The sequence below is a fragment of the Kitasatospora sp. NPDC043949 genome, from assembly GCF_056435365.1.
Window position 1 is genome coordinate 249,805 of the sequence record NZ_JBWKEQ010000004.1, and the last position, 44,283, is coordinate 294,087.

Genomic DNA, 44,283 nt, shown 5'->3' on the forward strand with positions numbered 1-44,283 from the left:
GCCGCTGGACGGGCTCGTTCTCCTTGGGGCCGCCCCACTCACCGGCGGTCAGCCACATGCCGCCGCGGGAGAAGACGTCCCGCTCGTGGGCGTAGTAGATCTCCGGGAGGTCGATGCCCTCGCGCTCGATGTACTGCCAGACGTCCAGCTCGGTCCAGTTGGACAGCGGGAAGACGCGCACGTGCTCGCCGACGGCGTGCCGGCCGTTGTACAGCGACCACAGCTCGGGGCGCTGGCGGCGCGGGTCCCAGGCGCCGAACTCGTCGCGCAGGGAGAACACCCGCTCCTTGGCGCGGGCCTTCTCCTCGTCGCGGCGCCCGCCGCCGAACACCGCGTCGAAGCGGTTCGTCTCGATGGCGTCGAGCAGCGGGACGGTCTGCAGCGGGTTGCGGGTGCCGTCCGGGCGCTCGCGCAGCCGGCCGTCGTCGATGAAGTCCTGGACGTGGGCGACGTGCAGGCGCAGGCCGTGCTCGGCCACGACGCGGTCGCGGTAGGCGATCACCTCGGGGAAGTTGTGGCCGGTGTCGACGTGTAGCAGCGAGAACGGCACGGCGGCCGGGTGGAAGGCCTTGAGTGCCAGGTGCAGCATGACGATGGAGTCCTTGCCGCCCGAGAAGAGGATCACCGGGCGCTCGAACTCCCCCGCGACCTCGCGGAAGACGTGCACCGACTCGGCCTCCAGCACGTCCAGGTGGGACAGCGCGAAAGGGCCCCTGGCCGGCTGGTTCTGGGCGTCGGCGGTGCGGACCGGGCCGTCGGTCGCGGTGGTCATGCGAGACCCCTCTCGGTCAGGAAGGCGTGCAGCTCGGCGGCGGACTCGGCGACCGCGCGGCCCTGCGTCTGGATCCGCAGCTCCGGCTTCTCCGGCGCCTCGTACGGGTCGTCCACGCCGGTGAGGCCGGCCAGCTCCCCGGCGGCCTGCTTGGCGTACAGGCCCTTGACGTCGCGTTCGGCGCACAGCTCGACCGGGGTGGCGACGTGGACCTCCAGGAACTCGGTGCCGGCCGCCGCGTGCCGCTCGCGCACCGCGGCGCGCGAGTCGGCGAACGGGGCGATCACCGGGGCGAGCACCTTGACGCCGTGGGCGGCGAGCTTCTCGGCGACGAAGCCGATCCGGGTCACGTTGGTGTGCCGGTCCTCGCGGGTGAAGCCGAGGCCCTTGGAGAGGAACTCGCGGATCTCGTCGCCGTCCAGGACCTCGACCCGGTGGCCCTCGGCGCGCAGCCGTCCGGCCAGCGCGAAGGCGAGCGTGGTCTTGCCCGCGCTCGGCAGCCCGGTCAGCCACACGGTGGCGCCGCGCTCGCAGGGGGCGGCCGCGGGGGCCGCCTCCGCGGCTCCGTCGGCGGCCCGGGTGTGAGCTGTCACAGTCTCAAGTCCTTCGTCGGTAGTGGGGGGTGGGTCAGAGGTGGATGCCGCACTCGGTCTTGCCGGAGCCGGACCAGCGCCCGGCCCGGGCGTCCTCGCCCTCGGCGGGCTTGCGGGTGCAGGACAGCGGCGAGCAGCCGATCGAGGTGTAGCCCTCCCACAGCAGCGGGTTGAGCAGCACCCCGTGGGCGGTGACGTAGGCGTCCACGTCCTCCTGCGTCCACCGGGCGATCGGGGCGATCTTGACCTTGCGGCGCCGGGCGTCCCAGGACACCACCGGGGTGTCCGCCCGGCTCGGGGACTCGTCGCGGCGCAGCCCGGTCGCCCAGGCGTCGTAGCCGCCGAGGCCGCGGTTGAGCGGCTCGACCTTGCGCAGCGAGCAGCACAGGTCCGGGTCGCGGTCGTGCAGGTGCGGCCCGTGCTCGGCGTCCTGCTCGGCCACGGTGCGCAGCGGCCTGAGGGTGATGACGTTGACCGGCATGGTCGCGGCCACCGCGTCCCGGGTGCCGATGGTCTCCGGGAAGTGGTAGCCGGTGTCCAGGAACACCACGTCCACGCCGGGGAACACCGAGGAGGCGAGGTGGGCGACGACCGCGTCCTCCATCGAGGAGGTGACGCAGAAGCGGCGGCCGAAGGTGTCGGCGGCCCAGGCCAGGATCTCCTGGGGCGTCGCCTCCTCCAGCTCGCGGCCGGCCCGGACGGCTATCTCCTCGTGGTCAGTCTTCGCGCTGGTCACCGGACGAACCCCCGTCGTTCGCAGTCGAGTTGGCCGAAGTCGTGGCGGCCGAAGCCGAGTTGGCCGCGGTCGAGGCGGTCGAGGCGGTCGAGGCGGTCGAGTTGGCCGCGGTCGAGGCGGTCGAGGCGGTCGAGGCGGTCGAGTTGGCCGCGGTCGAGGCGGTCGAGGCGGTCGGGGACAGCAGGCCGAGGAACTTCAGCTGGAAGGCGCGGCGGCACCCGTGGCACTCCCAGGCGCCGTGCCCGGCCTCGGAGGGGCGCAGGTCCTCGTCCCCGCAGTACGGGCAGAAGAACGGCGCGGCACGCTCACTCACGACAGCTGCTCCTCGCCGGCCCGGGCCGCCCACTGGGCGAAGCGCTCGCCCTCGGTGCGGTCGGCCTGGTAGCGGGTCAGGACGCGCTCGACGTAGTCGGGCAGGTCGTCCTTGGTGACCTTGAGGCCGCGGACCTTGCGGCCGAACCCGGCCTCCAGGCCGAGCGCGCCGCCCAGGTGCACCTGGTAGCCCTCGACCTGCTCGCCGTTGCCGTCCGGGACGAGCTGGCCCTTGAGGCCGATGTCGGCGACCTGGATGCGGGCGCAGGCGTTCGGGCAGCCGTTGATGTTGATGGTCAGCGGTTCGGCGAAGTCCGGCAGGCGCTTCTCCAGCTCGTCGATGAGCGTGCGGCCGCGCTCCTTGGTCTCGACGATGGCGAGCTTGCAGTACTCGATGCCGGTGCACGCCATGGTGCCGCGGCGGAACGGCGACGGGGTGACCCGCAGGTCCAGCGCTTCCAGGCCGGCCACCACCGAGTCGACCTGGTCCTCGGCGATGTCGAGGACCAGCATCTTCTGTTCGGCGGTGGTGCGCAGCCGGTCGCTGCCGTGCGCGGCGGCGAGGTCGGCGATCTGGCCGAGCAGCCGGCCGTCGACCCGGCCGACGCGCGGCGCGAAGCCGATGTAGTACCGGCCGTCCTTCTGCCGGTGGACGCCGACGTGGTCGCGCCAGCGGCCGCTGGGCTCCTGCGGCGCGGGGCCGTCGACCAGCCGGTACGCGAGGTACTCGTCCTCCAGCACCTGGCGGAACTTCTCCACGCCCCAGTCGGCGACCAGGAACTTCAGCCGGGCGCGGTTGCGCAGCCGGCGGTAGCCGTAGTCGCGGAAGATGCCGATGACGCCGCCGTAGACGTCGGCCACCTCGTCCAGCGGGACCCAGGCGCCCAGGCGCACGCCCAGCTTGGGGTTGGTGGACAGCCCGCCGCCGACCCACAGGTCGAAGCCGGGGCCGTGCTCGGGGTGGACCACGCCGACGAAGGCGATGTCGTTGATCTCGTGCGCGACGTCCAGCAGCGGGGAACCGGAGACGGCGGACTTGAACTTGCGCGGCAGGTTGGAGAAGTCCTTGTTGCCGATGAAGCGCCGCTGGATCTCCTCGATGGCGGGGGTGCCGTCGATGATCTCGTCCTCGGCGATGCCGGCCACCGGGGAGCCGAGGATGACGCGCGGGGTGTCGCCGCAGGCCTCGGTGGTGGACAGGCCGACGGCCTCCAGCTTCTGCCAGATCGCCGGGACGTCCTCGATCCGGATCCAGTGGTACTGGACGTTCTGGCGGTCGGTCAGGTCGGCGGTGTTGCGGGCGTACTGCTCGGAGACCTCGGCGATCGCCTTCAGCTGGGCGACGGTCAGCCGGCCGCCGTCGACCCGCACGCGCAGCATGAAGTACTCGGCGTCGAGCTCGTGCGGCTCCAGGATCGCGGTCCTGCCGCCGTCGATGCCCTCCTTGCGCTGGGTGTACAGGCCCCACCAGCGCATCCGGCCGCGCAGGTCGGCGGGGTCGATCGAGTCGAAGCCCCGGTGGGCGTAGATCGTCTCAATACGTGTCCGTACGTTGAGACCGTCGTCGTCCTTCTTGAACTGCTCGTTGGCGTTCAGGGGGGTGAAGTGGCCCATGCCCCACTGGCCCTCGCCGCGGTGACGGGTCACCTTGCGAGGCGCGGCGGGGCGGCGCGCGGCGGCGCGGTCGGCCGTGGGCTCGGCGGTCTCGGGGGTGGTGGCCATGGTGAAGTCCTTCGGGGCAGATGGCTCTGACGCCGGGTGGGTCGCTGGGGGTGCGTGGCGGTGCGGTGCTGCTGTGACCTGCGGGTATTCCCAGGGCCGGGGAGAGCAGTGACCGTGGCCGGCCGGGCGCCCGCGCGTCCGCTCCAGCGGGGACTGCGAGGTGGGTGGCGCCGGGTGCGGTGGTGCGGCGGGGTGGGCTCAGATCGCCGGACAGATGGCGCTGGACACGCGAAGGAGATCGACGTGGAGTCGACCAACTAGGGTGGTTCCGGCGCTCGGCATGGCAAGAGATTGGCACGGCGCGGGACTCGCGGTCCACTAACATCCGGATGGCGGACGCTGAGGTTTCGACATGTGAGACTGCCGGGGATCCCCGCCGCTCCCCGCCCCGACGTCCGTCCACGCGCCCGTACCCCGGGGGAGATCAACCGCGCGGCCCCGGCCCGATACCGTTAGACCCGTGCAAGCAGCAGGCGAGACGAGCAGACCGAACCCCGAACGGCCCTCCCGGCGCCGGGGCAAGGGCTCCCGACGCGCGGCCAAACAGGCCGCCTGGCGCCGCACGGCGTGGGAGCTGGTCAAGGACACCACCAACACCTGCGTCGAGTACCGGGTCACCGGACTCGCCGCGGAGGCGGCCTTCTTCACCCTGCTGTCGATCCCACCGCTGCTCCTCGGCCTGGCCGGCACCCTCGGCTACCTCGACGAGTTCCTCGGCGCCGGCACCATCGACCGGCTCAAGCACGACATCGTCTCGGCCTCCGGGACGGTCCTGTCGGACTCGTCCGTCAAGGAGGTCGTGGTGCCGCTGCTGGACCAGGTCTTCGCCCACTCCCGGCCCGACCTCGTCTCGATCGGCTTCCTGCTGTCGCTGTGGTCCGGCTCCAGAGCGCTCTACATCTTCATCGACACCATCACCGTCATGTACGGGCTCGACGGCAAGCGAGGCATCGTCAAGACCCGGCTGATGTCCCTCGGCCTCTACTTCGGCGCCCTCGTCATCAGCTCCCTGGTGCTGCCGCTGCTGATGGCCGGACCCGGACTCATCGAGAACGCCGTGCCCGGCGTCGCCGGACTGGTCGGCGCCGCCTACTGGCCGGTCGCCATCGTGCTGCTGATCGTCTCCCTCACCACCCTCTACCACCTGGCCGTCCCCGTCTCCACCCCCTGGCGCGAGGACGTCCCCGGCGCCCTGGTCGCCCTCGTGGTGCTGGTCGTCTGCAGCGTCGCCCTGCGGATCTACCTGGTCAGCTCGGTCGAGGTCCCCTCGGTGTACGGCTCGCTGGCCGCGCCGGTGGCCGTACTGCTGTGGATCTTCGTGGTCGCCCTGGCCGTCCTCATCGGCGCCGCCATGAACGCCGCCATAGACCGCCGCTGGCCCACCCTGGAGACCGCCGACGCCCGCGCCGAGAACGAGCGCGCCCAGGAGGAGGCCGCCGCCGCCGTGGTCCGCGAGGTCGCCGCCCGGCGCGCCGCCGAACGGGCCCGGCGCGCCCGCGAACTCGGCCTCGCCGAAGGCGCCGAGGAGGAGTGGGGCGAGGAGGACGGCGACGACGTCGACGTCCCCTCCGAGTACCCGGAGCGCTGGGCCGACGTCCTGGCCGCCGACAACGTCCGCGGCCGCCTCACCGCCCGCGGCGGGCCCCACCACCGGCCCGGTCCGCCCCCGCCGGACAGCGACCGGCCGTCCGGGCCGCCGCCGGAGCGGCGGGCGCCCGACTACCCGCCCCGGCCGCCGTGGGAGCGGCAGTAGGGGCAGGGTTCCGGCACCACGACGAACGGCACAGGGCCTCCCCCGCGGGATGCGGGGGAGGCCCTGTGCCGTTCGTCGTCTCCTGACGTCCGTTCGTCGTCTCCTGGTGCCGGTTCGCCGGTTCGCCGTCGCCCGTTGCCCAGAGGGCGGCCCGGGGCCCGGCGGTGGGTCAGGCGGTGGGTCAGGCGGTCGCCGGGTTCGGCGGGAAGGGGGACGGCGGGGCCGGGTGGTACCCGTACGGGGACTGCTCGGCCGGAGGGTGCGGGGCGGCCGGGTTGACCTCGGTCCGGTCCGGATCCGGATCCGGGCCCGGGGCGGCCGGGCGTGGGAGCGTCAGCTCCGGGGCCGTCGGGTTCGGGCCGCTCGGCGCGGTCGGGTTCGGGTTCGGGCTCGGATCCATCGCGGCCGGACCACCCGGGGCCGCCGACCGACCCGCCGGCCCGGCCTGCGCCGGGAGCGGATCGGGGCTCGGCGGCGCCGGCTCCAGCGCCGTGCGCCCGGCCGAGTCGCTCAGCTTGATCAGCAGCGCCACGATCAGCCAGTTCGCCAGCAGTGACGAGCCGCCCGCCGCCAGGAACGGCAGCGCCTTGCCGGTCAGCGGCACCAGCCCGCTCACCCCGCCGACCACCACGAACACCTGCAGCGCCAGCGCCGTCGACAGTCCCGTCGCCAGCAGCTTGCCGAACGGGTCGGTCAACCCGACCGCCGTCCGCAGCCCGCGCTGGACCAGCAGCAGGTACACCAGCAGCACCGCCGTCACCCCGGCCAGGCCCAGCTCCTCGCCGATCGTGGTGAAGACGAAGTCGCTGCGCCCGGCGAAGCCGATCAGCCACGGCCGCCCCGAGCCCAGGCCCGTCCCGGTCAGGTGCCCGGTGCCCAGGCTGAACAGCGCCTCGGCGGGCTGGTCGGAGATGATCGCCGGGTCGTGGTGCTCCTTGTAGATGTCGAGCGGGTGCAGCCAGGCCTCGACGCGCCCGTGCACGTGCGGCTCCACGGTGCCGACCACGGCCGCGCCGCCGACCGCCATCAGCAGGCCGAGCACCACCCAGCTGGTGCGCTCCGTCGCCGCGTACAGCATCACGACGAAGACGCCGAAGAAGATCAGCGAGGTGCCGAGGTCGCGCTCGAAGACCAGCACCAGCAGGCTGACCACCCAGATCGCCAGCACCGGGCCGACGTGCCGCCCGCGCGGCAGGGTCATCCCCCAGATCTTCCGGCCGGCCAGCGCGAGCGCGTCCCGGGAGGCCATCAGGTAGCCGGCGAAGAAGATCGTGATCGCGACCTTCACGAACTCGTCCGGCTCGAAGGAGAGCCCGAACAGGCGGATCCAGCGCTTGGCGCCGAAGTCCTCCGCCCGGCCCGGGAAGAACGCGGGCGCCGCCAGCAGGATCAGCGCCCCCGTCATCAGCAGGTACACGTACCGCTGGAAGAACCTGTGGTGCTTGATCAGCACGATCAGCGCGATCGCCACCGCGACCGAGATGAACACCCACATCAGCTGCGAGGGCGCGGCCGGGAGCTTCTGGTAGTCGCCCTTCCTCGCGTGCGCCGCCGCGTAGGAGATGTCCAGCCGGTCCAGCAGCATCAGCCCGAAGCCGGTCAGGAAGACGCCCAGCGGCAGGATCAGCGGATCCGCGTACGGGGCGAACCGCCGCACCGCCAGGTGCGCCGCCCCGGCCAGGCCGCCCAGCGCCAGGCCGTGGACCAGCAGCCCGGGCGGCATCTTGCCGGTCAGCGCCAGATCGGCGTCGACGTGCCCCGCCAGACAGACGGCCACCGCGAGCGCCAGCAGGCCCAGCTCGATGTTGCGGTGGCGCGCCGCCAGCCGGCGGCCCTCGCCGCGTGCAGTGCTTTGCACCCTTGTCGTCCCCTTGTCATCACCCGCGTGGCCGGTATCGCCGACGGTGCATCCTGCCAGACGAACACGCCCCTGCGCCGGTTGCGGTCCGGGGGCCGTCGAGGCCTGAACTTTGCCTGGGCAAAGCTTTTTCCGGGCTCGGTAAAGCTTTGTTCAGGTGCAGGTATAGAGGCGGGCCCCGGGCGCGGCGGGCCCCGGCCGGGAGGCCATCATGGCCGGGCGCCGCGGTCCGGTCCGCGGCGTCCGACGGACCGCCGGACGGCGCGGGCGGCGGCAGGGCGCGAACGAGGTGGGCGGACGGATGGACGGCGCGGTGCGAATGCTCGCCTACAGCGGACCGCCGCCCTGGCAGTGGTCCGACCTGGCCACCTCGTGGACGGCCGAACCGCTCGTGCTCGCCCTCTCCGTGCTGCTCGGCGGCTGGTACCTGGCCGCGGTGCGCACCGTCCACCGGGCGGGCGGCGAGCGCTGGCAGCCGTCCCGCACCGCCGCCTTCCTGGGCGGGCTGCTGCTGTGGATCTGGTGCACCTGCTCCGGCCTCGGCGTGTACGAGCGGATCCTGTTCACCGACCGGGCCGTCCAGGTCGTGCTGCTGCTGATGCTCGTCCCGCTGCTGCTCGCCCTCGGTGCGCCGGTCTCGCTGCTGGTCGCGGCCGCGCCGCCGGCCCGGCGCGAGCGCATCCTGCGGGCGCTGCGCAGCCGGCCGTCCAAGGTGCTGATGTTCCCGGCCGTCTCCACCGCGCTGCTGATGGCCCCGCCGTGGCTGCTCTACTTCACGCCCTGGTACGAGGAGTCGGTGTCCAGCGCGTTCGGGAACGTGCTGCTGCACCTGGCGCTGGTGCTGCTCGGCCTGGCGTACTTCTGGCCGCGGCTGCAGATCGACCCGGTCGGGCGCGAGTACCCGCACCTGGTCGGGCTGTTCATCACCTTCGCCGAGGTGATCTTCGACGCGGGGCTCGGGCTGGTGCTGATCTACGGCGGCCACCTGGTCGCCGAGCACTACTACGTGGCGCTCGGGCGGCCGTGGGGGCCGAGCCTGGCGCAGGACCAGACCTGGGGCGGCAACATGCTCTGGGTGCTGGGCGACCTGGTCGGGCTGCCGTTCCTGGCCGCGCTGGTGCGGCGGATGGTGGTGCAGGGGCGGGAGGAGATCAAGGCGGTGGACGCCGAACTCGACGCCCGTTTCGAGGAGGCCGCGGCGCGGGCGCAGGCGGCGGGGCTGCCGGCCGAGGAGGAGGCCGGGATGCGGCCCTGGTGGCTGGACGACCCGAACCTCAAGCACCGGTACGGCGGGTAGTCGGCTCCGGAGGGTAGCCGGCTCCGGAGGGTAGCCGGCTCCGGCGGGTTCCTGAGCGAGGGCCCGCACTTCTGTAGGTCCAATGCTGGCCCCTTGTGGATCCCTTCACCGCGTTTCCGCAGGTCAAAAATCAGTTGGCCCCGCCACCCCGACCCGCTAGCGTTTCTCCCGTCCAGATCGGGGGCCTTCACGGCCGCCCGAGGAGTAGAGAGCAGGAGGTGAACCCCGTGGTCGTTGTCGCCCCGATAGCTGCCTTGGGCAGTACTCGCGTTCACCTCCTCTTCCCGGCCGCCGGCTGACCCTTTCCGCGCCAGCCGCAGCCCGCCGGGATCATCTCCTCCCGAAGGGCCCACCGCGTTGTTCAACGCTGCCTCCACTTCGTCGTCCCCCTCCACCTCTGGCTCCCTCTCTGACGAGCTGCCGCTGTCCGGCTACGGCTGGACGCCCGAGCTCGCCGAACTCTTCACCCCGCTCGCCGAGGCCGGGCTGATTCCGGCCCGGATCGTCCGGGTCGACCGCGGCCAGTGCGACGCCGTGCTCGCCGATCCGGAGACGGGCGAGCCGCGCACCGTCCGGCTCGACACCCGCCCGGTCGGCGACGCCGACATGATCAACTGCCCGTGCACCGGCGACTGGGCCGCCGTGGACCTCCACGCCCAGCCGATGGCCGCCGTCACCGCACTGCTGCCCCGCTCGACCGCGATCATCCGCAAGGTGGCCGGCAAGCGCTCCGACGGCCAGGTGCTCGCCGCCAACGTCGACACCGTCCTGATCGCCGCCTCGCTCGCCGCCGATCCGGACCTCGGCCGGATAGAGCGCTTCCTCGCCCTGGCCTGGGAGTCCGGCGCCGACCCCCTGGTCGTCCTCACCAAGGCCGACCTGGTGGACGACGCCGAGTTCATCCGCGCCGACGTCGAGGCGGTCGCGCCCGGTGTCACCGTGCTCGTGGTCAGCGCCGGGACGGGCGAGGGCATGGACGTGCTGCGCGCCTGCGCGCCCGGCACCACGGCCGTGATCGGCCAGTCCGGCGTCGGCAAGTCCACGCTCACCAACGCGCTCGCCGGCGTCACGGCGATGGCCGTCCAGGAGGCCCGATCGGTCGACCAGAAGGGCCGCCACACCACGACCACCCGTGAACTGATCCCGCTGCCCGGCGGGGGTGTGCTCATCGACACCCCCGGGCTGCGCGAGGTCGGCCTCTACGGTGGCGAGGGCGTGGACCTGGCCTTCGCCGACATCGCCGGACTGGCCGAGGACTGCCGCTTCCATGACTGCGGCCACCACACCGAGCCCGGCTGCGCGGTGCAGGCGGCGCTCGCCGACGGCACCCTGCCGCAGCGCCGGATGGACAGCTACCTCAAGCTCCAGCGCGAGAACGAGTGGATCGCCTCCCGCTCGGACGCCCGACTGGCCTCGGCCCGGGCGAAGAAGTGGAAGTCGCTCTCCAAGTCGATGCGCGCCGCGGGAGGCCCCGTGAAGCGCTGACCAGGAAAGCCGACCAGGAAAGCCGACCAGGAAATCAGGAGGCCGCGGCCGGCCTCCGCCCGGGCCACCCGGCTCGGCGGAGGCCGGGCGGGCCGGCAGCCGGAAGTGCTTCAGGGCCACCGCGGTGGCGTCGTCCACGGTGAAACCCGGGTCACCGAGGGCGGCGAGCGGCCCTGGCCGGCGGCCAGACCGCGAGCAACGCGCGCGTGCGCCGAGCGCTGCGGCGCGGTCTTCCCCCGGTGTGGACCCGGGGCGGGCTCGCCGGTGCGGGTCTCCCGGTGTGGGGCCCAGCGCGGGTCTCCCGGCGGGCCCCTGTGCGGGCTGTGCGGCCCCCGGCGTGGGCCCTCCGGGCCGGTGCTCGGGATGGGTGGGTGGAGGTGGGCGGAGGGTGGGGTGGGGGGAGGGGAGCGGGAGGGACCCCAACGGCCATGTCCGATTTCCGCCAGTCACCCCCCGCCCCAGTGCCGCAGACTGGACAGCGTGATCGACGACGACATCCGGTACCGAGCCGTGGACAGCCGAGACGCCCGCTTCGACGGCGTCTTCTTCACGGCCGTCACGTCCACCGGCATCTACTGCCGACCGAGCTGCCCCGCCGTGACCCCCAAGCGCGTCAACTGCGTCTTCTACCCCAGCGCCGCGGCCGCCCAGGGGGCCGGCTTCCGCGCCTGCCGCCGCTGCCGCCCCGACTCCGTGCCGGGCTCCCCGGAGTGGAACCACCGCGCCGACCTGGTCGGTCGCGCGATGCGCCTGATCGGCGACGGCGTGGTGGACCGCGAGGGCGTCGCGGGCCTGGCCAGCCGCCTCGGCTACAGCTCCCGCCAGCTCCAGCGCCAGCTCATCGCCGAACTGGGCGCCGGCCCGATCGCGCTGGCCCGCGCCCGCCGCGCCCAGACCGCCCGCCTGCTGCTGCAGACGACCGAACTCCCGGTCACCGACATCGCGTTCGCCGCAGGCTTCGCCTCGGTGCGGCAGTTCAACGACACCGTCCGCGAGGTCTACGACCGCACCCCCAGCGGTCTGCGCGCCGAGGTCGTGGCCGGCCGCCGCGTCGCGACCCCGGCCGGCGGCCTCACCCTGCGCCTGGCCTACCGCGGCGCGCTCGACAGCGACCACCTGATCGACTTCCTCGCCCTGCGCGCCGTCCCCGGCGTGGAGGAGGTCGTCCCCGGTCCGCGCCCCGGCGTCCGCACGTACCGGCGCACCCTGGCGCTCCCGTACGGGCACGGCATCGCCGAAGTCGACGGGCTGGCGCCGGGCGAACCGCGCACCCGCGGCTGGCTCGACTGCCGACTGCTGCTCGGGGACCTGCGCGACCTCCCGACCGCCGTCCAGCGCCTGCGCGGCCTGTTCGACCTGGACGCCGACCCGGACGCGGTCGACGAGCAGCTCGGCGCCGACCCCGTGCTCGGCCCCCTGGTCCGGGAACGCCCCGGCCTGCGCTCGCCCGGCCACGTGGACCCGCACGAGCTGGCCGTCCGCGCCGTGCTCGGCCAGCAGATCACGGTCGGCGCCGCCCGTACGCTGGCCGGCCGGCTGACCGAGAAGTACGGCACCGCGCTGCCCGAGCCGAGCGGCGGCCTGCGGCTGCTGTTCCCGCCGGCGGCGGTGCTGGCCACCGCCGACCCGGAGGACTTCGCGATGCCCGCCGCCCGCCGCCGCGCGCTCACCGGCCTGTGCGCGGCCTTGGCCGAGGGGGCGGTGCGACTCGACGGCGGGGTGGACCGGGAGGAGTCCGCGGCCCGGTTGCTGGCCCTGCCCGGCATCGGTCCCTGGACCGTCGGCTACCTGAGGATGCGGGCCCTCGCCGACCCGGACGTCTTCCTCCCGGGCGATGTGGGCGTCAAGCACGGCCTCGTCCGGCTCGGCGCCCCCGGCGACCCGAAGAACGCCGCCCGCGCGGCCGAGGCGTGGGCCCCGTGGCGCTCCTACGCCGTGCACCGGCTGTGGGCCGGGCCCACGAGCGCCAGCACTGGAACGGAGAAGGCAGAGGCATGAGCACCACCGTCTACACCACCATGGAGAGCCCGTTCGGCCGGCTGCTGCTGTCCGGCGTCCTGCCCGAGGGCGGCGGCGCGGCGGCGCTGGCCACCGTCACCGCGCCCGGGCAGAAGTACGCGCTGGCCGAGCCCGCCGACGACTGGGTCCTCGACCCGGAGGCGCTCGCCGAGCCGGTCGCCCAGCTGACCGCCTACTTCGCGGGCGAGCGCACCTCCTTCGACCTCCCGCTCGCCCCGGCGGGCACCGAGTTCCGCCGGCGGATCTGGGCCGCCCTGGACGAGATCCCGTACGGCGAGACCGTCACCTACGGCCAACTCGCCGATCTGGCGGGGGAGTCGCCGCGCGCGGTGCGGGCGGTCGGCGGCGCGGTGGGCGCCAATCCGCTGCTCATCGTCCGCCCCTGCCACCGCGTCATGGGCGCCAACGGCTCGCTGACCGGCTTCGCGGCGGGCGTGGACTGCAAGCGCCGGCTGCTGGAGCTGGAGAGCGGCACGCTGTTCTGACACGTCCGCCCGGGCGGCGGCGCGGCTCAGCCCGCCGCCCGCAGGTCCACCCGCCAGTTGTGGCTGCGCATGAACCGCCCGGGCGGGAACTCGAAGTCCGTCTCGCCGACGAGGCTGAACCCGGCCTTCGCGCAGACCGCGTTGGAGGCCGGGTTGTCCACCGAGGGGAAGGCGTGCAGGTGGCGGTGGGCGGCCTCGCGGCGGGCGGCCGCGACGGCGGCGCGGGTGGCGGCGACGGCGATGCCCCGCCCCTGGTGGCCGGGCAGGACGTTCCACCCCATCTCGTGGACGGTCTCGCCCTCCCAGGTGCGGGTGCCGTAGCCGACGGTTCCGACGGCCTCGCCCTCGGGGAGCAGCACGATCCGGTACATGCAGCCCAGGCCGGACGGGACGAAGTCCAGGTAGCGCCGGTGCCGGACGAGGAGTTGCTCCTCGGTCTCGGGGCCGCCGACGTGCTTCTTCATCTCCGGGGTGTTGACCCGGCGCAGCAGTGCGAGGTCGGCGTCCGTCCAGGGCTCGATCTGTACCTGTGCTGTGCTCATGCCGGGGACGGTAGTGGTCCGTACGGGTAGGTGACCAGCGGTTTTGCAGGCATCCGGGGGTGCTGGCCGGGGTTCGGCCCCGGCTCGGCCCCGGTTTGGGCCCGGCCGGGGTTCAGGCCTGGTCGGGGCCCTGGCCGGTCTCGGCGAGGGCGCGGGCGAGCTGTTCGAGGGCGGGCAGGGCGTGGACGACGGCGTCGCGGTCGGTGGGATCGAGGGTGTCGAGGGCGGTGGCGATGCGGCGCTCGTGGGCGCGCTGCCAGTCGTCGAGCTGGCGCCGGCCGGCCGGGGTGAGGGCGATGCGGGCGGTGCGACGGTCGCCGGGGTCGGCCTGGCGGTCGACGAATCCGGCGTCGAGGAGCTTGCCGATCAGCCCGCTGACGGTGTTGGGGGCGAGCCGCTGCCGGGCGGCGAGTTCGCCGACCCGCAGGGGGGCGGCGGCGAGGGTCTGGAGGAGTTCGACCTGCGCCATGGGCAGGGACTCCCACGGGTAGTCGGTGCGGATGCTGCTGCGCAGGGCGCGGCGCAGGCGGGTGACGGTGTCGGTGAGCCGCCGGGCGTGGTCGACCGCCGTTTCGGGGGTTTCGGTGGCGGGGTCGGGGACGTGTGGTGACGACGGCATGGCGGACAGCGTATCGCCTGGTACGGGCCGGTCCGGCGGGTTGTCCACCGTCGAGCGGGGGCCTCCCGGAACTCTGCGGGGCCTCGTGGAGCTCGGTGGAACTCTGCGGGCTCCCGTCGGAAAGCGAGCAGCTCGTAGAAAGAACATATCTGCGTCCGATATATTTGTGCCATGAACGCCACCGCCCTTGCCGCGCGGCTGCTCACCGAGCGGCCCCGGCCCCGCGGCATAGCCGGCTGGCGTCACGCCCACTGGCTGGCCGTCGGCACCGTCTGCCTCGGGGCCTTCCTCGGCCAGCTCACCGCCAGCGTCACCGCCCTCGTCTTCCCGGCCCTCGGCCGGCACTTCAACGCCGGCTTCGCGGCCGTCGAATGGGTCGCCCTCGCCTACCTCCTGGTGCTGGTCGCCCTGCTCGCCCCGGTCGGCTGGCTCTCCGACCTCATCGGCCGCAAGACCATGTACCTCTGCGGCTTCGCCGTCTTCGCCCTGGCCTCGCTCGGCGCCGGATACGCCGGAAGCCTCGGCGTGCTGGTCGCCTGCCGGGCCGTCCAGGCCGTCGGCGGCGCGATGATGCAGGCCAACAGCGTCGCCCTGGTGGCGCGCGGCGTCCCGGAGCACGCGATGCGGCGCGCGCTCGGCATCCAGGCAGCGGCCCAGGGGCTCGGTCTGGCGCTGGGCCCCAGCCTCGGCGGGCTGCTGGTGGAGCACGCCTCCTGGCGGTGGGTGTTCTGGATCAACGTGCCGATCGGGGTGCTGGGCATCCTGGCCGGATGGTTCCTGCTGCCCCGTACCCGCACCGGGCCCCCGCCCGCCGCCGGTGCCGGGAAGCAGCTCATCGCCGGTACCGGGGGCCCGCTCACCGCCGATCCCGGGACCCCGCCCGCAGGGGCCGCCGCGAGCCTGCCCGCTCCCCGCGCCGGGGGCGCCCCCCGCGCGAGTGCCGCCGCGAGCCCTCCCGCCACTGTGCCCGCCACCGCGTCCGGAGCCCGCTTCGACCTGCCCGGCCTGCTGCTGCTCACCGGCTCCACCACCGCGCTGCTGCTCGCCCTGTCCACCGCCTCCGGACTGCCGCTGCCCGGCTGGGCCGCCGCCGCCCTGCTGCTCGCCGCCGCCGTCCTCGCGCTCGCGCTGGTCCGTCAGGAACGGCGGGCCGCCCGGCCGATCCTGGCGCCCGGCCTGGTCAACACCCCCGGGGTGCGGTCCGGGCTGGTGGTTTCGCTGATCGGCTACCTGCTGCTGTTCTGCCCGCTCGTGCTCGGCCCGGTGCTGCTCACCGGCGCGGGCGTGCCGGTGGCCCGGGCCGGCCTGGTGATCACCCTGCTGCCCGCCGCGTTCGCGCTCGCCGCGACCGTCGGCGGCGCGCTGCTGCCGCGCGGCTGGTCGGACGTCGCCCGCTGCCGCGCGGGCGCGGTGCTCGCGGGCGCGGGGCTGCTGCTGTTCGCCCTGCTGCCGGTCTCCGGGGCGGCCGTGGCGGTGCCGCTGCTGCTCGCCGGCTACGGGCTGGGACTGCTGCTGCCCGCCAACAACGCGCTGGTGATGCGGGCGATCCCGGCGCAGTGCTCGGCGGTCGGCGGCGGCATGGTGAACATGGCCCGCAGCCTCGGGACGGCGCTCGGCACCGCGCTGCCCGTCCTCGGAGTCCATCTGGCGGGCCCGGCGTCCGGCGGCCGGACGGTGCTGCTCGCTCTCGCGGCGGTCGCGGTGGCGGCCGTGGCCCTGACCCGGCCGGTCCGCCAGGCCTGAAGCCGGGGCCCCTTCCCCTAAGCCTCCGAGCGGACGTTCAGCGCGTCCTGGGCCCGGTTGAGGCCGCGTCGCACCAGCGTGTCCAGCGCGTCCGCACACCGGTCCAACACCCCTGGCAGGGCGGCCTGTTCGCGGTCCGAGAACTTCTTCAGCACGAAGTCGCCGACGCTCTGCCCCTTCGGCGGGCGCCCGATGCCGAAGCGCAGCCGCACGAAGTCGGGGGTGCCGAGCACCTCGCCCACCGAGCGCACGCCGTTGTGGCCGCCGGGGCCGCCGCCGCGCTTGAGCCGTCCGGTGCCGAACGCGAAGTCCAGGTCGTCCTGCACGACCACCAGGTGCTCGACCGGGACGCCGTAACGCCGCAGCAGGCCGGACACCGGCCGGCCGGACAGGTTGACGAACCACTGCTGCTTGGCCAGCACCACCCGGTGGCCGTCGACCTCGATCTCCGCCACCAGGGCGCCGATCCCGCGCCGCCGGAACCGCGCGCCGTACCGTTCGGCCAGCCGCTCCACGGTCAGGAAGCCGGCGTTGTGCCGGGTCAGCCGGAACCACGGGCCGGGGTTGCCCAGTCCGGCGATCAGCCAGGGTGCGGCGGGGGTCATCGGGAACTCCAGGGGCTTGTCGCGGACGCGGGACGGCCGGGGCACGGTACGCACGGTACGGGACCGTCGACCGCGCCCCGGCCGTCCGAGGACACGCGCAGTGGGGTGGGTCAGGACTCGGGCACGCCGGGGGCGGCGCCGCGCTCCGTGAGCATGTCGGTCATCAGCTGCACCTCCGAGGTCTGTGCGACCACCATCGACTGGGCGAGCCGCTTCTCGGCGTCGTTCTTCGCCAGGTCCACATAGCCCTGGGCCATTTCGACGCCGCCCTTGTGGTGCTGGATCATCAGCTGCAGGTAGTACACCTCGGCGTCCCGCCCGCTGAGCGAACGCAGCTTCGCCAGTTGGGTGTTGGTGGCCATGCCGGGCATCAGCGAACCGTCGTGGGCCTGGTAGTCGTGGCCCATCTTCATCCACGCCATCGGCTTGGCCGCCGAGTGCTGCGGCAGCCCCCACTGGTCGATCCAGCCCATCATCATCCCGCGCTGGTTGGCCTGGGTGTTGATGATGTCGAAGGCGAGGGTGCGGGTCGCGTCGTCGCCGGTGCGGTCCCGGACGATGAACGACAGGTCCACCGCCTGCTGGTGGTGGGTCGCCATGTCGCGGGCGAACCCGGCCTCGGGCGAGTCGTCCGCCGGGACGGCCACCGAGGCCGACCCGGACGCCGACGTCCCGCTCGCCACCAGGGCGGGCACCCCGAGGGCCAACGCGAGGGCGGCGGCCAGCGCGGCCGGCCACCACAGCCGCCGACGGGCCGGGCGCGGCGCCCCGGCCTCGTCCGCGAACTCCTCGGCGGCGTGCTCGGAGCCGTCCTCGGGCTGCGCCGCGTCGGCGGTCACATCTGCCCCATGGTGCAGGAGGCGCCCGGCTCCTGGGTCTGCTTGCCCTGGACGTACTTGGTGAAGAACTGGTTCACCCGCGGGTCGCTGGCGCTCTCCACGATCAGCTGGGTGCTCCAGGCGTTCAGGGTGATGGTGCCCTTCTCGTCCGGGTACGGGCTCATCAGCGAGTACGGGGTGGTCTTGACCTTGTCGGACAGGGTCTTGATGTCGTCCGGCGTCGCCTTGCCGTTGTACGTCACCCAGACCGCGCCGTGCTCCAGCGAGTGGACGGCGCGCTCGTTCTCGACCGGCTGGTCGTAGACGTGGCCCATGCAGTCCAGCCAGATCGCGTTGTGGTCGCCGCCGACCGGCGGGGTCATCGGGTAGCTGACCTTGTCCTTGACGTGGGTGCGGCTCAGCTCGCCGAAGGTCTGCACGCCCGGGATGTCCGCGTTGGCGGCGGCCTGCTCCTTCTTCTTGCTCTGGTTGGCGTCCATGACGATCCAGGTGCCGGTGGCGATCGCGCCGATCACCAGCACACCGGCCGCGACCGAGGCGATGACCTTGTTGCGGCGGTCGCGGCGCTGCTCGCCGGCGCGCAGCTCGGCTATCCGGGCGCGGCGGTCGGTCGGGCCGGGCTTGCCGGACTGCTTGCTGGACTGCTTCGAGGCGGAACCCATGGTGGTTGTCCTTGTCCCCGCCGCGCACTGCTGGAGGCGCGGCGGTCAGCTGAAAGAAGGGGAGGGGCGGATCCGCCGGCGGATGCCGGGCGGTGGGTTCCGCTCAGGACCGGTGTACTTGCAGCTCGTGTAGATCGGGTGCCGGATGCGGACCGTCCAGCAGCCCGGCGGGCACCACCCTGGGCAGCGCCTCGGCTGCCGGAGCGAGCGGTGACGCGGCCGGCTGCGGATGCGGCGGCGGGTTCGGCAGCTGGGCGTCCTGCGCGCAGTACGGGTGGCTGGAGCAGCCGTTGTCACGGCGCGGCTGCCCGCCGTCGGCGGTGCACCACGTCCAGTGCCGCTGCTCCCCGGCGCGCTGGCGCTGGTCGGAGGCCTTGGCGGCGGGGCCGGCGTGCGGGACGTGACTGGCGACCGTCGTGACGGTGACGGCGGTGACGGCGGCGGTGACGGTGGTCGGCGTCGGAGCGGCGTGCGCGCCGACCGCCTTCGACTGACCGGCGCACGGCAGCGTCGTGAGCAGCGCGACCAGCAGCAGGACCCACAGCACACCCACCGGGCGGCCCGCCGGTGCGGCCCTCCCCGGTCGAGGTGAGCTGGGGGCCGACGCGGTCATGCGCACATTTAATCAGCCGAACGAGTGAAGCGATGCCCCTCCTCCACCCCCATTTTCGGCCGCTCCCGGACCCGAACACCCCGGAAACGCCCTGCTCCGGGCACATCCGGCAAGCACGGACGGAACGGGACCGAACGCGGGGGTGAACCCGGGGGTGGACGCGGGGCCGGATTCCCCGGTGAAACCCGAGGTGGGCGCGGTGGCCGGGAACGGCCCGGCGCTGACCGGTTGTCGCCGAAACCCGGACAGCGTCGTTGCACTTGGAGACAATGACGTCGAGTCCGGCCCCGCCGGGGGCGGCGCGACCACGGACCGACCAGGAGCCGCCAGATGAGCAAGCAGGGTGCCCCCGCACAGTCGCACCGGCCGGACGACGGCTGGTGGGACACGGTCTACGACGGCCCGGCGGGCACCCTCCCCGACACCCCGCACGCGGACCCCGGCGACGGCAGCGTCGACGACTGGTTCGACACGGCGGTCGGCCTCATCGGCCAGCAGCGCACGGCCGAACCGGAGTCGGTGCTGGACGCGGGGCCGGTGCTGGGCGTGGATCCGGCGTCGGAGTCGGCAGCGGTGCCGGAGCCGGAGCCAGAGTCGGCAGCGGTGCCGGAGCCGGAGTCGGCAGTGGTGCCGGCAGCGGCCGAGGTGCTGGAACGGGACAGCATCGACGACTGGTTCGACACCGCGATCGGCGTCATCGGACCCCAGCGGGCGGACGAGGAGCGGGTCTTCGCCCCTGACGTCCAGGAAAGCGAAGCCGACACCCTCCCCACACCGGTCTCCCTGGACAAGCCCGCCCCCGAGCCCGCGCCGCAACCGGAACCCGAACCGGAACCCGAGGCCGAACCGGAGGCCGCCACTGAGGAACCCGAGCCCGAGCCCGAGCCCGAAGCCGAGGCCACCGAGGAACCCGACGCCACCGCCACCGTCCCCGACCTGCGCCCGGCCGTCCGCTCGCCGCTCTCCGACGGCGCCCCCACCGTGCCGCACATCGGCGAGCGCCCGCCGACCTACGGGCCGGAGCCGACCGCCGTCCCGGAGGCGGACCCGGGCGTCCTCGGGGCGCTCGTGCCGGACACCGTCCTGGAGGGCGCCCAGTACGGCCCGTCCGTTCTGCGCGCCGTCTCCGTCCGCGGCGACTCCGCCCGCTACCGGGGCGAGTCGCGGCGGGACGCGCTGCTGATCACCAGGTTCGGGGACGGCCCGGACGGGCTGCTGCTCGCCGTGCTCGCCGGCATCGACCGGACCGGCACCGCCGCGGACGAGGCGCTCGCCCCGGGGGCCGTCGCCACCAGCACCCGCGAGGCCTGCCGCCATCTGGCCGCCGCGGTCGGCCGCAGCCGCGAGGGCCTGGCCGCCGACCTGCGCGACGGCGCCCGGGACCGGCTGCGCTACGGCCTCCAGCGGCTCGCCACCGGCGCCGTCGCCCCGCTGCGCGCGCTCGTGCCCGGGAACGAGGAGGACGGCACGCCGTCCCCGGCCTCGCTGCACTGCCTGCTGCTGTCGCTCGACCCGGCGGTCGGCCACCGGGCGGCCTTCGGGGTCGGCCCGGGCGGGCTCTATCTGTTGCGCTCCGGCCACTGGATCGACGCCTACGCGGCCCGCCTGCTGCACCACCCGGACGGCCGGCAGCCGCCGGAGGAGCCGAGGCCGTTCCGCTTCCGGCTGGTCCCCGCCACCCCGGGCGACGTGCTGCTGCTCTGCACCCCCGGCCTGGCCAGCCCGATCGCCGACGAGCCGGCCGTCGCCCACTTCCTGTCCACCCACTGGGCCCACCCGCACCCGCCCGGCACCGTCGACTTCCTCCGCCAGGTCCAGGTCCGTGCCAAGGGCTACGCCGACGACCGCACGGCCGCCGCCGTCTGGACCGAATGACGACCGCATGACGACCGCGGGGCGGCTGGAGCGCCGCCGGCCCGCCGGTGCCGCGCCCGACACCCGGTCAGCGCACCCGGTCAGCGCACCCAGTCAGCGCACCCGTTCGGCGCACCCGGGGGGAAGGCGGCGCGCGGCGCGGAGCTGCGGACGGTGACTGCGGCCCGGAGGGTGGGCAGCACCCAGACGACCTGCACCGCGGCGTACCAGGGCGGGCAGACGCCCGGGATCGGTTGACGCCGATGAGGGCGATCGGCAGGACGACGGTGAGGGCGGCATGACCGACGACGACGACACCGACCGCCGCGTCCGCGCCGTCCTCACCTACCTGAGCAAGCCCTAGCCTGATCCGGGCCCCTCCCGCGGCGAAATATGTAGACCGACCGACAGATTTCCCGGCCGCGCGAGAAGTCGGCGGGCCCGACTTCTCGCGTGCTGCTCGCGCTTGCGGGTAGTGAATATGTAGACCGACCGACATATTTTTCCCTGGTCACGACCGCGCCGACCGCGCCGACGGGAGTGGATCGCGCAGGAAGTCGACCGGGCCGACTTCCTGTGCACCGCGCGCACTCACGCGCCCCACACGCCACGCGCCACGCGCCGCGCATCACGCGCGCGCATCGCGCCGTCGCGTCACCGAGGGAAATCTATAGACCGGTCGGTATATTTTCTCCCTCGCCGCCGCAGCCCCTGGTCAGGTGCGCAGGAGGATCGCGGTGACGGCGGTGGCCTGGGTGAGGGCGGCGGGGCGGTGGGTGCCGGGGAGGCCGATGGCGAGGGGGACGGCCAGGCCGTCGAGGAGGGCGCGGATCTGGGTGGCCCGGTCGGCGGCGGGCCCGGGGGTGAAGTGGCCGGTGGCGGTGCCCTCCTCGATGAGGGCGACCAGGTCGGCCTGCCAGGGCGCCTCGATCTCCTGTTGCCCCTGGCGGATCTCGGCGCTGGCGGGGGAGCGCCCCCACACCTCGACCCACAGGATCCAGCGCGGATCGCCCGCCCCGTCGGGCAGGTAGAGGCGCAGGTAGGCGTCGAGCCGCTGCCAGGGGTCGCGCGAGCGGTCGGCGAGGGCGTCGCGGCGCCGGGCCCCGAGCTGGTCCTCGCTCCAGCGGAGGGTTTCCAGCAGCAGCTGGTCCTTGCTGCCGAAGTAGTAGAGCAGGTGTCCGGCGCTCATCTGGAGCTGTTTGCCGAGCCCGGCCATGGTGAGTTTGGCGAGCCCGTGTTCGGCGATCGCGGCCCGGGCGGTGGCGAAGACCTCCTCGCGGGGGCGCGCCGGCCGGCGCGGGCGGGGGTCGGCCATGTGCGGTGCGCTCCCTCGGTGGTGCGGAGGTCGGAAGGCTGCCGGGGCGGGGGAGGTGCCCCCGCCCCGGCAGCCGGGTGGCCCAGGTGCCCAAGGTGGCCCAGGTACCTCAAGTGGCCTGGGATCAGACGGACTTCGGCTGCTGCTGCGTGATGCAGTGGATGCCGCCGCCGTTGGCGAAGATCTCGCGGGCGTCGACGAGTTCGACGGTGCGGCCCGGGTAGGCGCGGCCGAGGGCGGCGGCGGCCTCCTGGTCGCGCGGGTCGTCGAAGGCGCACAGGATCACGGCGCCGTTGGCCACGTAGTGGTTGATGTAGGAGTAGTCGACCGGTTCGCCGTCCTCGTCCAGCAGGACGGTGGGGGCGGCCAGTTCGATGACCTCCAGCGCCCGGCCCCGGGCGTCGGTGGCGGCGCGCAGGACGGCGACGAGCTCCTGGCAGACCGCGTGGTCCGGGTGGGCGGGGTCCGGCTGGACGTGGGCGACGACGACGCCGGGGCGCACGAAGGAGGCGACGATGTCGATGTGCCCGCGGGTGCCGAACTCGTCGTAGTCGCGGGTGAGTCCGCGCGGCAGCCAGATCGCCTTGGTGGTGCCGAGGAAGGCGTGCAGCTCGGCCTCGACCTCCTCCTTGGTCCAGTCCGCGTTGCGGCCCTCGCCGAGTTGGACGGTCTCGGTGACCAGGACGGTGCCCTCGCCGTCGACGTGGATGCCGCCGCCCTCGTTGATCAGCCGGGAGGCGAAGCGCTGGACGCCCGTCAGTTCGCTGATGTGCTCGGCGATGTGCTGGTCGTGGTCCCAGCGGGCCCAGGACTGGGCGCCCCAGCCGTTGAAGATCCAGTCGGTGGCGGCCAGCGAGCCCTTGCCGTCGATCAGGAAGGACGGGCCGATGTCGCGCATCCAGGCGTCGTCGAGCGGGCGCTCGACGATCTCGACCTGCTCGGAGACGTACCGGCGGGCGTCCGCGGTCTCGCCGGTGTTGACGACCAGGGTGACCGGCTCGTACCGGACGATGGTGTTGGCGACGGCGGCCCAGGCCTCGCGGCCCGCGTGCAGGTTCTCGGGGGTGTCGAAGGTGGGGTTGGCGGTGGGGAAGGCCATCCAGGTGCGGTCGTGCGGGTGCCACTCGGCGGGCATCCGGTAGCCGAGGGAGGCGGGCGTGGGGGTGGTCATCCGGGAGTCCTAGTGGGGGGAGGCGTTCGGCGGAGGTGTCAGCGGAAGTGTCAGAGGAAGTAGAGGCGGCTGAGCGAGACGCTGTCCGCGGGTTCGGAGCGCAGCGGTTCGCCGTCCAGCGAGACCAGGCCGGTCTGGGTGACGTCGACGCGGCCGACCCGGGCGTTGCGGACCATGTCGCGCGGGCCGATGCCGCGGGTGTTGCGGACGCCGACGCGGCGGCGGCGGGTGGGCAGCCCGTCGGCGGGGCGGTCGAGGTAGGCGCCGTCGGCGGCGGCCTGGGCGACGAAGGCGACCGAGATGTCGGCGGCGGTGGCGCCGTGGGCGCCGAACTGCGGTCCGAGGACGAGGGGTTCGCAGGTGTCGGTGGAGGCGTTGGGGTCGCCGACCACGCCGTAGGCGGGGAAGCCGGCCTTCAGGACCAGCTGCGGCTTGGCACCGAAGTGGTCGGGGCGCCACAGCACGATGTCGGCGAGTTTGCCGACCTCGATGGAGCCGACCTCGTGGGAGAGGCCGTGGGCGATGGCGGGGTTGATGGTGAGCTTGGCGATGTAGCGCAGGACGCGCTCGTTGTCGTCGCCGCTCTCGGTGGTGCCGTAGCCACCGTCCAGGGGGCCGAGTTCGGCCTTCATCTTGCCGGCCATGGCGAAGGTGCGGCGGACGGTCTCGCCGGCGCGGCCCATGCCCTGGGCGTCGGAGGAGGTGATGCCGATGACGCCGAGGTCGTGCAGGACGTCCTCGGCGCCCATGGTGCCGGCGCGGATGCGGTCGCGGGCCATGGCGGCGTCGCCGGGCAGGTCGGTCTTGAGGTCGTGGGCGGAGACGATCATGTCGAAGTGCTCGCCGAGCGCGTCGCGGCCGAACGGCAGGGTGGGGTTGGTGGAGGAGCCGATGACGTTGGGCACGCCCGCCATCTTCAGCACGTTGGGGACGTGTCCGCCGCCGCAGCCCTCGATGTGGAAGGCGTGGATCGTCCGTCCCTCCAGCACCTTGAGCGTGTCCTCCACCGACAGGCACTCGTTCAGGCCGTCGGTGTGCAGGGCGACCTGGACGTCGTACTCCTCGGCGACGCGCAGCGCGGTGTCCAGGGCGCGGGTGTGGGCGCCCATGTCCTCGTGGACCTTGAAGCCGGAGGCGCCGCCCTCGGCCAGGGCCTCGACGAGCGGGGCCGCGTCGGAGGACGAACCGCGGCCCAGGAAGCCGATGTTGACGGGCCAGGCGTCGAAGGCGTTGAAGGCGTGGCGCAGGGCCCAGGGGGAGTTGACGCCGACGCCCCAGACCGGGCCGAACTCCTGGCCGATGATCGTGGTGACGCCGGAGGCGAGGGAGGCCTCCATGATCCGCGGCGAGAGCAGGTGGACGTGGGTGTCGATGGAGCCGGCGGTGGCGATCATGCCCTCGCCGGAGACGATGGTGGTGCCGGTGCCGACGACGACGTCCACGCCGTCGAGGGTGTCGGGGTTGCCGGCGCGGCCGATCGAGGCGATCCGGCCGCCGATCAGGCCGATCGAGGTCTTGCGGATGCCCTGGATGGCGTCGATCACCAGGACGTTGCTGATCACCACGTCGCAGGTGTCGCGGACGGCGGCGGCCTTGAGGTGCAGTCCGTCGCGGGCGGTCTTGCCGAAGCCGGCCAGGAACTCCTCGCCGGGGGCCTGGGAGTCGGACTCGACGCGGACGATCAGGCCGGAGTCGCCGAGCCGGATCCGGTCGCCGGCCCGGGGGCCGTGCACCGAGATGTAGTCGTGGGGGGTGATGGACGTCATGACGGCACCTCCGCGTCGTCGAAGGTGGTCAGGTAGCCGGTCGCGCGGGCCTTGGCCAGGGCGGCCTCCTTCGCGCCGGGCGCGTCCAGCGGGCCGTCGACCAGGCCGGCGAAGCCGATCGCGACGCGGTCGCCGCCGATCGGCACCAGGCCGACCTGGACGGTGGCGCCCGGGTCGAAGCGCACCGAGGAGCCGGCCGGGACGGCCAGGTGGGTGCCGTAGGCGGCGGCGCGGTCGAAGGCGAGGCGCGGGTTGGCCTCGAAGAAGTGGAAGTGCGAGGTGACCGAGATCGGCACCTGGGAGGTGTTGTGGACGGGCAGCAGCACCGTCTCCTCGACCGGGTCGTAGCCGGCGCCGTCGCCGATCAGCGCGCCGCCGGGGGCCTCGTCGCCGAGCGAGCCGGCGCCCCGGAACGGGTCGTTGACGACGGCCAGGCGGGTGCCGTCGTCGAAGACGGCCTCGACCTGGACGACGGTGACGACGTCCGGCACGCCGGGCAGCACGTCGGCGGCGGTGAGCACGCTGCGGCCGGCCTCGATGGCCTCGGCCAGGCGCCGGCCGTCGCGGGCGGCCTCGCAGACGGTGTCCGCGATCAGGGCGGTGGCCTCGGGGATGTTGAGGCGTACGCCCCGGGCGCGGCGGGCGCGGGCCAGTTCGGCTGCTGTGAAGATCAGCAGCCGGTCCCGCTCGGTGGGGGTCAGTCGCACGGTTCCTCGCTCGCGGTCGCCGGGGGAGGGGGTCGGCTTTCGGGGGCGATGTTAGAACGTCGTTCAAACATCTCGGGCCATTGAACCCGGACCGGGCCGCCGTGTCCAGCGTTGCCGGTCCGCAGGGGTTCGGCCCGCCGGGCGCGCGGCTGGGGTGAAGCCCCGGAGCGGCGGGGCGGAGCCCCGGAGGGGAGGGCGCGCGGCCGGGGTGCGCCGGGCGCGCGGAGCAGGACGGGGCCCGGCGCGCGGCGGGGTGCGACGGGGAGTGGGAGGGCGGCGCGGGCCGGCGCCCGGGCGCCGGGTGTGCGCGGGATCGGGCGGGGGCGGGCTCGAAAACAGGCTCTGCGCTTCGCAAACCTGTCCGGCGCGGGCAGTTGGATCACGTGAACCTCCCCGTGCCCCTTTCACCCCACGTGATCGGACGCACACTGTTGCAAACGCCGTCAACTGGGCATGAGGATGGGTGGTCAGAACGTGGGGGCCACCCGGCCGGCGGGGGATCCGGAGGCGGGGGCTCGGATTCGAGGGCGGGGGCATGTGTTGATGGACGGTCAGTCGCGATTCCCGCGGCAGCGGACGAGTTCGGGTGACGCCTACCGGTCCGGGCCCGCCCCGGGCGCGGCCGGCGGCACCGGGACGACCCTGCCGGGCACCTCGGCCCCCGGCTGCGCCCTGCACCGCCGGCTGCACCTGACGCTCGACCCGGCCGACCTGGTCGCGGTCGGCTCGGTCCGCCGGCGGCTGCGGACGGCGCTCAGCCACTGGGGGGTGCCGGAGCTGTCGGACACCGCCGAACTGCTCTCCTCCGAGCTGGTGACCAACGCGCTGCTGCACACCGGCAAGGGCGCGGTGTTCGACGCGGTGCTCGGGTCGGACCACCGGCTGCGGATCGAGGTGCAGGACGGCACGACCCGGCTGCCCGGCCGGCGCCGCGATCCGGACGCCGAGTACGCGACCTCGGGGCGCGGCCTGCTGCTGGTGGAGTCGCTCGCGGACGCGTGGGGCGTGCAGCTGCGGGGCGACGGCAAGGTCACCTGGTTCGAGCTCGCCCTGCCCTGAGCCCGGCCGCTCGCGGGGCGCGGGCACGGAGCGCGGGCACGGAGCGCGGAGCACGGGCCCGGGGCGCTCGGGGCGCGGGGCATGTGGGGGTACGCGGCCCGCCGCACCGTTCGCCGTCGATTCATTCGCCTTCGAAGCATGCCCAGAACAGAAGGCGGAGCGGAAGATTTCCGGCCCGTTACCATTGCCGCTCGGCCCAACATTGGACAGGATGGTGGGAATGTGTGTCCACGTGCGGGAAGCAGCGGGGAGACCGAACCTCGACCGACCCCGCCCGTCGACACCGTCCGATCCAGCACCACCCATCACACCGCCACGCGGCCCGTCCGGACGGTCGGCGCGGTCCGCCACGGCAGCGGCAGGAGCAGCATGCCCACTGAGCCCGAGTCGCCGGGGCCGGCGCTTCCATCCGGTGCGCCCACCGCCGAACCGCAGCAGGCAGCCTCCACCCACACCACCGGTCCGAACCCCGTCGGCCCCACCGCTCCCGTGACGGTCGACCAGCCCCCCGCCGGCCCCACCGCGGCCGGGCCGGGCCGGGCGAAGCCGCCCGCGCAGGCGGTGCGCCGGCCCGTGCCGCGCCCGGCGCCCGCGCTCGCCGCCGGACGGCTGGCGACGGTGCTCCCCGGCAGCCTGCCGCCCGCCTCCGCGGACACCATGCCGGACTGGCTGGAGCCCGCGATGGCCGCCAACGGCATCGGCTCCTTCGACTGGGACATCCGCCGCGACGTCCTGGAGGGCGACCACCGGGCCTGCGCGATCATCGGCCTGGACAGCATGGACCAGGGCCGCTTCGACCGCACCGCCGGTTCCTTCCTGGCCCTGCTGCACCCCGAGGACGCGCCGGTGGTACGCCGCCGGGTCGAGCGCGCGGTGGCCGAACTGGGCCAGTGCGGCGCCTACTACCGCACCGTCGGGCCCAACGGCACCATGCGCGCGGTGCGCTTCCGCGGCCGGGTGCTCGCGGACGCCTTCGGCCGGGCCTCGCGGATGGTGGGCTTCGTCTGGGACGCCACCGTCGAACTGCACAAGCGCGACCGCGCCGACCGGATGGCCCTGCTGCGCGAGGAGCGCTCCCGGTTCATCAAGGAGGCGGCCCGCGCCCTCTCCGAAGCCGTCACCGTCCGCGACGTGGCCCGGGTGTTCACCGGACTGCCGCTGCCCGGACTGCCGCCGGACGGCCTGGTGCTGGCCTCCTTCGAGGCCGGCCGGGCGCAGGTGCTCGGCGCCTCCGGCTACCGGACCGAGGCGCTGGCGGTCTGGGACCGCACGGTGCTGCCGGCCGGGCACCCGGCCGCCGAGGCGGTGCGCCACCGGGCGCCGGTGTTCATCCCGACCCGCGAGGAGTTCCGCGCGTCCTACCCCGAGGTCTGGGAGCCGACCAGCCGTACCGGGCGCGGCTCCTGGGCGTTCCTGCCGCTGGTGGCCAGCGGGCGGGCGATCGGCGTCTGCGTGGTCAGCTTCGACGACGAGCGCGAGCTGGACGCGGACGAGCGCACCCTGCTGTCCACCCTGGGCGGGCTGGTCGCCCAGTCCCTGGCCAGGGCCCGGCTGCACGACGCCGAGCACGAACTGGCGGCCGGCCTCCAGCGGGTGATGCTGCCGCGCACCGTGCCGTCGGTGCCGGGGGTGACGACCGCCGTGCGCTACCTGGCGGCCGGCTCCGGCCTGCAGATCGGCGGCGACTGGTACGACGTGGTGCCGCTGCCGGGCGGGCACGTCGGCCTGGTGATCGGGGACGTCCAGGGCCACGACGTGCACGCTGCCGGGATCATGGGCCAGCTGCGGATCGCGCTGCGCGCCTACGCGGCCGAGGGGCACCCGCCGGCCGCGGTGATGGCCCGCGCCTCCCGCTTCCTCGCCGACCTGGACACCGACCACTTCGCGACCTGCGCCTACGCCGAGGTCAACGTGGACTACGGCGTGGTCTACGCCGTCCGGGCCGGCCACCTCGACCCGGTGGTGCGCCGGGCGGACGGCACCGCCGCCGTGGTGCCGGTGGCCGGCGGGCTGCCGCTGGGCATCGACCCGGACCAGGAGTACCGGGTCACCCGGTTCAGCCTGGACCCGGGCGAGACGGTGCTGCTCTGTACCGACGGCCTGGTCGAGGCGCGCGGCATGGACCTGGACGAGGGCATCGCCCGGCTCACCCGGGCGCTCGCCCGTCCGCTGCCGCCCGCCGAGGAGGCGGCCCGCGACCCGCTGGAGGACCTGGCCGACCGGATCGCCTCCCAGGCCGCCGACTCCAGCGAGCGCGAGGACGACATAGCGCTGCTGCTCCTGCGCTGGGACGGTCCGGCCGGCGGCCTGGCCGCCCAGCAGCTGCGCCGCCGGATCGGCCAGGCCGACCTGGCGCGGATCTCCGAGGTCCGGGCCGAACTGCGCGACGCGCTGCGCCGCTGGGGCGTCGCCGAGTTCATCGACACCGCCGAACTGCTCTCCTCCGAACTGGTCACCAACGCCATCCGGCACACCGACCGGGACGCCATGTTCACCGCCCGGCTCTACCGGGAGCCGGCCTCGGACGGCGGCCGGGCCCGGCTGCGGGTCGAGGTGGAGGACGAGTCGGACCTGTGGCCGACCCGCCGGACCCCGGGGGAGCAGGCCTCCTCCGGGCGCGGGCTGATGCTCGTCGAGGCGCTGGCGGACGCCTGGGGCGTGGAGCCGCGCGGCTCCGGCAAGCGGATGTGGTTCGAGCTCAGCGGCACGCCCGCAACCTAGGTCCGGTCACCCGAACTGCTGCTCCAGGTCCTTCAGTTTGCGCTCCAGCGAGTCCAGCCGGGGCAGCGTCACGGTGTCCTCGTCGACGGTCAGGTCGATGGTGCGCCGCTCCGGGCGGGCGGGCAGGCCCGGCTGCGCCACCGTGCCCTCGGCGGGCACCACCGCGCCCTCGGCGGCCTCGACCTCGCGCGGCCCGGCGGGCCGCTCCGCCGCGGGCCCGCCGGCTATGGCGGGTTCCGAGCCGGACTCCAACTGCCGTGCGCCGCCGCCGCGACCGCGCCAGGCGCTGTTGCTGCGGCTGATCGCCCGGATCTCCGCCCGCTCGCGGCGGCCGGCCAGCCTGCGGCGCTCCCGCTCCACGGCCCTCTCCCGCTTGTCCTCGCGGACCTCGTCCACCGCCTCGTCGAGGCTGCGGACGCCTTCCAGGAGCATCAGCGACCAGGCCGCGTAGGTCTCGCGCGGGGCGCGCAGCCAGCGCACGATGCGGATCTGCGGCAGCGGGCGGGGGACGAGTCCCTGCTCGCGCAGCGCGGCCCGGCGGGTCTGCTTGAGCGCCCGGTCGAACAGGATGGCCGCCGAGAGGGACATGCCGGAGAAGAACTGCGGGGCGCCGGCGTGGCCGAAGCCGCGCGGGGCGTGCACCCAGTTGAACCAGGCCGAGGCGCCGGCGAACAGCCAGACCAGCAGCCGGGAGCCGAGCGCGGCGTCACCGTGGCTGGCCTCGCGGACGGCGAGCACCGAGCAGAACATCGCGGCGCCGTCGAGGCCGAACGGCACGAGGTACTCCCAGCCGCCGGACAGCCCGAGGTTCTGCACCCCGAAGCCGACCAGCCCGTGGAAGGACAGCGCGGCGGCGACACCGGCGCAGCAGAACAGCAGCGTGTACGAGGCGCCGCCGTACAGGGATTCCTTGCGGCGGCGCCGTTCCTCGGAACGCTCCCAGGAATCCGGCCCTCCGGCGGCGGCGGATCCCCGGCTCCGGACCAGGGCCACCAGGAGCGCGCTGACCAGCAGCCCCGCACCTCCGGTGACGGCCCAGCCGAGCGGTATGTCGGACAATTTCATCGCCGGAACCAGCCTCGCTTTCCTGCGTCGCGTTCCTGCGTCGTGATGGCGGGGACCATCATGGCGGATGCTCGGCGGGGGAATGGCCGATTCGGTGCCAATGCGCTGAGTAGAGGGATTTCTGACCCCGCGACAATCGCATTTTCTTATGCATTTGAAGCGGGTTATTCCCGGAATTCCGGGCTTTCCGGATCCGGCCTCGCACGTGTTTTCGTCAACCCCGCATGACGCGGGGGCAGCCGCCGCAGATGTCCTCCGGTTGGGCGGTGTACACGAGGCAGCAGCTGGCCCGGGCCCGGTCGGTGCCCGAAGCATCCCCGCACCCGGCCGCCGGCGCGGCGAAACCGGCACCCGGGGTGAAGGGGGACGGGGCCGGAGCGGGGCCGCCGGTCACGCCGGGCGCGCACGCCGGTGCCGCCGCCGCGCCGCCCGCCTGCGGGGGCTCCAGCAGCGCGGACAGCTCGGCGCGCGCCCGCTCCTGCTCCCCGAGCAGCCCGCCGGCGTACCAGAGCCCCTCCACCGCCGCGTCCGTGGCCATCGCCCACAGCACCCGTGGCCCGCGCCGCACCTCGGGCCGGAAGGCGGCCAGCACCGGTTCCAGGAACCCGCCCAGCGCGCACCGCAGTTCGGTGTCCAACGCGTTCGCGTCCGGCACCGTACGGGCCTGCGGCACGCCGCCCGCCGGGTCGTCGGGCAGACAGGCGAACGCCTCCGGGCGGACCGTCAGCTCCACCCGGTCGGCACCGCGGCGCACCGAGACGTCCTCCGGGCCGAGCAGCAGGACCCGGCGCTCCAGGAACCACGGCAGCGTGAACAGCAGCGAGAGCGGCCACACGACGCGGTGCAGGCCGAAGCCGGCCGCCACGTCCGGGCGCAGCGGCCGCCCGTAGCGGGCCAGGCCCTGCCGGGCGTCGTGGGCGATCAGCTCGCGGACCGCCTCGGGCCGGGTGGTCAGGTCGGCGGCGGGGATCCAGCCGTCGCCGCGGCGGGGCGGGGCGCAGCGCACCCGCAGGACGGGGGCGAGCGCGGTGAGCCGGTGGTACGAGGTCGCGCCGGGGGCGTCGGCGGGCGGCGTGGGAGTGAGGGCGTGCGCCTCGGTGGTGCGGGGGGCGCACGGCGTGGGGCCGGGCCGGGTGCTGCTCGCGGTCATGGGCGGGCCCCATCGGGTCGACCGGGGACCGCCCATGGACCGCCCGGCGGTGCCCGGTCGGGGTGGTGGCCCGCCCAGGCCCGGCCGGACCGGGGCATGGCGGTGCCCGGGGAACGGCAAGGCGAACCCGGCCGGGGTACTGCTCACCCCGGCCAGGTTAGGCTCACCTTAGCTGATCGTCCCCCAGGTCTCGCGGGTGATGCGCCCGTCCGGGGGAGGCCCCGGCGTGTGGGCCCCGTCCGGGGGGAGCCCCGGCGTGCGGGTGGTGCCCAACTGGCGCGCGAGCCAGACCGGCACGCCGCCCAGGGCGTGGACGAGCCGGGCCGCCTCGGCGCGCAGCCGGGCGGCCTCGGCCGGCTCGGACACCTCGGCGAGCGCCGCGAGCGCCGGCGCCACCCCCACCGTGAAGCCGAGTTGCTCGCGCAGCCGCAGCGAGGCGTCGAAGCCCTCGCGGGCGTGGTCGCGGTCCCCGCGGGCCAGGGCCAGTGCCGCCAGGTGGCGCCAGGTGTACGAGCGCAGCAGTTCGTCCCCGCGTTCGCCCGCGCCGTCGTGCGCCCGGCGGTAGGCGATCCAGGCGGCGCCGCGGTCGCGCAGCAGGTTCTCGGCGACCAGTCCGCGCCGGAAGTCCAGCAGCGGGCGGCCCGGCGCGTCCGGCGGCAGCAGTGCCGAGGTGCGTCCGAGCGCGGCCTGCGCCTCGTCCAGTCGGTCCCGGGGGCCGAGCACGCTGGCCACGTACGCCAGGAAGCCGCGGGCGCAGGCCGCGGCCGCGCGCTGTTCGGTGCTGGCCACCACGGCCTCCGCGAGGCGCAGCGCCTGTTCCGCCTGGGTCCACTGCGCGGCGGTGAACAGGCACTGCTCGATGAGGAGTTCGGCCCGTGCCAGGGCCGCCGTCGGGTCCTGTTCGGCGGCCGGGCGCAGCAGTTCGGCCGCCTCCTGCCAGCACCCCCGGGACCTCAGTCGCCACACGGTGTCGCCCGGCTCCTCCGCTGCCGCCCGCCCCCGCCCGTTCGGGCCGTTCGGGCCCCATCCGTGCTCTGACAACGCCACCTCCTTGTGTGCGCCATCCAGCGGGGCGCGGCCCTGCCCGGCGTCGCCGCCGTCGACTGTCGGCGGCACGGCGACGGCAGCGCAAGGGCCCGCGCTGTGGCGGCAATTCAACACGGGGGTGAGCTTGTGCACCAGATCACGAGCGGAGGTTCTTGCATTCGCGGGGGAAATGATCTAGGGCCTGGCCTGATCCACAAGGCACGCCCTGGCGGACGTGCCCCGGCGGCCTCCGGTCGGTCAGGACGTCCAGCCGGTTTCCATCAGGGCCTCGGCGGCGCCGTTGGCGGGCTGCGGCACCCCCGCCAGGTCCAGGCTGAACAGGGCGACCAGCAGCTGTTCGCCGCGCACGGTGGCCTGGTGCGAGTAGCCGGCCAGGGTGAACATGGCGGCGGCCATCTCCTCGGCGTGCAGGGTCTGCAGCCACAGGCACTCGACCGACTTCACGTCGGCCGGCTCGGTCCAGGTGTCCACCTGGGCGACCATCCGGCTGCCCAGCAGGGTCACCCCGTCGCGCTCCTGGGCCTCGGTCAGCTCCAGGTCGTCGAAGCCGAGCCACTCCAGGTAGCGGGCGGCGGTGAAGACCGCGTCCTGCGAGGTGCGCACCGGGTGCGGGCGGAACGGCGCGCGGTGGCGGAAGGGCTTGGGCTGGCCGCCGGAGCCGCCGGGCGGGGCGGGCACCGGGGCGCCCATCGGGTGGGCCGGGTACGGGCGGGAGGCCTGCGGGCCGGGGGTGGCGAGCGGGCCGGCCGTGCCGCCGCCGAGCCGGGTGGTGCGGTCCACCGGCAGCCGGACGGTGGCGCCGCAGTTGCAGGTGAACTCGGGCTGCGGCCACTGGTCGGAGCGGCCGCAGTGCGGACAGCGCATGCTCAGCCAGGAGTCCTCCCAGGAGCGGAACCGCACCTGCACCGGAACCCCGCCGCGCAGCAGCGGCACCTTCAGCGAGGCGCCGCACGGACAGGGCAGCGACGGCGGCTCGTAGAGGTGCTCGCGGCGGCAGGCGGGGCAGCGGATCGCCCGGGCGCCACCGCCCGCCCCGTGCCCTGGCCTCGCGGGGTCGTGTCCGGTGAAGTCTTCGGGCAGTCCGGCCATCGCGGGCTCCGTCCGTTCGAGTCGGGTGGTGGAACGGTTTCCATGCTCCCCGAAACGTTGGGTCCTTGGCACGGAATGGGGCAATCCTCAGGGTCGGATCAGGGGTGTGCGCCCGGCCGGTTCCCACCACGGGTGCTTCGGACACCCCGGTCGGCGGGGTGCGGTCAGCCGGCGGACCAGCGGGCCAGGTCGGCGGGGGTGTCCAGGTCGTCCGGGACGGCGACGTCGGCGCACTCGACCAGCGTGACCGCGCCCGGGTGCGCGGCCAGCAGGGTGCGGGCCCCGGCGTCGCCGGACGCGCCGGCGGCCGCCTCCGCGAAGTGCCGGGCGCCGATCAGCACCGGGTGCCCGCGCCGTCCTCCGTAGGCCGCCGCGGCCAGTTCCGCGCCGGCCCGGTGCGCGGCCAGCAGTCGGGCCACCGCGGCCGCGGTGACGCCCGGGGTGTCCACCAGCATCACCAGCACCGCCGACACCTCCGGCGCCAGCGCGGCCAGCCCGGCGCGCAGCGAGGAGCCCATGCCGCCCGCCCAGTCCGGGTTGGCCACCAGCCGGCAGCCCGGCAGGTGCGCCGTCGAGCGGACGCGTTCGCCGGCCGCGCCCAGCACCACCGTGACGTCCGCGCAGCCGCCCGCCCGCACCACCGCCACCGCGTGCTCGACCAGCGGGCGGCCCGCGTACCGGATCAGGGCCTTGGGCCGCCCGCCGAGGCGTCGCCCGCCCCCGGCGGCGAGCACCAGCGCGGCAACGGGCCCGGTCGGGTCTTCGGTGGTCTGCATGGGCCCAGCCTGCCCGCCGGTGCCGCCGCCGCGCAGCCGTACGAACCCACAGTTGTACGAATGCACAAGGGGAACCCGCAGGTGGTGGCCGCCCCCCGGCGGTTCGGCCGCTGGTCCTGCGGCCCGCCGGCCCCTGTACTGGGTCGATGAACACCGCACCGCGCCCGCTGCTGGACCGTTTCGGCCGGGTCCACACCGACCTGAGGGTCTCGCTGACCGACCGCTGCAACCTGCGCTGCACCTACTGCATGCCGGCCGAGGGCCTGGACTGGCTGCCGAGGGCGCAGACGCTGGGCGACGACGAGGTGGTGCGGCTGGTGCGGATCGCGGTCGGGCGGCTGGGGATCGCCTCGGTGCGGCTGACCGGCGGGGAGCCGCTGTTGCGGCGGGGCCTGCCGGAACTGGTGGGGCGGATCGCCGCGCTGGGGCCGGAGGTGTCGCTGACGACGAACGGGATCGGGCTGGCCCGCACGGCGGTGGCGCTGCGGGCGGCGGGGCTGGAGCGGGTGAACGTCAGCCTCGACACGCTGCGCCCGGAGCGGTTCGCGCGGATCACGCGGCGGGACCGGATCGCGGACGTGTTCGCGGGCCTGGCGGCGGCGCGGGCGGCGGGGCTGGGGCCGGTGAAGGTGAACGCGGTGCCGGTGCGCGGGGTGAACGAGGACGAGATCCCGGAGCTGGCGGCCTTCGCGGTGGAGCACGGGTACCGGATGCGGTTCATCGAGTCGATGCCGTTGGACGCGCAGGGCGCCTGGGACCGTTCGGCGATGGTCACCGCCGCGGAGGTCCTGGAGCGGCTCGGGGAGCGCTTCGACCTGCTGCCCGTGGGGCGGCGGGGCAACGCCCCGGCGGAGGAGTGGCGGGTCGCGGGCACGGACGCCGTCATCGGGGTGATCGCCTCCGTGACCCGCCCGTTCTGCGGGGGCTGCGACCGGGTCCGGCTCACCGCCGACGGTCAGTTGCGCAACTGCCTGTTCGCGACGGAGGAGTCCGATCTGCGCGCGCTGCTGCGCGGCGGTGCCGACGACGACCGGATCGAGGCGGCCTGGCGGGCCTCGGTGGCCGGGAAGGGGCCCGGACACGCCGTCAACTCCGCCGGCTTCGTCCGGCCCGACCGCCCGATGTCCGCCATCGGCGGCTGACGCCCGGGGTGTGAGCTTCGACATGGTCGGCGGGGTTCGCGTGGCGTCGCCTTGACCTGCTCTCGGGGTGGCTGATCTGCTGGTTCGCCGTCAACCCGCCCCAGATCCCGGGAGTTATCCGTGCCCGCCCGCCGCACCGCCCTGTCCGCCGCCACCGTGTTCCTGATATGCGCGCTCGCGCTGGCCGGCTGGCTGCTCGGCGGCCGTGACCACAAGAGCGGCGACTCCGCCGCGCCCGCCGGGGGCCTGGGCACCAGCCCGCTGCAGAACCCGGACGGCACCAAGCCCGGCCTGGCCCCGCTGACCACGCCGGAGGAGCAGAAGGCGGGCCGGGACGTGATAGCCAAGGTCGCCACCGCCGCCGCCGGCCCCAAGGACGGCTACGACCGCAACGAGTTCGGCCCCGCCTGGACGGACAACGTCGACGGCGTCCCGCTCGGCCACAACAACTGCGACACCCGCAACGACCTGCTCGCCCGCGACGGCACCGCCGTCGAGCGCAAGGACGGATCGAACTGCGTCGTCACCGCGATGACCATCTACGACCCGTACACCGGCAAGAACGTCCAGTGGACCAAGCAGCAGGCCACGAAGATCCAGATCGACCACGTGATGCCGCTGTCCTACGACTGGCAGCTGGGCGCCGCCAAGTGGGACAAGGCCAAGCGCGTCCAGATCGCCAACGACCCGCTCAACCTGATCCCCGCCGACGGCTCGCAGAACGGCTCCAAGGGCGACTCCGGCCCGGCCACCTGGCTCCCCGCCAACACCGCCGTCCGCTGCTCCTACGCCGTCCGCTTCGCCCAGGTCTCCCTGAAGTACCAGCTCCCCGTCACCGCGGCCGACAAGCAGGCCATGCTGCAGCAGTGCGGCGGCTGAGGAATCGTTACGGCAGGTGCTGGTGTGACGGCAGCGGGCGCCGGGTGGTATTCGTGGGCGGTGCACTCGTCGAACCCCCGGCGCCCGCTCCGCGCCCTGCTCACCGTCGCCCTCCTCGTGCTCGCCGCGGGCTGCACCGGGCCGTCGGACCCGGGCGCCCGCCGGCCCGGCACCGCGGCCGCGGCCGGGCCCCAGGACCTGGTGCCCGGCACGGCCGCCCCCGCGCTCGCGGCCCTTTACCTCCAGCCGCTGGACTGGAAGGACTGCCCGGACCGGCCCGAGCGCCCGGCCGGGGAGCCGGTTGCGCAGTGCACCGGACTCAAGGTCCCGCTGGACTACGCCGATCCGGGCGGCGAGACGATCGACGTCGCCGTCTCCCGGATCCGCGCCACCGAGGCCGACCGGCGGATCGGGGCACTGGTGCTCAACCCCGGCGGGCCGGGCAACTCCGGCGTGGACCGGGTCGTCTGGGGCTGGGAGGACTACCGCGGCACCCTCTCCGACCACTTCGACCTGGTCGGCTTCGACCCGCGCGGCGCCGGCCGCACCACCCCCGTGCACTGCCTCGACGACCGCACCCGGGACGAGTGGACCAGCACCGACGACCCCGGCTACGACCGCGGCCGGGTGCTCGCCGACGCCTGCCAGGCCCGGTACGCCACGCTGCTGCCCCACCTCTCCACCCGCGACACCGCCCGCGACCTGGACGTGCTGCGCGGCGCCCTGGGCGAACGGCGGCTCGACTTCCTCGGCAGCTCCTACGGCACCTACCTGGGCGCCCTCTACGCCGAGGAGTTCCCCGCCCGCACCGGCCGCCTCGCCCTGGACGGCGCCTTCGAGCGCAGCCTCGACCCGGTCCGGATGAACGTCGAGGCCGCCGCCGCCACCGAGACCGCGCTGCGGGACTTCGCCGCCGACTGCGCGGGCCGCGACGGCTGCCCGCTCGGCCGCGACCGCGCCGCCGCCCCGCAGCGGCTCGCCGACTTCCTGGACGGCCTGCGCGCGCACCCGCTGCCCGCCGCCGACGGCCGCCGCCTCACCGCCACCCTGGCCTGGAACGGCACCCTCGACACCCTCTACGACGGCCACCGCTCCTGGGAGCGGCTGCGCCAGGCCCTCGACCCGGCGATCACCCGCGGCGACGCCGCCGAACTGCTCGCCCTCGCCGACGGCGCCAACGGCCGCGCCGAGGACGGCGGATACTCCACCGCGGCGGACGCCTTCGTCGCCATCAGCTGCGCGGACGCCCTGATGGCCCCCGGCGCCGGGGACCTGCGCACCGACCGCGCCGAACTCGCCGCCCGCGCCCCGCTGATGAGCCGGCACGACACCTCGGCGGCGCTGTTCGCCCCGGACTGCCGCTCCTGGCCGTACCGCACCGCCGAACGGCCCGCCCGGATCCGGGCCGAGGGCAGCGCCCCGATCCTGGTGGTCGGCTCCACCGCCGACCCGGTCACGCCGTACCCGTGGGCGCAGCGGATGGCCTCCGCCCTCGCCGACGCCGTCCTGCTCACCCGGGACGGCGACGGGCACACCGGCTACGACAAGAGCGGGTGCGTGCGGGACGCGGTGGCCGCGTTCCTGGTGGACGGCACGCTGCCCGCCGCCGGGACGCACTGCCCGTCCGCCTGACGGGAGCTGACGGGAGCTGACGGGGGCTGGCCAGGGGCAACGCGAAGGGGGCGCACCGCCGGCTGCGGTGCGCCCCCTGGGGTGGGACGGTCAGGAGGTCGGACGGTCAGGACGTCGGGGCCGTCAGGTCGTAGAAGGTGGTGGAGCCGACCGTCTTCGCGGTGAAGTGGCTCGTCACCCAGCTCTCGATCTGGGAGGTCTCCGACTCCTTCTCCCCGGTGTCGCCCCGTCCGCTCTCGGCCCCGCCGAAGCCGCGGTGGGAGCCGCCGGCGATGAACCAGTGCACCTTGCCCTCCTGGACGTACTTCTGGAAGCCGGCCAGGCTGAGCGAGGGGTCGGTGCCGTTGAAGCCGCCGAGGGCCATCACCGGCTTCCCGGTGGCGAGTTGGTAGCTGGCGGCGTTCTGCGAGCCGCTGGTGGCGGCCGCCCAGGTGTACTGGTCGGCGTTCTCCTTGAGCAGGGCGGAGGCCTCCTCGCTCACCTTGGTGCCGCCGAGCAGACCGCCCATGCCGCCCGCGCCGCCCATGCCGCCCGCTCCGGGGCCGCCCGCGCCGCCCGGGCCGAAGGCGCCGGGATCCTCGCCGCTGCCGGGGTTGCCGGTGTCGGGGTTGCCGGTGTCGGGGTTGGCGCCCGTGCCGCGCTCGCGGTGACCGTTGCCGCCGCCCGGGCCCTTGCCCGAACCGCCGCCCGGCCAGCCGCCGTTGCCGCCGTTGCCGCCGTTGAAGCCGCCCTGGCCGCCGTTGCCCCCGCCGTTGAACCCGTTGCCCCCGCCCTGGGCGCCCGGCCGGCCGCCGTTCTGCCCGCCGCCCCCGCCGGGGAAGCCGGGTGCGCCGCCGTTCTGCCAGCCGCCGTTCTGCCCGCCGCCGTTCTGGCCGGGCTGGAACGCCCGCCCGTTGCCCGGGAAGCCCTGCCCGCCGTGCCGGCCGCCGCCGCCCGGGCCGGAGGCGCCCTGGACGGCCGGCCCGGCCGTCACGATGGAGCCGCTGTGCGCCGTGCCGACGGTGTCCACCGCGTACGCGGCCGGCCCGCCGAGCGCCGCCGCCAGGCCGAGCAGGCCGGCGACCGAGGCGATCCGGGCCCCGAGCCGCCCGTCGGCCCGCCCGGCCAGCTGTCCGGCGACCAGCGTGGCCGCCGCCACCAGCCCGCCGACCAGCACCGCCCAGCGCAGCCAGGGCAGGAACTCCGCGCTCCGCCCGAGCAGGACGAACGCCCACACCGCCGTCACCGCGAGGGTGCCGGCCAGCACCAGCGCCCACGGAAGCCGGTGCCGGGCCCGCCACAGGCCGTCCACGCCCATGCCGACCAGCGCCGCGACGGCCGGGGCGAGCGCCACCGTGTAGTACTGGTGGAAGATCCCGGACATGAAGCTGAACACCAGCGCGGTGGACAGCATCGCGCCGCCCCAGACCAGGAACGCCGCGCGGGCGGTATCGGTGCGGGCGTAGCGGCGGGTCGCCCACAGGGCGGCGACCAGCAGGATCAGCGCGGCCGGCAGCAGCCAGGCGATCTGTCCGCCGATGTCGCTCCCGAACAGCCGGGTGAGGCCGCTCTGGCCCCAGCCGCGGCCGCCGCGCATCGCCCCGGCCGGCAGGTCGAGCCCGGCCGGGAGCCGCCCGCCGCCGCCGACGCTGCCGGTCTCGTCGCCGTTGATCCGGCCGAGGCCGTTGTAGCCGAAGGTGAGGGAGAGGAAGCTGTCGTCCTGCGAGCCGCCGACGTACGGGCGGGCCGAGGCCGGCAGCAGCTCGACCACCGCGACCCACCAGCCGCCCGCGACCACCATGGCTGCGCCCGCGAGCAGCAGCTGCCGCACCCGCCGCCACAGGCCGGTGGGCGCGACGACCAGGTAGACCAGCGCGAAGGCGGGCAGCACGAGGAAGGCTTGCAGGGTCTTGGTGAGGAAGGCCAGGCCGAACATCGCCCCGGTGAACACCAGCCACCGGGTGCCCGCCGCCTCGATGGCCCGTACCAGCCCGTACGCGGCCAGGGTGAGCAGCAGGGCCAGCAGCGCGTCGGGGTTGTTGAAGCGGAACATCAGCGCCGCGACCGGGGTGAGCGCCAGGGCGGCCCCGGCGAGCAGGCCGCCGAGCGGGGAGAAGCGCCGGCGCACCGTCGCGTACACGACGCCGACGGTGGCGGCGCCCATCAGGGCCTGCGGGGCGAGCACGGACCAGGAGGACAGGCCGAAGACCCGCACCGAGAGGGCCATCGGCCACAGCGACATCGGAGGCTTGTCGACGGTGATGAAGTTCCCGGCGTCGGAGGAGCCGAAGAAGAAGGCCTTCCAGCTCTGGCTGCCGGCCTGGACGGCGGCCGAGTAGAAGGCGTTGGCCCAGCCGGAGGCGCTCAGGCCCCAGAGGTAGAGGACGACGGTCGCGGCCAGCAGTGCCAGCAGGGCCGGGCGCACCCAGCGCGGGTCGTCCGCGCGGCCGCGCCAGGCGCGGGCGGGGAGGGTGCGCAGCCGGCCGGACCAGGAGGCGGGGCCCTTGGGGCCGGTGGGCGGCAGGGGCTGCTCGGGGAAGAGCGGCGCCGGGTCCGGCCGGGCGGGGTCCGGCCGCGGCACCTCCGGCGGCGGGAAGTCCGCGGCCTCGGGCCACGGTTCGCCGGCCGGAGTGGAGTAGCTGGTCGTGGTCATGCGCCATACCGTGCGTGGTGTGGCTGAGAGGAGCGTGAGACGACGCTGTGAGACGGGTGTGATCTGCGGGGCGTTCGGGTGATCGGGTGATCGGGCGGGCCGCCGGGGGATCGGTCAGGCGGCCTTCGGCGCGGTCAGGCGGCCTTCGGCATGGTGAGGTGCTGGCCGAGCCACTCCAGGGCCGGGGGGATCTCCCGGGTCCAGGTGTGGAAGTTGTGGCCGCCGGTGTCCAGGGTGATGGTGGACAGCTTGGTGGGGGCCTTGAAGGCGCCGACCATGGCCTGGGTGTCGGCGTAGTTGTTCTCGTCGTAGCTGGTGGTGAGCAGCAGGGAGACGGGGGCGGCCGGCTGGTTCTTCAGCCGCCACAGCAGGTCGTTCTGCTGCTTCAGCTGGTCGTTGCCGCCGAAGAGGTCGCCGGTGGTCTCGTCGTGCGCCGCGCTGTAGTAGCCGGAGAGCGCGACCGCCGCGCGGTAGGAGTCGGGCTTGCGCATCGCGAACTTGAGCGCGCAGTAGCCGCCGGTCGAGTTGCCGATCACGGCGCGGCTCGCCGGGTCGGTGCCGAGCCGGTAGGTGGTGGCGAGCGCCTTGGGCAGGTCGGTGGTGAAGAAGGTCTCCGCCTGGGGGCCGCCCGGCACGTCGACGCACTCGGTGTCCCGGTTTCCGACGACCGTGGGGCGCATCATCACCAGGACGGTCGGCGGCAGCTTCTTCTGCTCGATCGCGGTGAGGGTGGAGGCCGGGTACTGCATCAGCGAGATCAGCTTCTCCGGGGTGCCCGGGTAGCCGGTGAGCACCAGGGCCATCGGGAACCGCTGCTGCGCGTAGTCCGGCTGGAAGTACTGCGGGGGCAGGTAGACGAACGCCTCGGTGCTCAGGCCGGTCGAGGCTCCTTTGACGGCGACCTGCTGGATCAGCCCGGAGCGCTCCCGGTCCGAGCCCTGGGCCGAGTAGAACTTCTGCTCGCCGGTGACGGCCACGGAGGCGTTCGGCGTGTGGTCGACGACCGTGCCCGGCTTGCCGTCGGTGCCGAGCAGGTCGCTCCAGGAGCTGTAGAAGCCGAAGTAGCCGTTGGCGATCAGGCCCATGGCGACCAGCACGGCGATCTGGGTGGCGAGGAAGGCGCCGAGCCGGCCCGTCCAGGACTTCCAGCCCTTCCCGCCGAAGCGCGGCCAGAGCCACATGGTGGCGCCGAAGACGAGGATCGCGACGAGCGAGGCGACGATCTGGAGGGGGAGTCCGGTGAGGCTGAGCACGCCCCGATCGTAGTTGACCTCGATCAGCGCCCCCGGGCGCCCCCTGCGCGCCCTCCGCGCGCCCTCGGAATCCGGTTGACCGCGCAGGGCGGGCCCGCCAGCATGGCGGCGGAAACGTGCACGCTGTGTGCGCGGGGCGTCACGGGGGCGGGATTCATGAAGTCCATCACCAAGGCCGGTCTGGCCGTCGGCACGGTACTGCTGCTCGCGGCCTGCTCCAGCGGCACCGGGGGCGGCGGGGGGAGTGCCGCGGGCGGGCCGTCCACCGGCGCGGCCCCGGCCCCGCCCGCGCCGACGCGGACGCCGACCCCCACCCCGACGCCGCCGCCGTACGGCCCGGTGCTCGGCACGAACATCGACCCGGTGAACACCGCGCTCGGCCAGGTGGCCGGGGCCAAGACCCTGGGCGACCTCGACGGCGTGCTCGGCGGCATCGCCACCAGCGCGCGGACGGCCGGGCGGAGCCTGGGCCTGGCGGACGAGCCGGCCGCGGTCACCACGGCGCGGACCGAGCTGGTGGCGGCGCTGACCTCGCTGGCCGCCGACGCGACGAAGGTCCGCGGCGACATCAAGAGCAGGGGCGTCTGCGCGGTGGGTTCCGCGCAGGCCGAGCTGGGCGCCTCGGAGGGCCTGGCGGCGGTGTCGGCGGCCCTGGCCAAGATGGCGGCGGCCGGCTACCCGACGACCTTCGCCGTCCCGCAGACCCCGAAGCAGCAGTCCCGTTCGCTGGACAACGGCACCCTGGTGCGCGAGGGGCGGCTGCGCGGCCAGGGCGTGTTCAAGGTCGACAATGGCGGCAGGGGGGACGCGGTCGTCTCGCTCGCGCTGAACGGCAAGTCGGTGCACTCGGTGTACGTGGCCAAGGGGCAGAAGGCCAGTATCGAGGGCGTCGAGGACGGCACGTACGAGGTGTACTTCGCGGGCGGGGTGGACTGGGACTCCGACGCGAAGGCGTTCACGCAGAGCTGCCGGTTCACCAAGTTCCAGGACACGCTGGCGTTCGAGACCGGGCGCACCGCGACGTCCTGGTCGATCACCCTCCAGCCGACGGTCGGCGGCAACGCCAAGACCGACGAGGTGGGAGCGGACTCCTTCCCGCAGCCGTAGCCGTAGCCGTAGCCGCAGCCGGAGCGGGCGGGCCGACGGGTGGACATGACGCTCCGGCGGGCGGGCACGGCCGGTGCCGTGGGGTGCCATCGCGCCCGCCCTTAACGGGCATACCGGGGCGGATGGTTGCCGCCCCGGGCCGCAACGGCCGATTGCCGTCGGCGAGTTCGGCCAATACGGTTGACCACTTGAAGTGACCATGGCACTTTCGTGCGGCGCGGGCCTCGGCGACCAGTCGTACACCCCGCGATCCCCCACAAGGAGAGCCATGTTCAAGAGACTTGCCGCGATGGCCGGCGTCGGCGCCGTCGTCGCGGGCGGGCTGACCCTCGCCGCCGTCCCCGCGCACGCCGTCCAGGCCAGCGACCTGACCTCCACCATCGCGCTGAGCAACTGCTCGGCCTCGCTGGTGCGTTACCCCACATCGGTGGCCGGCGACCGGGCCCTGATGCTCACCAACGGCCACTGCCTGCCGACCATGCCCACGGCCGGCCAGGTCATCCAGAACGCGAGCGCGAGCCGCAGCGGCACCCTGCTGGACGGCGCCGGCAACAGCCTCGGCACCGTCCAGGCCGACAAGGTCGTCTACGCGACCATGACCGGCACCGATGTCGCGCTCTACCAACTCACCGACACCTACGGCTCGATCAGCTCCAAGTACGGCGCCACCGCGCTGACCGTCAACGACACGCACCCGACCGACGGCGCCGCGATGTACATACCCTCCTCGTACTGGAAGCAGGTGTGGAACTGCTCCGTCAACGGGTTCGTGCCCACCCTGCGCGAGGACCAGTGGACCTGGCACGACTCGCTGCGCTACAGCTCCGGCTGCAACACCACGCACGGCACCTCCGGTTCGCCGATCATCGACTCCGCCAGCGGGCGGATCATCGGCATCAACAACACCGGCAACGACAACGGTGAGATGTGCACCCTGGACAACCCGTGCGAGGTCGCCGCGGACGGCACCACCACGGCCACCAAGGGCCAGAGCTACGGTGAGGAGACCTACTGGTTCACCACCTGCCTCGGCAACGGCCGGGTCATCGACCTCAACGTGGCCGGCTGCCTGCTCACCAAGCCGGCCGGCAGCGGCGCCGTCTCCGTCAGCAGCCCCGGTGACCAGTCGACCGCGGTCGGCGGTGCGGTGAACCTCCAGATCAACGCTTCCGGTGGTACCGCGCCGCTGTCGTACAGCGCGACGGGTCTGCCGGCCGGGCTGGCGATCAACGCGTCGACGGGTGCGATCACCGGTACGGCCAC

Annotated in this window: 38 protein-coding genes (1 of these 38 only partly in view); 14 read left to right on the top strand and 24 right to left on the bottom strand. The window is 74.4% G+C overall.

The window, feature by feature from the left end; all coding sequences use genetic code 11:
- The 6 genes from cysD to AC07AL_RS06230 all read right to left on the bottom strand — a co-directional run.
- Positions 1–772: the 5' portion of a sulfate adenylyltransferase subunit CysD gene (cysD, locus tag AC07AL_RS06205; protein WP_478316999.1), read on the bottom strand. 188 nt of this gene lie to the left of the window's left edge; the window shows 772 of its 960 coding nt (coding positions 1–772); its start codon is at positions 770–772; its stop codon lies off the left edge, out of view.
- Positions 769–1,365: an adenylyl-sulfate kinase gene (cysC, locus tag AC07AL_RS06210; RefSeq protein WP_363584117.1), complete on the bottom strand. Its 597-nt coding sequence runs from the start codon at positions 1,363–1,365 to the stop codon at positions 769–771. Before cysC ends, cysD begins: the two co-directional genes overlap by 4 nt.
- Before the next feature lie 34 nt (positions 1,366–1,399).
- Positions 1,400–2,101, bottom strand: a complete 702-nt coding sequence (locus tag AC07AL_RS06215) for a phosphoadenylyl-sulfate reductase (protein WP_363584115.1) — start codon at positions 2,099–2,101, stop codon at positions 1,400–1,402.
- The gene (locus AC07AL_RS06220; protein ID WP_478317034.1) at positions 2,082–2,414 is read right to left on the bottom strand and encodes a hypothetical protein; all 333 of its coding nucleotides are present in this window, start codon (positions 2,412–2,414) and stop codon (positions 2,082–2,084) included. The genes AC07AL_RS06215 and AC07AL_RS06220 overlap by 20 nt, the downstream gene beginning before the upstream one ends.
- A complete protein-coding gene (locus tag AC07AL_RS06225; RefSeq protein ID WP_363584113.1) occupies positions 2,411–4,135 on the bottom strand; it encodes a nitrite/sulfite reductase in 1,725 nt (574 codons plus the stop codon). The genes AC07AL_RS06220 and AC07AL_RS06225 overlap by 4 nt, the downstream gene beginning before the upstream one ends.
- Positions 4,136–4,333: 198 nt before the next feature.
- Positions 4,334–4,417 (bottom strand): putative leader peptide, encoded by an 84-nt coding sequence (locus AC07AL_RS06230; protein ID WP_347878562.1) that lies wholly within the window; start codon positions 4,415–4,417, stop codon positions 4,334–4,336.
- 178 nt (positions 4,418–4,595) lie between these two features.
- On the opposite strand from AC07AL_RS06230, the gene AC07AL_RS06235 reads away from it, so the two are divergent.
- Positions 4,596–5,888 carry a YihY/virulence factor BrkB family protein gene (locus AC07AL_RS06235; protein ID WP_363584111.1) on the top strand — a complete coding sequence of 431 codons (1,293 nt, stop codon included), beginning with the start codon at positions 4,596–4,598 and terminating at the stop codon, positions 5,886–5,888.
- 181 nt (positions 5,889–6,069) lie between these two features.
- Here AC07AL_RS06235 and AC07AL_RS06240 read toward each other — a convergent pair whose 3' ends face one another.
- Positions 6,070–7,746, bottom strand: a complete 1,677-nt coding sequence (locus AC07AL_RS06240; protein ID WP_363630247.1) for an FtsW/RodA/SpoVE family cell cycle protein — start codon at positions 7,744–7,746, stop codon at positions 6,070–6,072.
- Positions 7,747–7,957: 211 nt separating this feature from the next.
- On the opposite strand from AC07AL_RS06240, the gene AC07AL_RS06245 reads away from it, so the two are divergent.
- From AC07AL_RS06245 to AC07AL_RS06260, 4 genes are all read left to right on the top strand, one after another.
- The gene (locus tag AC07AL_RS06245) at positions 7,958–9,043 is read left to right on the top strand and encodes a cytochrome c oxidase assembly protein (RefSeq protein WP_363630246.1); all 1,086 of its coding nucleotides are present in this window, start codon (positions 7,958–7,960) and stop codon (positions 9,041–9,043) included.
- 357 nt (positions 9,044–9,400) lie between these two features.
- The gene (rsgA, locus tag AC07AL_RS06250; protein WP_363584105.1) at positions 9,401–10,528 is read left to right on the top strand and encodes a ribosome small subunit-dependent GTPase A; all 1,128 of its coding nucleotides are present in this window, start codon (positions 9,401–9,403) and stop codon (positions 10,526–10,528) included.
- Between the two features lie 480 nt (positions 10,529–11,008).
- A complete protein-coding gene (locus tag AC07AL_RS06255) occupies positions 11,009–12,526 on the top strand; it encodes a DNA-3-methyladenine glycosylase 2 family protein (RefSeq protein WP_363584103.1) in 1,518 nt (505 codons plus the stop codon).
- Positions 12,523–13,032 (top strand): methylated-DNA--[protein]-cysteine S-methyltransferase, encoded by a 510-nt coding sequence (locus AC07AL_RS06260; protein ID WP_363584101.1) that lies wholly within the window; start codon positions 12,523–12,525, stop codon positions 13,030–13,032. Before AC07AL_RS06255 ends, AC07AL_RS06260 begins: the two co-directional genes overlap by 4 nt.
- Before the next feature lie 26 nt (positions 13,033–13,058).
- Here the strand turns inward: AC07AL_RS06260 and AC07AL_RS06265 are convergent, their stop codons facing one another.
- Together AC07AL_RS06265 and AC07AL_RS06270 are read right to left on the bottom strand one after the other, a co-directional pair.
- On the bottom strand, positions 13,059–13,574 hold the full coding sequence (locus AC07AL_RS06265; RefSeq protein WP_363630242.1) for a GNAT family N-acetyltransferase: 516 nt from the start codon (positions 13,572–13,574) through the stop codon (positions 13,059–13,061).
- Positions 13,575–13,686: 112 nt separating this feature from the next.
- Positions 13,687–14,193: a MarR family winged helix-turn-helix transcriptional regulator gene (locus AC07AL_RS06270; RefSeq protein WP_363584097.1), complete on the bottom strand. Its 507-nt coding sequence runs from the start codon at positions 14,191–14,193 to the stop codon at positions 13,687–13,689.
- A gap of 171 nt (positions 14,194–14,364) precedes the next feature.
- On the opposite strand from AC07AL_RS06270, the gene AC07AL_RS06275 reads away from it, so the two are divergent.
- Positions 14,365–15,936, top strand: coding sequence for an MFS transporter (locus AC07AL_RS06275; protein ID WP_478317003.1), 1,572 nt, complete (start codon positions 14,365–14,367; stop codon positions 15,934–15,936).
- A gap of 17 nt (positions 15,937–15,953) precedes the next feature.
- Here the strand turns inward: AC07AL_RS06275 and pth are convergent, their stop codons facing one another.
- The 4 genes from pth to AC07AL_RS06295 form a co-directional block, all read right to left on the bottom strand.
- The gene (gene pth, locus AC07AL_RS06280) at positions 15,954–16,541 is read right to left on the bottom strand and encodes an aminoacyl-tRNA hydrolase (protein ID WP_478317032.1); all 588 of its coding nucleotides are present in this window, start codon (positions 16,539–16,541) and stop codon (positions 15,954–15,956) included.
- Positions 16,542–16,651: 110 nt separating this feature from the next.
- On the bottom strand, positions 16,652–17,284 hold the full coding sequence (locus tag AC07AL_RS06285) for a DUF305 domain-containing protein (protein WP_400334491.1): 633 nt from the start codon (positions 17,282–17,284) through the stop codon (positions 16,652–16,654).
- Between the two features lie 92 nt (positions 17,285–17,376).
- Entirely contained in the window at positions 17,377–18,042 is a 666-nt protein-coding gene (locus AC07AL_RS06290; RefSeq protein WP_363584094.1) for a DUF3105 domain-containing protein, read from the bottom strand.
- A gap of 103 nt (positions 18,043–18,145) precedes the next feature.
- A complete protein-coding gene (locus tag AC07AL_RS06295; protein ID WP_363630241.1) occupies positions 18,146–18,655 on the bottom strand; it encodes a hypothetical protein in 510 nt (169 codons plus the stop codon).
- A gap of 330 nt (positions 18,656–18,985) precedes the next feature.
- Between AC07AL_RS06295 and AC07AL_RS06300 the strand changes: the two genes are divergently transcribed.
- Positions 18,986–20,530, top strand: coding sequence for a PP2C family serine/threonine-protein phosphatase (locus tag AC07AL_RS06300; RefSeq protein ID WP_478317005.1), 1,545 nt, complete (start codon positions 18,986–18,988; stop codon positions 20,528–20,530).
- 694 nt (positions 20,531–21,224) lie between these two features.
- Here the strand turns inward: AC07AL_RS06300 and AC07AL_RS06305 are convergent.
- The 4 genes from AC07AL_RS06305 to AC07AL_RS06320 form a co-directional block, all read right to left on the bottom strand.
- A complete protein-coding gene (locus AC07AL_RS06305) occupies positions 21,225–21,824 on the bottom strand; it encodes a TetR/AcrR family transcriptional regulator (protein ID WP_350881577.1) in 600 nt (199 codons plus the stop codon).
- A gap of 124 nt (positions 21,825–21,948) precedes the next feature.
- Positions 21,949–22,995: an agmatine deiminase family protein gene (locus AC07AL_RS06310; RefSeq protein ID WP_400844271.1), complete on the bottom strand. Its 1,047-nt coding sequence runs from the start codon at positions 22,993–22,995 to the stop codon at positions 21,949–21,951.
- Between the two features lie 50 nt (positions 22,996–23,045).
- The gene (locus AC07AL_RS06315; RefSeq protein ID WP_363584086.1) at positions 23,046–24,761 is read right to left on the bottom strand and encodes an urease subunit alpha; all 1,716 of its coding nucleotides are present in this window, start codon (positions 24,759–24,761) and stop codon (positions 23,046–23,048) included.
- Positions 24,758–25,468, bottom strand: coding sequence for an urease subunit gamma (locus tag AC07AL_RS06320; RefSeq protein WP_478317007.1), 711 nt, complete (start codon positions 25,466–25,468; stop codon positions 24,758–24,760). Before AC07AL_RS06320 ends, AC07AL_RS06315 begins: the two co-directional genes overlap by 4 nt.
- Before the next feature lie 543 nt (positions 25,469–26,011).
- Between AC07AL_RS06320 and AC07AL_RS06325 the strand changes: the two genes are divergently transcribed.
- Together AC07AL_RS06325 and AC07AL_RS06330 are read left to right on the top strand one after the other, a co-directional pair.
- Positions 26,012–26,527 carry an ATP-binding protein gene (locus AC07AL_RS06325; protein ID WP_107452835.1) on the top strand — a complete coding sequence of 172 codons (516 nt, stop codon included), beginning with the start codon at positions 26,012–26,014 and terminating at the stop codon, positions 26,525–26,527.
- Between the two features lie 369 nt (positions 26,528–26,896).
- Complete coding sequence (locus AC07AL_RS06330; RefSeq protein WP_478317009.1) at positions 26,897–29,248, top strand: SpoIIE family protein phosphatase; 2,352 nt, start codon at positions 26,897–26,899, stop codon at positions 29,246–29,248.
- Between the two features lie 6 nt (positions 29,249–29,254).
- Here the strand turns inward: AC07AL_RS06330 and AC07AL_RS06335 are convergent, their stop codons facing one another.
- The 5 genes from AC07AL_RS06335 to AC07AL_RS06355 all read right to left on the bottom strand — a co-directional run bounded on the left by AC07AL_RS06335 (position 29,255) and on the right by AC07AL_RS06355 (position 34,375).
- Complete coding sequence (locus tag AC07AL_RS06335; protein ID WP_350881565.1) at positions 29,255–30,313, bottom strand: DUF2637 domain-containing protein; 1,059 nt, start codon at positions 30,311–30,313, stop codon at positions 29,255–29,257.
- A 214-nt stretch (positions 30,314–30,527) separates the two neighbouring features.
- Complete coding sequence (locus tag AC07AL_RS06340; protein ID WP_478317011.1) at positions 30,528–31,463, bottom strand: (2Fe-2S)-binding protein; 936 nt, start codon at positions 31,461–31,463, stop codon at positions 30,528–30,530.
- Between the two features lie 168 nt (positions 31,464–31,631).
- On the bottom strand, positions 31,632–32,504 hold the full coding sequence (locus AC07AL_RS06345; protein ID WP_380345451.1) for a hypothetical protein: 873 nt from the start codon (positions 32,502–32,504) through the stop codon (positions 31,632–31,634).
- A 243-nt stretch (positions 32,505–32,747) separates the two neighbouring features.
- The gene (locus tag AC07AL_RS06350) at positions 32,748–33,599 is read right to left on the bottom strand and encodes a hypothetical protein (RefSeq protein WP_387811124.1); all 852 of its coding nucleotides are present in this window, start codon (positions 33,597–33,599) and stop codon (positions 32,748–32,750) included.
- 164 nt (positions 33,600–33,763) lie between these two features.
- Positions 33,764–34,375 (bottom strand): nucleotidyltransferase family protein, encoded by a 612-nt coding sequence (locus AC07AL_RS06355; RefSeq protein WP_363584076.1) that lies wholly within the window; start codon positions 34,373–34,375, stop codon positions 33,764–33,766.
- 146 nt (positions 34,376–34,521) lie between these two features.
- On the opposite strand from AC07AL_RS06355, the gene moaA reads away from it, so the two are divergent.
- The 3 genes from moaA to AC07AL_RS06370 all read left to right on the top strand — a co-directional run bounded on the left by moaA (position 34,522) and on the right by AC07AL_RS06370 (position 38,028).
- Entirely contained in the window at positions 34,522–35,517 is a 996-nt protein-coding gene (moaA, locus tag AC07AL_RS06360; RefSeq protein ID WP_363630234.1) for a GTP 3',8-cyclase MoaA, read from the top strand.
- Positions 35,518–35,637: 120 nt separating this feature from the next.
- Entirely contained in the window at positions 35,638–36,396 is a 759-nt protein-coding gene (locus tag AC07AL_RS06365; protein WP_363584072.1) for an HNH endonuclease family protein, read from the top strand.
- 60 nt (positions 36,397–36,456) lie between these two features.
- Positions 36,457–38,028: an alpha/beta hydrolase gene (locus AC07AL_RS06370; protein ID WP_363630232.1), complete on the top strand. Its 1,572-nt coding sequence runs from the start codon at positions 36,457–36,459 to the stop codon at positions 38,026–38,028.
- Positions 38,029–38,134: 106 nt separating this feature from the next.
- On the opposite strand, the gene AC07AL_RS06375 is transcribed toward AC07AL_RS06370, so the two are convergent.
- Entirely contained in the window at positions 38,135–40,660 is a 2,526-nt protein-coding gene (locus AC07AL_RS06375; RefSeq protein ID WP_478317013.1) for a glycosyltransferase family 39 protein, read from the bottom strand.
- 134 nt (positions 40,661–40,794) lie between these two features.
- The gene (locus tag AC07AL_RS06380) at positions 40,795–41,913 is read right to left on the bottom strand and encodes an alpha/beta hydrolase (RefSeq protein ID WP_363584066.1); all 1,119 of its coding nucleotides are present in this window, start codon (positions 41,911–41,913) and stop codon (positions 40,795–40,797) included.
- A 156-nt stretch (positions 41,914–42,069) separates the two neighbouring features.
- Here AC07AL_RS06380 and AC07AL_RS06385 point away from each other — a divergent pair, with 156 nt between their 5' ends.
- Together AC07AL_RS06385 and AC07AL_RS06390 are read left to right on the top strand one after the other, a co-directional pair.
- Positions 42,070–43,020 (top strand): hypothetical protein, encoded by a 951-nt coding sequence (locus AC07AL_RS06385; RefSeq protein WP_478317015.1) that lies wholly within the window; start codon positions 42,070–42,072, stop codon positions 43,018–43,020.
- Between the two features lie 268 nt (positions 43,021–43,288).
- The coding region (locus AC07AL_RS06390) for a trypsin-like peptidase domain-containing protein (RefSeq protein ID WP_478317017.1) at positions 43,289–44,283 on the top strand (995 nt) is incomplete at its 3' end.

Bases quoted from the DNA above. Each gene is read 5' to 3' on its own strand.
- AC07AL_RS06225 (WP_363584113.1), bottom strand. From the start codon at position 4,135: ATGGCCACCACCCCCGAGACCGCCGAGCCCACGGCCGACCGCGCCGCC.
- AC07AL_RS06230 (WP_347878562.1), bottom strand. From the start codon at position 4,417: ATGCCGAGCGCCGGAACCACCCTAGTTGGTCGACTCCACGTCGATCTC.
- AC07AL_RS06245 (WP_363630246.1), top strand. From the start codon at position 7,958: ATGGCCGGGCGCCGCGGTCCGGTCCGCGGCGTCCGACGGACCGCCGGA.
- AC07AL_RS06260 (WP_363584101.1), top strand. From the start codon at position 12,523: ATGAGCACCACCGTCTACACCACCATGGAGAGCCCGTTCGGCCGGCTG.
- AC07AL_RS06265 (WP_363630242.1), bottom strand. From the start codon at position 13,574: ATGAGCACAGCACAGGTACAGATCGAGCCCTGGACGGACGCCGACCTC.
- AC07AL_RS06270 (WP_363584097.1), bottom strand. From the start codon at position 14,193: ATGCCGTCGTCACCACACGTCCCCGACCCCGCCACCGAAACCCCCGAA.
- AC07AL_RS06275 (WP_478317003.1), top strand. From the start codon at position 14,365: ATGAACGCCACCGCCCTTGCCGCGCGGCTGCTCACCGAGCGGCCCCGG.
- pth (WP_478317032.1), bottom strand. From the start codon at position 16,541: ATGACCCCCGCCGCACCCTGGCTGATCGCCGGACTGGGCAACCCCGGC.
- AC07AL_RS06290 (WP_363584094.1), bottom strand. From the start codon at position 18,042: ATGGGTTCCGCCTCGAAGCAGTCCAGCAAGCAGTCCGGCAAGCCCGGC.
- AC07AL_RS06295 (WP_363630241.1), bottom strand. From the start codon at position 18,655: ATGACCGCGTCGGCCCCCAGCTCACCTCGACCGGGGAGGGCCGCACCG.
- AC07AL_RS06300 (WP_478317005.1), top strand. From the start codon at position 18,986: ATGAGCAAGCAGGGTGCCCCCGCACAGTCGCACCGGCCGGACGACGGC.
- AC07AL_RS06305 (WP_350881577.1), bottom strand. From the start codon at position 21,824: ATGGCCGACCCCCGCCCGCGCCGGCCGGCGCGCCCCCGCGAGGAGGTC.
- AC07AL_RS06310 (WP_400844271.1), bottom strand. From the start codon at position 22,995: ATGACCACCCCCACGCCCGCCTCCCTCGGCTACCGGATGCCCGCCGAG.
- AC07AL_RS06315 (WP_363584086.1), bottom strand. From the start codon at position 24,761: ATGACGTCCATCACCCCCCACGACTACATCTCGGTGCACGGCCCCCGG.
- AC07AL_RS06325 (WP_107452835.1), top strand. From the start codon at position 26,012: ATGGACGGTCAGTCGCGATTCCCGCGGCAGCGGACGAGTTCGGGTGAC.
- AC07AL_RS06330 (WP_478317009.1), top strand. From the start codon at position 26,897: ATGCCCACTGAGCCCGAGTCGCCGGGGCCGGCGCTTCCATCCGGTGCG.
- AC07AL_RS06335 (WP_350881565.1), bottom strand. From the start codon at position 30,313: ATGAAATTGTCCGACATACCGCTCGGCTGGGCCGTCACCGGAGGTGCG.
- AC07AL_RS06340 (WP_478317011.1), bottom strand. From the start codon at position 31,463: ATGACCGCGAGCAGCACCCGGCCCGGCCCCACGCCGTGCGCCCCCCGC.
- AC07AL_RS06350 (WP_387811124.1), bottom strand. From the start codon at position 33,599: ATGGCCGGACTGCCCGAAGACTTCACCGGACACGACCCCGCGAGGCCA.
- AC07AL_RS06355 (WP_363584076.1), bottom strand. From the start codon at position 34,375: ATGCAGACCACCGAAGACCCGACCGGGCCCGTTGCCGCGCTGGTGCTC.
- moaA (WP_363630234.1), top strand. From the start codon at position 34,522: ATGAACACCGCACCGCGCCCGCTGCTGGACCGTTTCGGCCGGGTCCAC.
- AC07AL_RS06375 (WP_478317013.1), bottom strand. From the start codon at position 40,660: ATGACCACGACCAGCTACTCCACTCCGGCCGGCGAACCGTGGCCCGAG.
- AC07AL_RS06385 (WP_478317015.1), top strand. From the start codon at position 42,070: ATGAAGTCCATCACCAAGGCCGGTCTGGCCGTCGGCACGGTACTGCTG.